This window comes from Neoakkermansia glycaniphila (genome assembly GCF_001683795.1).
In the GTDB taxonomy this organism is placed as follows: domain Bacteria; phylum Verrucomicrobiota; class Verrucomicrobiia; order Verrucomicrobiales; family Akkermansiaceae; genus Akkermansia; species Akkermansia glycaniphila.
On sequence record NZ_LIGX01000021.1, the window covers coordinates 1 to 57,671 of the forward strand.

Consider the following 57,671-nt stretch of genomic DNA (forward strand, 5'->3'; position numbering starts at 1 on the left):
CGACAGGGCGATCATGTCGCCGCTTTCGCCTGATAAGGCGGACGCTTCACCGGCGGAAGGCCGGGTTGCGGAGCTGTTTTCGATAAGGCGGTATCCCGGAGTTCCGGGCACTATATAGCTGTTTTGATGAATGTAATTCATTGCAGGGGGTGTTGGGGGTGATGAAATCCTTACGGAAGCGACTGCCATGAGCCACAACCTTCAAGACCTTTTTCATTTAACATTTTCCCACGGCCCCGTCAATAACATTCTTTTGCCATTCCGTCGCAACTAACAAACACTATCTTCTTTTTTCAAATAGATTACGTGCAAACCAACAATAAAACATGTCTACAACAAAAATATGCCGAAGCCTGCATGCTACCACTTTTTTCCCGTTTTTCCGCTCATGGATCAATCCATGCTCCCTGAATCGGCATCGAGATAATGGGCATGTCCCTGCCCTTCGCATACAGGCTGATCCAATCACCGTTTTTCCGCGTGTGCAAGCCATTTTTCCAATCCACGCTGTCAGCATCGTCAGAAAATTGCGTATAAGTCCAGTCTCCGTATTGAAAGGTGACCGCCGTGTCGTGTCCAAGCATGAAGTCCCCTGCATCCAGTACCAAGCCTATTCCCGGTATGATGCTCCCATACCAGGGCGTTTCCATCTGCAAGGTGATTGAGATGCCATCCGCCTCATAACGGCGGTATGATTGCACATGAAGAATCAACGAAAGCACAAGCTGCAAGCCATAAAGGACGATGGCAGCTTTGACCATGTTTTTGGCGGTTTTCGTCCGTCGGTTGGCCGGTAGCATGCACCTACGCTACCAAGCCTCCGAAAAAAAGCAATCCGAGCGGCAGTCTCTCCGTTTTGTACGGATGCCTTTCCGCGTCATGCGCTTCCTTGTGCAGCAACCCCGGTTCTTACATCGAGTCGCCCGGCACGAGCTGTTTGAGCAGCTGCATGACGACTTTGCCCGTCGTTTCCAAAGAGTCGGGAGAAATGATGTCCATGTTGTCCCGTTCTGTGTGCCACCAGTCGCCGTCCATAAAATCGTCGATGAGGTTCAGGGCATACACACCATTGCTGAGGAAAGGCTTGTGGTCGTCCAGAATGGGCATTTCCGATACGCCCCACTGGGAGGAAGGCAAGTTGAGCGCCTGCACAGCCCTTTTGTATTCTTCGTAGATTCTTTGCGGCGTGTCCCACGGTATGCGGATTTTCATCCGGTCGCGGCCCACCATGTCCAGATTGACCATCCAGAGCGGCTGCTTGTCGCCACGGCGGCCTGCATCGTATTTCGAGCCGTAGAGGCCGTCCTCTTCATTCATGTGCGGCGCAAAGGATTCTTCGCCATCGAAGAAGACGAGTTCGACCTTGCGGGTGAGATCGGGATGAGCGGCCAGTACGCGGGAGAGTTCCAGCAGCACGGCTGCGCCGGATGCACCGTCATTCGCCCCCACGAAACCGGGTATGCCTTCCTTGGTGTCGATATGGCAGGAGACGATGCCGTTCACCATCTCGTCGAAGTCGTGGCCGTTGCCGAAACGGGCCAGCAGATTCTGCATGTGAACGGGTTCTCCCGTCATGGGGTTGGTTACGGTGAAATCCATCATCTTGCATTCCCAGCCGTTCTTCGTGAGCTGGCTGCGGATGTATTCCAATTGCGTCTTGTAAGCCTCGGATCCGGTCGGGCGGCTCCCCATTTTTACCAGTTCGTTGGTGTGCATCCAGGCATTCTGTCCGGAAAACGCCTCCGTTTCCACGAATCCCAGCTGTTCCAGCCCGGCATTCCCCGGCAAGGCATCTGCCTCGCGCTCATGGCAGGCAGCCAGACAGGAAACAAGCGCCAGCAAAGCAAGGGAACGGAACATGGCAATGGGCATTTAGAGTTCGGACGCATCCATGCCGAAGATTTCGAGCAAACGCACCAGTTCGGAACGGTTGGAATAGGAGATTTCAATCGTGCCGTGCGCACCCTTGGCAGAGATGGTCACGGGCGTGCCGAACTGCTTCGTCAGCCTGTGGCAGTATGGTTCAAGTACAGGAGACACCGTTTTCTTGGCAGGCGCTTCTTCCTTGGGATTCAGGATATTGTGAACGATTTTCTCCGTTTGGCGCACGGTCAGTGAACGGCGTTCGATATCCTGCGCCACGCGGGTTTGCACTTCCTGATCCTTCAGCGAAAGCAGTACCTTGGCATGCCCCATGCTGATGCCTCCGGAAACGAGCATTTCCTGGCAGGGTTCCGACAATTCGAGCAGGCGCATGATGTTGGCCACAGAGGCGCGGGATTTGCCGACGCGGCGGGAGATTTCCTCCTGCTTCATCTTGAATTCCTTGCGCAGGCGCACATAACCGAAAGCTTCTTCGATCGGGGTCAGGTTTTCGCGCTGGAGATTTTCGATCAGGGCCATTTCCAGCACGTCGCGGTCGGAAGCTTCACGCACGATGATCGGCACGTTTTCCTTGCCGAGTTTTCCGGCGGCTCTCCAGCGGCGCTCCCCGGCAATCAGCTCGTACTTGCCGTCCACCTCGCGCACGATCAGAGGCTGGATAATGCCATGCTCCCTGATGGATTCGACCAGCTCCGCGAGCTGCTCTTCGGTGAACTGGCGGCGCGGCTGCAAGGGGCTCGGCACGACTTCGCCCAACCCCACCTGAAGCACCTGATCCTGTGCATTTGCCGCCAGCATGTTCTGCTGGGATGCAACGGGAGTCACCAAGGTTGAAAATCCTCTGCCTAAAGCGCGCTTTGCCATAACGGCATGAGGTTACACAAATTCCGCGTTTCAATCAATGACTTTTTACATTTTTTTGTCGCGGTGCGGACTTTGGACTTGGAATCACTTTTGATTTGATGTAGTTCTGAACCCATGCAACGCACCGCGGTTTACGCAGGCAGCTTCGATCCCCTGACAAACGGGCACGTCTGGATGATCCGGCAAGGGGCCGCCCTCTTTGATCGGCTCATCGTCGCCGTGGGATTGAACCCCGAAAAACGGTCCACTTTCTCCGTGGACGAGCGCACGCGGATGCTCGAAGAATCCCTCAAGGGACTCGATAATGTGGAGATCAAGGAATTCAATAACCGCTTCCTCGTCGACTTCGCCAAGGAGAACGGCGCCATGGTCATGATCCGCGGCATCCGCTCCTCGCACGACTACGAGTACGAGCGTGTGATGCGCCACATCAATGCGGACATGGCTCCCCAGATCACAACCATTTTCCTGATGCCGCCCCGCTCGATTTCCGAGCTTTCCTCCTCCATGGTCAAGGGGCTCATCGGGCCCGAAGGCTGGGAAGAACAGGTGCGCCGCTATGTGCCGGGGTACGTGTTCGAACTGCTCAAGAGGAACGCAGCCTCACAGAAAGAGGACAACTGACCGCCATTCCGTCCTTCGGCCCCACCCGGCTCCGCCATCGTCGGCGGCTCACTCCTCGGCTTCCGGGATGACCGAGCCTTCGGCAAAGAGATCGTAAGCCACGGCATCCACAATCTTCACATCGGCAAACTCACCCACGGGCAAGGCGGGATCGACCATCACGCTGCCGTCGATATCGGGAGCATCCCATTCCGAGCGGGCAACGCCCGGAGCTTCCACCAGCACGCGCAGCGTTTTGCCGATCTGCGCCTGCCCGATTTCCGAGGCAATGCGCGTCATCAGCAGCGAAGCTTCATTCCAGCGGCGCGCCTTGGTGCGGTGGTGAACCTGCGGCTTCATGCGATAGGCCAGCGTCCCTTCTTCGCGGGAATAAGTGAAGATGCCTGCACGTTCGAACCGGAATTCTTCGATGAACTCCATCAGCTGCTGATGGTCTTCCTCCGTCTCGCCGGGGAAGCCTGTAATGAATGTCGTGCGCAGGGCGAGGCCGGGAATGCCTTCGCGCATGCGGCGGATCACGTCGCGCACGTACCGTCCGTCCGTCAGGCGGCGCATATCCGCCAGCATCCGGTCGGAAATGTGCTGCAGGGGAATGTCGATATAGCGGACGACTTTGCTGCTTTCCGCAATGGCTTGCGTCAATTCGTCGCTCCAATGGGCGGGATGCGTGTAGAGAATGCGAATCCAGAAATCGCCTTCGATCTTGTCCAGCTCGCGGATGAGCGAAGCGAGGGATTCCCCCTTGCTCGAATCGACCCCGCTGCGCTTCGTCGCCTTCTCGCCCTTCCAGCGGTCCATGCCGAAATAGGTCGTATCCTGCGCGATGAGGTTGATCTCCTTCACGCCGGATTCCACCAGCATCTTCACCTCGCGAACCACGCTCTCCTGCGAACGGCTGCGGTGCGGGCCGCGGATCAGCGGAATGGCGCAGTAGGAGCAGGCGTGGTTGCAGCCTTCGGCAATCTTCACATAGGCGGAATGGCGCGGCGTCAGGCGGTAGCGCGGCGTATCCCACTCGGGAACGTAGGTCGGCTTTCGCGTCACATAATTCTTTCCTTCGGCCGTACCGTGGATCACGCCTTCGATCACCTCGGCAATTTTCGTCACCTGATCCACGCCGATAAAGGCATCCACCTCGGGCAGAAGGTCCGGCAGCTCCTTCGAAAACCGCTGCGACATGCATCCGGCCACGATCAGCTTCTGGTTCTTCGGAGCCTCGCCGTTCTCACGGGCGCGCGCCGCACCGAGAATCGTATCGATGGATTCCTGCTTGGCCTTGTCAATGAAGGCACAGGTATTGATGACGACGACATCGGCCAGATCCTGCTCGGGAGTCATGACCATGCCGGCATTGCGAAGATGTCCGGCCATGATTTCCGAATCAATGAGATTTTTGGGGCAGCCGAGCGAAATGAGACCTACGGAGACGGGCATAAGATTGAATGAATGGGATGACTGATAATGATTGAATAAAGAAAAATTACTTCGATTCCCCGTCCAGCTCCACCGGAGCGACGAGCAGGCCGAATGCCGAATGGCCGACCACGCACACGGGAGTGCCGATCGGGATCACGCCGCCGATCGAGGAGACTTCGCACAGCTTGCCGTCGATCAACGCCTTGCCGGAAGGTTTCAGCTCCGTCGTCGTCACGCCGATCGTATCGACCGCGACTTCATCAAGAGTCACTGCGGATCCGGCAGGGCCTCCGCTCGCCGTCGCATTGCTCAAGCGGTTGAAAAGAGGAAGATCCGGCAGATAACGCATCAGCAGCAGAATCACCACGGCACCGCCTACGCAGCCGAGAGCAAGCTTGAAGGCAGGCCCGGCAGCCACGCCAGCATAATCGCTCCATCCGGCGGAAGGATTATCCAGAAGATGCTCCACATCGATCGTACTCAGCATGCCGCCAAACAGCGCGACCAACACGCAAACCACCCCGGCGATGCCGAAGACGATGAAACTTCCGCCCGTGGCGAACTCGACGATAATCAGGGCGATACCCAGCACGAACAACGCCACCATTTCATACCCGGCCAGATTGCCCGCCACATTGTTCCCGAAGAAGAACAGCGAAAAGGCCACAATCGCCGCAATGCCGCCGATCCCGAAACCCGGTGTCTTGAACTCGATAAAAATGCCCGCCATGCCGATCAGAATCAGCAGAGGAGAAATCATGGCCAGCCACATCGCAATCTGCTCGAAACCCGTCGGCTCCGCATTCACCACGGGATTGCTGTTATTCTCCTGCTTGAGCAGATCTTCCACGGACTTCGCAATCCCTGCGGCAAGAATCGGCTTGCCCTGCTCGTCCTTCGACACGGCCTCCTCGCCCGTCAGCGTCAGCAGCGCATCGGGTTCCACCGTCACCTCGCCGAACTTGCGCTCCTCCTTGGAAGGAATCATCATCGCACGGATCACGGCGGGGTTATGCCCCTTCTTCGTCACCACCGAACGCACAAACGAATCGAACGCACTCTCCACCTTGCGGCGCATCATCGGCTCGATCTCCTCGCCGTCGCCGGACACGATCCCGGCCGCCCCGATGGAGGAAACAGGCGCCATGTAAATCCTGTCGCAGGCGGAAGCCACCAGCGCGCCAGCCGAAATCGCATGCGTATTGACGAAAGCGTATGCCGGGATATGCAGCTGCTGCATCGTCTTCATCATCAGATCACTCGTCTCCCATGCAAGGCCGCCGGGCGTATTCAGCTCGAACACGACGGCCCGCGCACCCTCACTCTCCGCACGCTCCAGCGTACGCTTCATGAACTGAAAGCTCTGCGCATTCGCCAGGGAATTCTCCCCGACCTCAATCACCACCACCTTGCCCTCATAGGACTCCTCCTTGCGGCCCTCGCAGGCAACAAGAAACATGCACAGGAGGAGCAGTAAAAAACGGACGATGCGTTCCATGCCCGCATGCTAGCATCAAAAAGCCATCAAGGCAACCAAAGAAACATCCTGCATCCCGCCGCACCGCGTCAACAGACAGCCGGAAGCGTTGACAAGCCCCCATAACAAGCTACCATACCATCATGACACGAGAAGTGGACACCATGACAGCAGGCGGCATGTACACACCGCTTGATCCCGAACTGTGCGCCATGCGCTCCCGGTGCCGCACCCTGACGCGCCGCTACGCCCAAACCTCGGAAGACGACATGGGAGAACGCCGCCGCATCCTTGCGGAACTCCTCGGCACCGTCGGCGAAGGAGCCTACATCGAACCGGCCATCCGTTGCGACTACGGCTTCAACATCCACGTCGGCAACAGCTTCTACGCCAACTTCGACTGCGTCATCCTCGACATCTGCCCTGTCCGCATCGGAGACCGCGTCATGCTCGGACCGGGAGTCCACATCTACACAGCCTGCCATCCTCTCGACCCAGCGGAACGCTCGTCCGGCAGGGAATACGGCAAACCCGTCACCATCGGAAACGACGTCTGGCTGGGCGGCCGCTGCATCATCAACCCCGGCGTCACCATCGGAAACGGCGTAGTCGTCGCCTCCGGAGCCGTCGTCACTCGAGACGTGCCAGACCTCTGCGTCGTCGCCGGATCGCCTGCCCGCATCATCAAGCGCATCGAACCTTCCCATACACCCGCCTGACCATACTCAAAACGGAGCCTCTTTTTGTTTGCCCCTTCAACCGGCATCTGATATACTCAATCAAACGAAAAAATATGAAACTCGCCACATGCGCCCAGATCCGCGAAGCCGAAACCCGCGCCATTGATGCAGGCGTCTCCGCCTACACCCTCATGGAAACCGCCGCTTCCGGCATTGCGGATGCCATCATCCAGCAAACCGATGCCCGGAACGAGGAAATCTTCTGCATCGCCTACATCGGCAAAGGCAACAACGCCGGGGATGCCCTCAGCGTCCTCCGCAGACTCATGGCGCACGGTTGGAACGTCCACATCCGCGCCGCCTACTCAGCCGAAGACATGGAAGGCCTGTGCCAGCTGCAATGGGAAAAATTCCACGATGCCGAAGCCTCCACCCTCACCACGGAACTCGACGTCACCGCCGAACCCACCCTCCTCCGCCGAAAACTCGCCGACATCCCGCGCATGCCCATCGTCATCCTCGACGGCCTCCTCGGATCCGGAGTCGACGGCCCCCTGAAACCGGCCATCGCGGAACTCGTACAGGAAATCAACGAACTCCGGCGCACTTGCAGCAACGCCACCGTCTGGGCCATCGACATCCCCACGGGAGTCCACCCGGACACGGGAGAAATCGGAGAAAACGCCGTACAGGCCGACTACACCGCCGCCATCGGCTGCATCAAACCCGGACTCATCGCCGACACGGCCACCTCGCACGTCGGCCGCCTCGTCCCCGTCCCCCTCAACGATCTGGACATCCAGCCGGAATACAGCGATGAAGTCATCGACTCGCCCATGCTCTCCCGACTCCTCGTCCGCCGCCCCTACGAACTCTACAAAAACAAGGCGGGAAGAGTGGCCGTCATCGCCGGATCCATCGGCATGCTCGGAGCTGCCCAGCTCTGCACCGAAGCAGCCTTGCGTGCGGGAGTCGGCCTCGTCGTCCTCTACTGCCTGCCGGAAACCTACCCGCTGCTTGCCGCCCGCGTCTCGCCCGAAATCATGGTCAAGCAGGTGCAAACATACAAAAACATCGACGAAGACGATGCCCAGGCCCTCCTCATCGGCCCCGGCCTCGGCCAGCTCGACAACGCCAACCAGCTCGCCCTCCATGCCCTCGTCTCCTGCTTCGACGGCACCGTCGTCCTCGATGCGGACGGCATCAACCTGGCCGCAGAACGCAGCTGGCGCTTCGAGAAAAACCACATCCTCACCCCCCACCCCGGCGAAATGAGAAGGCTCCTGCCCTCAGCAGGCATGAACACTCCCCGCAAGGAACTTGTCAACAGCTTCCTGTACAACCACGACGCCACACTCGTCCTCAAAGGCGCACGCACCATCATCGGCCAGCGCAGGCAAGGCATGCTCTACAACAGCACGGGAGGCCCCTCCATGGCCAAGGGCGGACAAGGCGACGTCCTCGCCGGAATCTGTGCCGGACTGGCGGCACAGGGCATGATGCCGCGGGATGCCGCCGCACTCGCCGTCTACCTCTGCGGCCGAGCCTCCGAACTCGCCGTCAGCCGGGGCTGCAGCGGACACGAGCGCGCCCTCACCGCAGGAGACACGCTCCGCCACCTCGGCGCAGCCATGCAATCCACCGCCGACCTCTGCTACTGACCCGCCCGCCATGTCCCCCAGCCTCACCGCCACCGACCTCCTGCCACGCGAAAAACTCGCCGCCTCCGGGCGTGCCGCCCTGTCGGATGAAGAACTCATCGCCCTCTTCCTCCGCACGGGCATCCCGGGATGCAACGTCATGGAACTCTCCCGCGACCTCATCCGCAAGGCAGGCTCCCTCGCCAACCTCGGACGCATGGAAGCCGACGACCTCCAAAGCCTGTGCAAAGGCATCGGCATCGCCAAAGCGGCCACCCTCACCGCCGCCTTCGAACTGGGGCGCAGAGCCATACAGGAGGAAAAAGCGCAAGTCTCCATCAACACGGCACAGGACGTCTACGACTACCTCGCTCCGGAAATGCTCTGGCATGTTCAGGAACACATCGTCGTCCTCCTGCTGGACATCCGGAAAAAACTCATTCGCAAAGTCGACCTCACCGTCGGCTCCCTCACAGCCTCCCTCATCCACCCGAGAGACATCTTCCGAGCAGCCATCAAACACAACGCCCACTGCTTCATCCTCGCGCACAACCACCCCAGCGGCGACCCTTCCCCCAGCGAGGCCGACCGCCTCCTGACGGACTCCGTCGAAAAAGCAGGAAAAATCATGCACATCCGCATGATCGACCACGTCGTCATCGGCACGGCATCCGCGACGCGCGATCAACCGTACTACAGCTTCCGGCCTCCGTCATTCACCGCTGGAGAACTTGCCGATGCCGTGTATACGGTATGAACCCTGCAGCAGAAACAGGATCGCCCGTGCCTGCATAAAAAAGAAAATTCTCGCACCTCTGCCTCGTCAGCCGCTCGCGCAGTATTGCCCGTAAAGTGGGAGAACCCGTCCCGACATAACGAGGCAAAGGAGTCAACGATGCGATCATGAAATCACGATACGCCAGCCACGCCTCCTGAGCCGTCTTCAATGCATCTTCGGGGAAACCCTCAAGCTCCGGATGAGGATTGTTGTACAAACCTATAGGCAGCGCATCCAGAAAAAGTAAAAGGCGCTCGTCCCAATACTCGGCCACATTCTCGGCCAGAGCATTCATCAACGACATCGAACCGGCTTCATCTCTCAATCGCGCCAGATATCTGGCATAATCGTCCCGGGGCATTTCCATCACAGGCACATCGCCGCCGCTCCATTTGTCCGTTTCTTCTCCTTCACCGAAAACAAAGGACTCCTTCAGGGAAAACGCCGCATGGGCATGAAGCGCGACAAGATGCTGCATCACCACGGCTGCCCTGCAACCTGCAGCATACGCGGCGGCATCGAAACCCTCCGGCACCGGAAGACGACGCACCAGCGCATCCTCCGCCTCCGCATACCGCCTCCACGACTTCCTCACTTGGGACAGGCCGGCACGCAAGGCCTCTTCATCCTCGGCATCAATATCTCCACCCTCTTTCCATTCCTGAATAAACCGTTCCATCGCCACATCCAGATCAGCCTCATACTCGGACAGCATCCGGTTCCAGTACGCCTCGCGGGCATCCGCCGCCGCACGTTGCGCCTTTCGGTCGTGACCGCCAGCAGACTTCCTCCACGCCGATTCCACGGACTCGGCAGAATTTTCCGAAACCTCCGCTTCCGGCAGCACGACCGCACACTCGCAGACCGTCGTATCGGAAGGAAAAACAGGCGGCATCAGCCACACCGGGCAAAAAAAGAAAAAGGGTAGGAACATCCGCCACTTCTTGCCATAAAAAAGAAGCACCGTCAACCCCCGAAGCCGGCGAATCACAAATACTTTGCCAGCGACTCCCGCAGCGACTGGCGCGCGCGGAAAAGCAGGCTCTTCGTTGCAGAAACGGACATCCCGATCACTGCCGCAATCTCCTCATAGCTCATCTCCTGAAAACGGCGGAGTTGCACCGCCAGCCTCGCCTTCTCCGGCAGCTCGGCAATGGCGCGTTCGACGGCATCCTCCAACTCCCTGGCCTCCATATCCTCGGAAGGGGAGGGCGACGGATCGGTATGCAGAAGCTGCCCGTACTCCTCCTCCATCGCATCGGAAGAACAGGTCGGCTTGCGCCCCATGCGGCGCGTCTCGTTGAACACGAGATTGCGAAGAATCGTATAAAGCCAAGTCGTAAACTTTGCCTTCGGCTCATACGAAGAAGCCGCCTTCCACACGCGAATGAACGTCCGCTGGGCGATATCCTCGGCATCCGCACTATCCGAGAGCATGCGGCGGGCCGTCGCATACACGCTATCCTGATGCCGCTCGATAATCTCGCGCATCGCCCCGGCATCTCCGGCGCTGACGCGCAGCATCAGCTCCGCATCATGCCTGCTTTCAGAATCCAGCTCTTCCTCGTATGCCGCCATGTGACACTATTAACACCGGGAACCCGCTCGCGTTGCAAGAAAAAAAGCCGAAAACATCCGGCGGGGACGCATTTCACGCTTGCCTGAATTCGCGTGAAGGTTCACAATATCTGCGTTATGCTCGATATTCGTGTAATCCGGGAAAACCCCGAACTGGTGAAGGAACGCGTGCGCCAGCGTGGCGGCGACGCGTGGCAATTGGTGGACCGCGTTCTGGAATGCGACGAAACGCGCCGCCAGATCGAAACGGAAAAGCAGCAACTCCAGTCCGAGCGCAACACATCTTCCAAGCAGATCGGCATGCTCAAAAAACAGGGGCAGGACACCGCCGAACTCGAAACTCGCGTGCGCGCCATCGGCGACCGCATCAAGGAGCTCGACATTACCGCCGAACGCGCTGCCGCCGAGCAGAACGACATGCTCATGAGCATCCCCAACATGCCTCATGCCGCATGCCCCGTAGGACTGGATGAAACGGCCAACCCCGAAGTCAAAATCTGGGGCGAAAAACCCGCTATCGACAACCCGAAAGACCACGTCCAGATCGCCGCGGAACTCGGCCTCGTCTCCTTTGAAGACGGCACCCGCATCACAGGATCCGGCTTCGTCGTCTACCGCGGCTGCGGCGCCCGCCTCGAACGCGCCCTCATCAACTTCCTGCTCGACACCCAGACGCAGGAAAACGGCTATCAGGAAGTGGGCGTACCCTTCGTCGTCAAACGCGAATGCATGGAAGGCACCGGCCAGCTCCCCAAATTTGAGGACGACATGTACGGCACCGAAGAACAGCAAATGTTCCTCATCCCCACCGCCGAAGTCCCCGTCACCAACCTGTACCGCGACACTATCCTCAGCGAAGACAGCCTCCCCGTCAAAATGACCGCCCACACCCCCTGCTTCCGTCGCGAAGCCGGGTCCGCCGGGCGAGACAACCGGGGCATGATCCGCATCCACCAGTTCGACAAGGTGGAACTCGTCCAGATCCTGAAACCCGAAGACTCCTTCGCCCAGCTTGAGCAGCTCCTCGGCCACGCCGAATCCATCCTGCAGAAACTCGGTCTGCACTACCGCGTCATCGAACTCTGCACGGGCGACCTCGGATTCTCCTCCGCCAAAACCTACGACATCGAAGTCTGGGCGCCCGGCCAGGGCAAATACCTCGAAGTCTCCTCCTGCTCGTGCTTCAGCGACTACCAGGCACGCCGCATGCGCCTCCGCTACAAGGATGCCAACGGCAAAAACCAATTCTGCCACACCCTCAACGGCTCCGGCACAGCGCTCCCCCGCCTGTACGTCGCCCTGCTCGAAACGTACCAGCAGCCCGACGGCTCCGTACGCATCCCCGAGGCTCTCGTACCCTACTTCGGTGCGGAAAGCATCCGGCCCGCCTGATCCACCCAGACAACTGCGACGACCCGCATGAGCGAATTCATCACACGCATGGGCCCCCTTTTCTGGGTGATGAGCATCTTTGCCATCTACGGCATGGCCATCATCGGCGAAAGGCTCTTCTACTTCCACCGGGTAAACATCAACTCCGGCGACTTCCTGCGCGGACTCTCCTCCCTGCTTCGCAAAGGCAGGTACGACGAAGCCCGCCATGAAGCCAGCCTCCTGCCCGGCCCCACGGCCCGAGTCGTCGAGGCCGTGCTCTCCCGTCCGAAGCTGAGCCGGAGCGACCTGCGCGACATCGCCGTCGAAGCCACCCAGCTCGAAGTCTTCCGCGTCGAGAAAAACATCCGCGGCCTGCTCGTCGTCGCCACCGTCACCCCGCTGCTCGGCATGCTCGGCACCATCCTCGGCCTCGTCCGCTTCTACGGACAGCCGGGCATTCTGGAAGGCAAACTGCCGACCATTGAAATGTCGTCGGCCATCTATCAGGCCCTGCTCTCGTCCGCTTACGGCGTCGCGCTCGCCATCCCCGCCTACCTTCTTTACATGTACCTGGCGGCCCGCTCGCGCAAACTCATCCACAAAATCGAACGCGCCGCCCTCGAAACCGTCCACATCATCTGCGACGCCCGCGAACAGGCTGCCGAAGCCTCTTCCGCAAAAAGCTGACCCCATGCCGACCCTCCCCCAAGTCCGCTCCACTCTGCCCGACATCACCTTCATGGTGCTCGGCTGCGTCGTACTCAATGTGGTCATCCTCGTCGTCACCGTCACCCTGATGAGCTCCGGCATCATCCCGCGCTACGGCGTCACCATCCAGCCCGCCTCCTCCCAGTTCATGATGGAAGTGCAGAACCAGACCTACACCCTCACCATCGTACCGGGCGACGAACCGCGGTACTTCCTCGACAACAGGCAGATAGAATCAGGCTTCGACGGCATCGGCCCCGCCCTCGACAAAATCATCCGCAACACCAAAAAAGACGACCTGAACCGCGTCACCATCGTCGTCTTCGCGGATAAAAGCATCCCGAGCGGCGTCGAGCAAAAAGTCATCGACCTCATCCTCCTCAAGGATCTGAACTGCACCAAGGCCGCCGAACCCGCCCTCTAAGCACCCCTGCCATGACGCCGGAGGAAAAACACCGCTACACCCATTTTCAGGAACAGCTCACCTTCTTCGTCAAGAGGGCGCAGATCAAAACCCTGTTCCCGGTCTTCCTCGTCATATCCGGCATCCTCTACATCCTCGTCCTGCTCGGTTCGGACATCGAATTCGCCAAAGACCTGCCTCCCGCACGCCGAGGCATCGTGTACAACCTCGGGCCCGACCAGGCCGTCCGGCTCAACGCCCTGCGCAACAGAACTCCGCTCGACACCTACATTCCGCCGTGGGCCGACCCCGCCCACGACACCCTCGAAATCGCCCCGCTCAAACCCAAACGCGGCATCGAACCCACGCCTCTGCCTCCCTGCACCTCCGACGACCTCGCCGGAAGCGTCGGCCGCCACCGTGCCCTCTGGTACCTCACCCTTCCTCCGGCGGAAATGCCGCCCGAATACGCCCCCGAAACACTCGCGGCCGCCCTCGCCGTCCCGGAACTCGTCTCCGCTCCGGAAGCATGGGGAACCCCCATCACCCGCCCCGCCCCACAGCAAGGCGACGACATCGGATGGATCGGATGCAGCGCCTCCTTTGAAATCGTCCTGAGCACCCTCGGCACCCCCGAACAAATCGTCCTGCTCGACAGCTCGGGCAGCCCCCAGGCCGACACCGCCGCAGAAAACATCATCCGCCGCATGCGATGGTCACCTTCGGCGCAACCGAGAAACGGCATCCTGACACTCGGATGGAAGGAGGCGCAGCCATGAAATTCATCCAGGGCACTCCGGAAACATGGCTGCTCACAATCGTCCTCGCAGGCATTGCCGCCACCATCCTCACCTTCGCCTTCCATGCCATCAGCAGCAAAATACGCCGCATGAAGCTGAAACGTAGCCGTTGCACCTGCCGCCTCTGCGGCTACCGCTTCCTCGTCTCAGATGCGGAACGCACCTGCCCGCATTGTTCCGCCCGCAACGCTTGAACCCTACTCCATGTTCATCGCCCACATCCCTGCCGGGTACCTTGTGGCATCATGGCTGCACAAACGGGGAGTCGTCGCCGGAGGCCTCTTTGCAGCCTGCATCATCGGCTCCGTCTTTCCGGACATCGACCTGCTCTACTTCTACCTGATCGACGGCAAAAGCCACCATCACCACTCCTACTGGATCCACTACCCGGTACTCTGGCTCTCCCTCTCGCTCCTCTCCGCCGCATGGTACATCCTCTCCGGAAGACGCACCGCAGCCCTGCTTGCATTGGCCTTCTGCGCGAATGCCTTCCTGCACATCATGCTCGACGGCATCGTAGGAGACATCTGGCTCTTCGCTCCGTGGATCGACCGCCACTATGCGCTGGCGACCGTCTCTCCCGGATTCTCGCCGTGGTGGCTCAACTTCATCCTCCACTGGTCCTTCCTCTTCGAACTGCTCATCACCGGCCTCGCCGCATCTATCTGGACACGGCGCAACAAACTCCGCCGAACCATTGTTCCGCAAAGTAAAGACCGCCCGTAAAACATTCTGCCGACTCAAAGTCCGTCACCCTCCGATTCCTTGCTTGAAAGCCGCCTCTTTCCTGATAGAATAGGCTTGCGACGGTAGCATCCGTCCCCCAAAGCCATGACGGAGCTTGACGACCTTCAGACACGCCGCAACGAGCAGAACAACCGCAGAAGGGCTGTGACCAACAGGCGCAGAACCATATTCGGCGGTATGTCTCGTTGGAAAAGAAGGCTTCTGCTCTTCTCCATCTGGCTCGGCATCGGAGCCGTACTTGCGGCCATCGTCGGCTGGTTTGCCTTCGACCTCTTCACCCGCCCCTACAAAACATGGGCACAGGAATTCAACCTCGAAGACATCAACAACCTCAACCATCCCAGCATCATCTACGACCGCAACGGCAAGGAAATCGGCCGCATCTTCGACGAAAACCGCTCCTACGTCCACTACAGCCGCGACCCTGAAAAATCGGAAGTCTCCGAAAACATGATCAACGCCCTGCTCGCGCAGGAAGACTCCCGCTTCTGGGAACACAAAGGCTATGACCCCATCGGCATCGTTCGAGCCGCCAAGGAAATGCTCGTCGCCGGAGGCAAAGCCAACCAGGGAGCCTCCACCATCACCCAGCAGCTCGCCCGCAACGCCTTCGATCTCAAACGCCGGGCTACAGCCCGGGGAGAAAGGGACATGGGCCGCAAAATCGTGGAAATCTATCTGGCCATGCGCATCGAAGAACGCTTCAGCAAAGAACAGATCCTCGAATTCTACCTCAACCGCGTCTATCTCGGCAGCGGCTTCTACGGCATCCGCGCCGCCTCGCTCGGATACTTCGGCAAAGAACCCAAAGACCTCACCGTCCGCGAAGCCGCCTCCATTGCAGCCCTCATCAAATATCCGAACGGACTCTCGCCGCTGAAAAACATCGAAGGCAACAAAAAATGGCGCAATGACGTACTCGACCGCATGGTGCGCAGCAACTACCTCGAACGGAACGAAGCGGAACGCCTCAAAAAACTGCCCGTCGAACTGAACCCGAAACCGCTCAGCCGCGGTTCCTCGCACATCCACAACTTCATCGACGCCCAAACGGGAGAACTCTTCGGCGAGGACCTCGTCCGCAGCCGCGGCCTCCGCATCTACACCACGCTCGACAAAGACATTCAGGAAGCCTCCGGCAAAGCGCTGCAAACCCAGCTGGACGCTATCGAAAAACGCCCGGACTACAACAACCCGCTCATGAAGGACTACAAAGTCGGCTCGGGCGACAAACCCCTGTACCTTGACGGTGCGCTCATGGTCGTGGACAATGCCACGGGTGCCGTCCTCGCCTACCACGGTGGCCGGGATTTCAGCAAACGCACATTCGACGTCATCCAGGAAGGCACCCGCCCGCCGGGCACCACCATGCTCCCCATGCTCTACGCCACCGCCTTTGAAAACGGTTTCAACCCCACCACCGTACTCATCGACGACGCCATCGACAACCGCCGCAGCGGCATCGGCGGCTCCGAAGGCATCCTCGGCGAATGGGGCATGGAAACCGAACGCGGCCGCTACGAAGACGCCGTCACCGCCCGCCGCTCCCTCGCCTACTCCAAAATCGCAGCCTCGCTCGACCTCGTCAAACGCCTCGAAGCGGCCAAAGGCAGCAAACCATTCATCAAACTCCTCGAACGCATGGGCATCCGCCCGCCCGCCCGCGAACCGGGCAGCACGGAAGCCAACCCCTTCTACTACCCCCGCGTCTATGTCGGCACGGAACCCGTCTCCCTCAAGGAAATGGTACTTGCCTACACCGCCTTCCCCAACCTTGGCAAACGTCCGAGGGAAACCTACATCATCACCAAAATCACCGATGCCAACGGCAAAATCCTCTGGACCTCCCCTCAAGCCCAGGGAGACCTCCACACCGTTGACGTCATGTCGCCCATCGCAGCCTACCAGGTACACTCCATCATGCAGGAATCCCTGCACAAGGGCTCGGCCCAGCGCACACTCTCCTTCCTTCCGGAAGGCTTCAAGGGAGCCGTCAAAACAGGCACCAACTACGACTTCTCGGACAACTGGCTCTTCGGATACAACTCCCATATCACCTGCGGCGTCTGGATCGGCTTCGTCGAAAGCAAAAAGCCGATCTACCCCAACGCCTTCTCCTCGGACACCTGTTCTCCCATCCTCGGCGCCATCTTTGAAAATGCAGACAAGAGCATCGCAGATACAGCCGTACCCATGCCGCCCTCCGTCGAGGAAATCGAAATCTGCTCCGTCTCCGGCAAAAAAGCCACCATGTTCTGCTACGAAACCGAACGCACCTCCGTCGGCGACCGCTACACCCGCTGCACCTACAAGGAATATATGCCCAAGGGAGACTCCTCCCTCGGCAGCTGCACCGTCCACGGCGACGAAGGCATCTCCCTCAGCGACTTCTTCCCCTCCCCGGGCAATGCCCAGCAATCGGCACGCATCCTGCCCGTCAAACCCATCCTGCCCACCGCACCCGACCTCGTGGGCGACGACCCCTTCGGTTGCGTCCTGCAGAAAAACCCGCGTTACAAAAACGCATCGGGCATCGAAGACGTCTCGCTCGGCCACGACATCCTTGATGCCGACGAAGTACCGGACGACGACACCTCCCCCGCAAGCGGCAACGAAAGCACCTTGCCCATACCCGCTCCGGACAGCATCCGAATCCCCGTGCCGGAACTACAACTCAGATAATTCTCAAGCCGCATGAACACCAAAGCCTTGGCGGATACGCAGGAAAAAGCGTTCCAACTCAACATGGACAAATCGATCTACGGCGCCTTTGCCGAGATCGGCGCCGGACAGGAAACGGCCAACTGGTTCTTCCGCTCCTCGGGTGCGGCCGGCACCGTCGCCAAAACCATCTCAGCCTACGACATGACCGTCAGCGACACCCTGTACGGCCCCGTCAAACGCTACGTCTCCGAAGAACGCCTGCGGCAAATGCTCGACTACGAATTCTCGCAGCTCGTCAACCGTCTCGGCACCAAACGGGGCAAAAACACCTGCTTCTTCGCCTTCTGCAACACCGTCAAGGTCAAAGGCTACATGGACAACGGCCCTTGGAACGGCTGGATCGGCGTCCGCTTCCAGCTCCGCCCCGAAGCCCCGCCCTCCGACTTCATCGTCCACGTCCGCCTCAAGGAACCGTCCCATGAACGGCAAATGAGCGACCTCGGCATCCTCGGCGTCAACATCCTGCACGCCGTCTTCTACAAACGCGACCGCCTCCGCGAATTCATCGAATCCCTCGCCGACAACCTCGACCCGAAACGCATCGAAATCGACGTCGTCCGCTTCGAAGGCCACGGCTTCAGCATGGTGGACAACCGCCTCTTCGCCCTCCAGCTCGTCGAATCCGGCCTCTCCGAAGCCACCATCTTCCTGCCCGACGGCTCCGTCGCACAGGCGGCGGACGTCCTCTACAAACGCCCGGTCGTCCTCATGCGCGGCAGCTTCTCCCCGCTCTGCAACATCCATCTCGAAATGCTCGACAGCGTGCGCAAAACCTTCTGCAGCACCCTCACCGACACCCAGCGGGAACGCGGCATCGACATCTGCGAAATCTCCATGAGCAACCTGCTCCGGGGCGACTCCATCGACCACCTCGACTTCCTCGACCGCATGGACTGCCTCAAAACGCTCGGCAAAACCGTCCTCGTCACCAACATGGCGCGCTTCCACAGCATCTCCACCCTGCTGAACCAATACACCACGGAACCCGTCGCCATCGCCCTCTCCATCGGCCTGCTCAACGAACTCTTCAAGGAAAAATGGGTCGTGGACACCCCCGGCGGCATCCTCTCCACCATCGGCCACATCTTCCTGAACAAAACGAAACTCTACGTCACCCCGTGGATCAACCGTTCATCGGGAGAATTCGTCACCGCCAGCAACTTCCGCCCCCCCTCATCCTACAAATACCTCTACCAGCACCTGCTGGAAAACGGCCTCATCGTGGACGTACCCTACTTCAACGAAAAACTCCTCCTCCAGACCCCTCGCGACATCCAGAAAATGATCGCCGACAACAACCCCGCCTGGAAAGAATACGTCCCCCGCGAAGCCTACCGCGCCGCCCTTCACCTCCGATCACACCACCACCACCAGCCATCATGAGCGACCTCACCCTACTCGGCCAGCACAGCAGCTTCTTCACCAGCCCGGACGACGCCAAACTGGAAGCCTTCCCGAACCGCTCCCCCCAGCGGGCCTACACCATCGTGCTGGACACCCATGAATTCTCCTCCCTCTGCCCCGTCACCGGGCAGCCGGACTCCTGCCACCTCACCATCACCTACAGCCCGGCGGAACATTGCGTAGAAACGAAATCCCTCAAATACTACCTCGCTGCCTACCGCAACTACCCGGCTTTCAACGAGCAAATCGTCAACCGCATCCTCGATGACCTCATCGCCGCCATCCATCCCGCATGGATGAAAATCGAAGGCCGCTTCGGCGCACGCGGCGGCATCCAGCTCACCACCATCGCCGAACACCAACCGGAAAACCGCCCCCTCTGAACACCATGACCGCTCCGCAAACCGTCGCAGTCCTGCTCAGCGGAGGACTCGACTCCACCGTTGCCCTGCACTGGGCCGCCCGGCAGGGCCGCGTCGCCTGTGCCCTCAGCTTCGACTACGCCTCCAACCACGCGCAGCAGGAACTCGCCTGCGCCCGCTGGCAGGCGGACTCCCTCGGCATCCCGCACCGCGTCATCGACATCACCGCCATCTCCCGCCACCTCGACTCCGCCCTTCTGCGCGGAGCCGATGCCGTACCGACGGAAAACTACGGCACGGACAACATGAAACAAACAGTCGTCCCCTTCCGCAACGGCATCTTCCTCGCCATTGCAGCCGGCATTGCCGAAAGCGACGGCTGCGGAGGCATCGTCATCGCCGCCCACTCGGGAGACCATTCCATCTACCCGGACTGCCGGGAAACCTTCATGTCCGCCATGTCCTCAGCCATCCGAGAAGGCACCTACGCCCACCTGGAAATCCTGCGTCCCTTCATCGACTCCACCAAGGGGGAAATCGTCCGCATCGGCCAGCAGCTCGGCGTCGACTTCGCACACACCTACTCCTGCTACAGGGGAAAGGAACGCCACTGCGGCATCTGCGCCACCTGCCGCGAGCGCCGCGAAGCCTTCGCCGATGCGCACACCGACGACCCGACGGTGTACGAACAACAGTAAACGCCCCGGCAAGCGGCACTCAAAAACCGCCGGTCACCCACATCTCGGGAGAACCGTCCGGCAGCCATCCGAAAAAGGAAACGAAATCCTTCGCAGTCGAGCCCAGTTGCAGCTGATCGTCACGCCGGACATCATACGGCATCACCTTCGGCATACCCTGAGCATCCAAGGCAATCAGCAAGGGTGCATCATCGTCGCTGGAAGCGCCCACGCACCTCTCGATCAAAACAGCCTTCCGGTCAGGACGAATATGCACATGAGTTCCCATCTTGAGGGCTCTTCCCGGTTGCCGATGGAAGAACACTTCTCCAGCTGCCTCCTCATGCAAAGGTTCGGCACGATTGAGGACAAGCAACTGGCGGCCTGACGGAAACCAGACACGGAAAGCAAGAGCTCCGGCATACCCTTTCTGCTCACCGGAAGGAATCCTGCAATAGCCCTCCGAGCCGGGCATCAAAGCATCTTCCTTGCCATTGTACAGCTCCATGCCCACCTTCAACCCGCCATGTCCATAAGATGCGAGCACGGGCTTTCTGCCTCCGGCAGATTGATACTTCACCGACGAGCAGACGGGGGCTTCCTTCCGTAGAAGCGGCACCCGCGAGGTGAGTTTCAACCCAAGCCGTCCGCAAACCTCGCGTGCCGATTCATTCCCTTGCAAGGCCAAATCGACCAGCCGAACGGAAGCATACGGATCGGGCAAACGGCAATCGCCGGGTTTGGCGGCAACTGCCAGCCAGGAAACAGCCTTATCGGTATTCTTGCGGCGAAGTTCATCCTCCGCAAGCTGGAATAAAAGGTATTTGTCAGCCTGATCCATCACGCCCACATCCAGCAGGCACTGGAGAGCCTCCGCATCGTTTTTCTTTGCCGCGCTCTCAACGACGGCACTCAGAGCCTCCGCATCGCAAGTCCCAGTCTCCACAAAACGGCGGCAAACCGCAACGGAAGGATCAGACTCTCGGCGCCCTTTCAACAACGCTTCATAGGACGCCTGCTGATGTGGGGATAATTTCGGCAGATTCATTTCATTCGCAAAAACGAGAACCTGAGTATCTTGTATCGGCGAATGGGTCGCATGGCATCCACACAACCCACAAGCTGCTAATAATAAAAAAACAATATCATTGGACATAATTGGGTAACAGAACAGTACCAACAAATAGACAGCCTGTCAACACCTGACACTACAAATATACGATCATCCTGCTTCTACCGAAAAACACGGTAAAAACCTCGAAAAACAGCCAGCCCGATTCGGATCAGGCCACCTCTCAAATCCCCAGCTTCGCCTGCAGCAGCTCCGTCACGATCTTCGGGTTCGGCTTCACGGAGCTGGCTTTCATCACCTGCCCCGTAAGGAAGTTGATCAGCTTGGCGTTGCCGCCCTTGACGAGCTCCACTTCCTTGGGATTCTCGGCAATCACCTTGTCGAGTATCGCATCCAGGGCGCCCGTATCCGCCTTCTTGTAGCCAAGCTTGTTCGCGGCTTCTTCAGCGGAAATGCCGGGGTTTTCCCAAAGAGCTTCGAGCACTTCCTTCGCCTGATTGTTCGAGACGATGCCTTCTTCCACAATGTCCACCAGCCCGGCAAGGGCCTGCGGACGCACCGGGCATTCCTCCAGCGTCGTTTCCTTATCGCCAAGGATATTCGGCAGCGTGTTGATCACCCAGTTGGCGATCTTCTTCGCATGCTTCGAAGCCGCAGCGGCTTCCTCGAAGTAGGCGCACACGGCCATATCCGCCACGAGGGTATTCGCATCGTATTCGGAAAGGGCGTAATCCTCCATCAGGCGGGCATGCTTGCGGCCGGGCAGTTCCGGCACTTCGCCGCGCACGCGTTCCACGAGCGGAGCCGTATGGATCGGTACGAGATCCGGGCAGGTATGGTAGCGGTAATCGTGCGCATCTTCCTTGGTGCGCATCAGGATGCTTTCGCCCCGCTCGTCGTCCCAGCGGCGCGTGCATTGCACCTGCGCGATGCCCCGGTCGAGCTCGTCGGACTGGCGGCGGATTTCATATTCGAGGGCGCGGCGCACGGCGGACATCGAATTGATATTCTTCATTTCGATCTTGGTGCCGAGTTCCTTCTGCCCGTGCGGACGCAGGGAGACGTTCACGTCACAGCGCATCTGGCCTTTCTCCATGTCGGCATCCGAGATGCCGCCGCAGATCAGAATCTGCTGGAGGGATTTCAGGTAGGCGTACGTTTCGTCGGAGGAGGTCAGATCGGGCTGGGAGACGATCTCCATCAGCGGCGTTCCGGCGCGGTTGAAATCGATCAGGGAATGGTTCGTATGGTGCGTCAGTTTCGCCACGTCCTCTTCGAGGTGGATGTGGTCGAGCTTCACCGTGCGGAAGGGCGGCACGCCCGCAGCAATCACATCCGCCGGGTACGACCACGGGAACAGAGGCACCTCGCCGCCGATGCACAGGGGAAGATCGAGCTGGGTCAGCTGATAGTTCTTCGGCATGTCGGCATAGAAGTAGTTCTTGCGGTCCCACTTGCAGAGAGGGGGCGTCGTACAGCCGAGCATCATGCCTGTCAGAATCGTGCGTTCGATGGCGAATTCGTTCAGCACAGGCAGGGCGCCGGGCATTCCGAGGCAGGTCGGGCATACGTTCGTGTTCGGCTCGTAGCCGAATCCCGCCCGGCAGGAGCAGAACATTTTCGTCTTCGTCTTGATCTGGCAGTGTACTTCCAGGCCGATGGTCACTAAATAGTCGGAAAGAGCCATGTGTCTATTGGTAAAAGCGGTGGAGAGGGTCAGGATGCGGGAGTGGCGGGCTTCCCGGTATCACCGGAAGAGACAGGCGCGGTCTCACCGGAGGCCGGAGCGGAGGGAGCATCTTCCGGGCCGAAGGAATCCACCCCGAACCAGAGGTCGTGCGTACGGAGCAGCAGGTCGTATGTTTTGCTCTCGGCGAGGAGGGCTTCCGTCTCGTCGTCCAAGGCGGCGATCCGCTCGAACTCGGCATGAATCAGCGCCAGTTCCTTTGAGACGGGATCATACACCTTGCGGAACGCTTCGCTTGCCGTATCGTTGAAATAACTGTTGTCGATTTCCGGAGCCGGAAGGAGCTTGGCATACTCATTCGCCAGTTTTTCCAAAGCGGGTTGCGCCGCCTCATAGGAAGCTTCGTCGCGGATACCCTTGATGATTTGCACGAACTCCCGGTCGGGCTTCGCCAGCTTCGCCATGCGAGCCAGTTCCGCCGCTTCCTGTTCGGCCGTCATGGGCTGGGGGGTGGCCAGAGGAGCGTCCTCTTCACTCACGGGAAGGAGGGATTCTTCCCCGTTAGCCTCGGCATTCAGGCTCAAGGCCTTCTTCAAATCTTCGGAACCGTGGAACTTCACGGCGTCCAAACGGCTCAATTCCTTCGGAAACTCACCCATCAAATCGAAAAGCTGTTCGCTTGTCTTCAGGAACTTCTTTTCTTCATCCGCCGAAAGAGGCTGGGAGAAAAGCGCCTCCATCTGGGCATCCAGCTCCATGCACTGCTTTTCGATCTCCGCGATGCGCGGTGCAGCGGCCTTGGCGGAAGCCTCGTCCTTGATACTCCGCACGAGCTTCAGCTCTTCCTTCACCAAGGCAAGAATGCGCCCGATGATGGCGGAAGGAGCCTCAGCCGCAGCAGCCTGGCCGGCAGCAGGACACACCAGAACCGCACCGGCAAATGCGGCGCAGGAAAACGGAAGCAGGGAAGGCGCACCAAGGTTCATGACAGTTGAAAATACGGGGAAATCCTATGCCAATCCCGCCTCAAGTCAAGAACCCTGTGCGACATCTCCGGGAAAGCCGGGTCAATCGTTCAAGCGGTGCATCACGGGAATATCCGCGCGGGCATCAGCCGGACAGCTTCCGGCATGCAGCACGGGCGGAAGCTGCACACGTTTCCATGCGGAGACGATGACCAGCCTTTGCACGCGGCGCACATCCTCCTCCTTGAACGGACATTCCGGATCGGCCAGCAGTTCTCCGGCCGGGACGTTCCTGTCCACCAGATGCCCTAGAATGGCATCCAGCACCTCGTAGGGCGGCAGGCTGTCCTGATCCTTCTGCCCCGGAGCCAATTCGGCAGAAGGAGCCTTGTCGATCGTATTCTGCGGAATGATTTCGCGCTCCGCATTGATCAGGGCGCACAACCGGTAAACCTCCGTCTTGTACAGCGAGGCGATAGGGGAAAGTCCGCCGTTCGTATCGCCGTACATGGTGCAATAGCCGACGAGGGCTTCGCTCTTGTTGCCCGTATTCAGAAGCATGTGGCCGAACTTGTTCGCATAGCTCATCAGGAACAGGCCGCGGATGCGCGACTGCATATTCTCTTCGGTCTTGTCCGGCTCCGTGCCTTCGAACAGCTCCGCCATCGAGGCGCGCACGGCATCGAACACCGGAGTCACAGGCACCGTCTTGCAGAAAATCCCGAGATTGGCAGCCAGGGCATAGGCATCCTCAATCGAAGATTCCGAGCTGTATTCGCTCGGCATGGCGAGGCCGTACACATTCTCCGGACCGAGGGCTTCCACCGCCAAAGCCGCTACCAGAGCGGAATCCACGCCGCCCGACAGGCCGAGGCATACGCTGCCGAACCCGCAGCGGTTCACATGCTCGCGGATGCCGGATACCAGAGCCTGCCGCACCTGCTCCATCGGCTCGGGCAGCGAGGCGACCGGGCGCGCCCTGTCCGTATCCACCACGGCGTTCTTCGCGGCGAACAGAGGCAGCCTGCCCCGCAACACCCCATCCGGGGAATGCACGGTCGAACCGCCCGCATACACCTCGCCTTCCTGCGAGCCGACGGCGCGCACGCAAACGACGGTACTGTCGAACTGCCCCGCTTCCCATGCGCGGTCTTCCTCGGATGCTTCCAGCTCGCCGCGGAACCACGGCGCAAGCGGCAGCTTCACCAGAATGTTGAAATCCTCTTCAATCGGCAGCGAAAGCTCGCTTGAGCATTCGACATGCACGCGCATGCCGCCGTCCAGATGCACGGTATCCTCTTCAATCAGCGTCACCGTATCCTTCTCCAGCAAATAGGGGGAAATGCCGATCATGGAACGCCCTGCCGCTCCTTCCATCGGCTCGTCCTCCACCCATGCGTCATCGTCTTCACCGCTCTCGACCTCTTCCGGATCGAACTCGCGCGTCGCGCCGAGAATCAGCGGAACGGAGGAAACCTCCTGAGAAAGCGCATCGAGCGCAGCCGCCGTCTGCATGATAAAGGACTGGCGTGCGGCCAGATCCATGGGCTGATGGCCGCACAGGGCGAGGGAAGAAGCCACGATCAGCTCGGCCCCGCGGTCGAGGCACTCGCGGTAGCCCTGTACGATGGCTCGGAGATTCCCGGAAAAATCGCCCGTCACGGGGCTCGTCTGAATAATGCCTATTTTCATGATTGGTTACTTGTATTGTGAAGGGGCGATGCGCAGCTGCTTGATGCGGTAATGAAGCTTGCGAACGGTTGTTTGAAGCTCGCGTGCCGCAGATGCCACATTGCCCTTGCTGCGCTTCAGGGCGGCGGCGATCAGCTCCGTCTCGAAAGAAGCCGTCAGCCGCTCCAGCCCAGCCGTCTGCTCGTGGGAAACGGAAAGGGTCTTCACCGGAGCCGTACCGGTAGCGGCCTCCGTCTGCAGGGAGGCGGGAAGGTCGAACGAATTGATGACTCCGCTGCTGGAGACGATCACCGCGCGCTCGATCATGTTTTCCAGCTCGCGCACATTGCCCGGCCAGTGGTAGCTCATCAGCATATCGATCGCCGGAGTGGACAAGCGGACGACTTTCTTGTTGTAAACCTTGTTGTACTTGGCGAGGAAGAAGTCCGCCAGAGAAACGATATCCGACTTGCGGGCGCGCAGGGCCGGCACATGGATGGGGAACACGTTCAGGCGGTAGTACAGATCCTCGCGAAACTCGCCGTCGCGCATCTTCTGCTCGAGGTCGCGACTCGTCGCGGCGATGATACGGGCATTCGTCGAAATCGGCTCCTGCGATCCCACCCGCTCGAATACGCGCTCCTGCAGCACGCGCAGCAGCTTCACCTGCGTTTGCAGGGAAATATCGCCGATCTCATCTAGAAACAGCGTACCGGTGGAAGCCATCTCGAAACGTCCGATGCGCTGCTTGTGCGCTCCGGTGAAGGCACCCTTCTCATGCCCGAACAGCTCGGACTCGATCAGCCCTTCCGGCAAGGCCGCGCAATTGACGGCGACAAACGGGCCGTGGCGGCGATCGGAACCGTTGTGAATGGCCTGCGCGATCAGCTCCTTGCCCGTGCCGGATTCTCCGCGCAAAAGCACCGTTGCCGATGATCGGGCCACCTGAGCGATCTCCAGATGCACGGAACGCATCGCCGACGAATGGCCGATGATCGCCGCCGAGCTGGACTGCTCGCCCAATTCGAGGCGCAGGCGGTCGTTTTCACGCTCCAGGCTCTGCCGCTCGGCGAAATAGAGGCGAACGGATTCGACGGCATCGGCCAGAATATTCGCCACCACCACAAGCAGTTTCATCAGCTTGGACAATGTGTCCGGAAGCTGCACGGGGAAATCCATGGACAGCGTGCCGACCACCTGCCCCGAATGGATGACAGGTACGCAGAGGAACGACTCGGACTCGCCCTCATGCCGCGCTCCCGTCCTGTTCAGGAAACGGCCGTCCATCCGCGTATCGGGGATGACGGCGGGTTCCCCCGTCTTGCCGACCTGCCCCGTAATCCCCTCGCCCAGATGGTAGGTGCCGCGCTCCTTCTCGTCGGGCGACAGGCCGCAGGAAGCCTCCACCACCAGAGAATCGCCGCGCAACAGGGAAAGGGCGCCGCGCACGAAACCCAGTTGGCCCTGAAGAATATTCAACGCCTCCTCCAACAGCTCCCCAACATCGCGCCGCTTCACCAGCACCTTGGAAATACTGGAAAGCACGCGCAGCTCCAGGCTGTCGCCAGCCAGCTCTTCGGCGAGGTTCACTTGCGAAGGAGGAAGCATGGGGAATGCGGCCCGGAAGGTGTTCAGCAGTGCGAAATGACCTTGTCCTTGGGATAGCGCACCTTGGCTTCCAGCGCGTGGGCGTCTTCCGGGCTTCTGTACCCGAACGCCATACCGAGAACCGTACGGTAGGGGGAATCTTCAAGGCCGAGAATCTCGTCGTACTTGGCGGGAACGATACCGCCCATGATGCAGGTATCCACATGCAGGCAGGCGGCTGCGGCTGCCACAAAACCGGCAGCAAGATGCACCTGGCTCTCCATCCACGATTTGCCTTCGTCTCCCTGCCAGAACACGGAATAGCCCTTGTACTTGGCATAGGCGGACTGCATGCGCTCTTCCGACGTATTCAGCACCTCGTGCGCACGATTGATATGCGCCAGCAGGTCGGAATCCTGCACATCGCGGCGGGCGCACAGCACCACGTACTTGCTCGCATCCCGCACCTGCGTCTGGTTGAACGAGGCTTCGCACAGCTTCTCGCGGATTTCGCGGTCATCGACCACGATGAAATGCCAAAGCTGCAGCCCGAGGGAAGACGGAGCCAGATGGAACGCTTCTTCCAGGGCATCCCACGTAGCCGGGGCAATCCTCGCCGCCGGATCGAACTTCTTGCATGCGTAGCGCCACATCAGCGCATCCTTGTATTCCTGAGGTGTCATCATAATCGTGAATCAGTTGATGGTGACGGGGAACCTGTCCCCGGTTTCTCCAAGGGTAAAGCTCAGGCCAAAGCCCGTTTCGCGTTTGCCGCCGTTATCTCGGAAGAAAAGGCTCGCTCCTATGTACCAGGCCCCCACGTTGCGGTACAGGCTGTACTTCTGGATTTGAAGCTGCTTCTGCTCCGCATCCCAGCGCCATTCTCCAGAAATCGCGAAATTCTCGTTGATGCGGTACATCCCGTAGGCCGTCAGCTGGTTGGCATCTTCCAGAATCGGGTGGTGCGTCAGATAGCGGTGTCCGAGAGCAAGCTCCGTCGAACGGGTCGGCTTCCAGCTCATATAGTGGTTGTACTCGCGGTACCCCTGCCCCTCGCCCAGCACCGGGAACTGGCACTCCGACGAAATCGCCAGCCACGGCAGCGGCGACCAGCGCACAATCGAATAAAGATTCGAATAACGGGTATTCTGCTCGTCCTCCGGACGGTGCAAATACGCATCCATAAACGTATCCCACACCAGCCACTCAGACGAAGAACCGTCGCGCGACGTCATCAGCATATTGCGCACGCCGTAGCGGAAAATCGCCCAGTCCGACAGCGAATCGATCGCCGTAAACGTCCCCATATCAAGCGAGCGCGGATTCGTCGTCGATGTCCACCCGTCGATCTGCGGCACGAGCGGATTCACCCCCGTCGCATTCACGAACGAAAACGTACCGCGCGGCTGAATCACATGCCGCAGAGTATTCACGCCGAACGTATCGTTGAACACATTCGAAAACGACTTCGAAAACTTCATATCGAAATCGCACGCCGCATACACAATCCCGCGAGAATCGTTCCCCTGCCCCGCCACATCGTAATACCCCGTGTAGCCGAGACCCGTCTTCGGCGTCAGATTCAGGCAGTTCGCCACCTTGAACGACGTCGAAATCTCATGGTAGGAATGGAGGCGGGCGAAAGAATCCGTATTCAGCATGCGCTCCCAATACTGGCGGGCCGCCGTATTCTCGCGTATCTGGGAAATAATCTCCTGAATGTCCACCCTCTTCTCGGCCGGTACATTCTGGTTCATGAACGAAAAACTGTTCCGGTTCTCGTACACCACGCCGCTCTTGAAAAGAGGCGCGCGGGCGCGCGAATAGGACATCTCCACACGGCTGTCCGTCAGGTAGAAATCGTTCGGATCAAACCGCACCAACAGCGACGAAACGGAACGCTTGTCCGTCCTGTCGAACACCACCGTATTATCCGGCTTATCGTTGGACTGGTAAATATCCTGGAAAAAGTCGCGCAGAACGTACTGGTCGCTCAGATAATTGACATTCGCCTTCAGCCGGTACACGGCCTCCTTATCATCCTCAATGGGGAAATCCCAATATTGCTGGAGAGCGATGCGCGAACGGTCGGAACCCACGGGCTTGCGCGGCTCCCAGAGAGGATTGATGCCGGGGTCGGAATCGTTCACGTAATAGACGGAAAGCCCCGTCATATTGCCCGCTTTCTTCTTCAGGTTCGTATCCTCGAAATCGAATCCGAGGCCGATCCCGCGCCGCTCGCGGTAGTCCACATGGTTCAGCAGCAGATAATCCGAAACCGGAATACCCTTACCCTTCTCCACACGCCTGTTGCCGAGCAGAATACCGTACTCGTTCAGCAGGTACGGCCCCCAGATCGAACGCATACCCGGCCGGGGCGTATAACCCTCCTTCGGATTCAGCGAATGGATGAAATACGGAAAATAGAAAAACGGCGTATCCTTGTAATAAACGCGCAGATGCGAAAACTCCACCTTATCTTCCGGATAAATCTTCAAATGCCCCGTGCGAATCCACGAATTCGGATTCTTCTTATCCTCCGTCGTCACCGATGCATTCTTCGCCTCAATATACTTGCGGCCCTTGGCATCCACGGCATACTCGAAATTCCTGCTCTTCAGAATCATGCCGGACACCTTGGTACGCACATTCTGCACATTGAGCTCCTCCTCATCCGCATAGGAATAGACGGCTCTATCACCACGCGTTATGCTCTCCCCCTGAAACACGCAGACATTCCCGGTAAACGTCACCTCCTTCCGGGTCAAATCGATCTCGGCCCGCTCGGCAAACACCTCGGAACCCGTATCGGTCTTCATCGAAAGAATTGAACCTTCCCCGTCGCAGATCACCTTATTCTCATCCTTCAGGAAACGGGTACTGCCGCCATTGTTCACGATATTCACGGAATCCGGCATCTCGGGCTTCAACCCGCCTCCGGCAAGATTGATCACCCCCCTCGCCGTACCGGCGCCCAACCCCGGTTCGCTTGGCCTCTCCAGCTCCGGTTCGGTCATGCCCGTACGCTCCTGCAGCATGGAAATATCCATGCCGCCGCCGCTATTGAAATCATCGGCCCCCCATGAGGAAGACGACATCAACACGGATGCCGCGGCACATCCTGCATAAACGACACATATCTTCTTCAGCGTCCGCGAATCCATATCTCAGCACAGCTTGCCTGACGCACTCCGGGAAGTCAAGCATCAATCCGTACAGCGCGGAGCCGAAAGAAACGCCGAACAACACCTCCTCACCATCAATCAAAACACTATCCGTCAAGAACAAACGGCCATCGCAACATCGCATGCCGAACCGCCTCACGCGCCGGATTGCAGACGCACATGCGGCATCTGCCTTGAAAAACCATGCAAAAACCACCATTAGAATCACACAGGCAACGTCAAATAAAAAACATGACACACTTTCAAAACGTATTTCCAAATATAACACTCCACACAAAGCAACAATGTATTACACCGAAACCCATTCATCATGTAGAAACAACTCCGAAAACGCATATTCCCGAACAAACATCGCACCCCCAAAACAAAGCCCTCCCACCCGAAAAAAACCTTGCCCGCTTGACTTGCAATCCTTGATTGATACAATACTTCCATGCGGTTTTCCGGAACTCTCTCCATCCTGCTCTGCATCATCCTGACCCACATCCCGGTTCAGGCTGCAAACATTCACGACATCGAAGAACCCGGAAACGAAATCGACCGCGTCGACAACCCCGGCACCGCATTCTCCCGTGGGCAGGACTGCCGCAACAGAAACCAGCCGGAACAGGCATTCCAATGGTTCCTCAAGGCCGCTGAACTCGGACATCCCGAATCCCAGCTGATCATCGGAGAATGTTACACTTGGGGACACGGCACACCCAAAAACCACGACAAAGCCTTCTACTGGCTCCTGAAAGCGGCCGAGCAAAAACAGATGCCTGCCTACAAACTCGTCGCAGGCTGCTACAGATACGGCGTCGGTACGCCGATCAACATCCAGAAGGCAGACTACTGGCAGCGCAAATCCTTACAGGACAAAAAGGAAAAGATAGAACGGCAAACCGGAGTCCAAATTCTCGATACGATCAGCGACGAACCCCTCATGAACCACTATGCGGCGGCAGTCAAAGGCAATCCCATCGATATGGACGACGTCGCATGGGCATTCTTCGAAGGCAAAGGCGTCCCTCAGGACAAGGCGCAGGCCATCGCATGGTGGACCAAAGCAGCCAAACTCGGCGATGCACAATCCCAATACAACCTCGGCAAATGCTATGAATACGGCGAAGGCGCACCCCGCAACAAAAAAGAAGCCCAGCGCTGGTACGCGGAAGCCGACAAACCGCGCAACGGACAGCCTTCATCCTACTTCCGGCAAATCACCGGGAACAACAACCCTACCCGGGGCATGACTCCCGAAATAAAAGCCATTTACGACAAGGCGAAAGCAGGAGACGTCGAAGCCGAGCTCAAACTCGCCTTCTGCTATTACGATGGAGACGGAGTCGCCCGCAACCACGACGAAGCGCGGCAATGGTTCGCACTGGCCGCCGAACACGGCAACGAAACAGCGCGGCGCCTACTGCCGAAATTCCAGCCCATGCGCCGCACATACTGGCGAGTCGGCCGCAACACCGCCTCACGCACCTCGAAAATCAACCTTTGACCCTATCCGTCCACCGGCAAACAAACCTCGGCATTCAACGCCCGCGCCGGCGGCGGAACCAGGACTTGACCGCGATCCCGACATGCCATCCGGCCTGCACCAGCCAATAGCAGACCACGCCGAACAGCACGCAGGTCACCACGCAGCCGAACGCAAACTCGGCAATCGCCCAGCCGAAATGCACATGCTGCAACGGCTGGAGCAACCCATCGAAATTCCATGATTCCACACAGGCGGGAACCTTCATCGCGCTATCCTTCACCAGGCCGAGCGTAGCGCCCGACCCCGGCAGGCCCAGCCATGCAAAAATCACCGAACCCACCCACCACTGCACCGGCCACGCAAACACCTGATAACCGGGAAACGAAATCCAGGCCATCAAAATCGCCACGGGAATATTCCCCTTCCGCCACAGGCACGCAGCCACGCCGAACAAACTCTGCATCGGTACCGGAGCAATCGCACACGCCGCCCCCCATGCCGCACCCGTCGCCACGCCCCGCTTCTCCCACTTCCACAAATGCTCATCAAAAACGCGGGCCGAAAGCATACGCCCCATCCGGGTCTTCTTCCTTCTCTCCTGAATCAGGTAGAACCTGACCCGCCTCATGAGTGTCTTATAGCGTTCTTCCATAGCGCCGGCGCATTCCGGCCGCCTTCTGTACAAGGCCGCCAAAGCCTTTGTACATTACCAGAAACCATCATCCGCACACAAGAGAAAATCCCGCCAACATACAATCATAGGCTTTGACTCACCCCTGCCCCGAAGGTATAATCCCGAACATGTATAGGACGGATTACCACACCCACACACCCCTGTGCCTGCACGCCGAAGGCACACCCGAAGCCTTCGTGGCGCGGGCACTGCAACAGGGGCTGCGGGAATACGGCATCTCCGACCATGCCCCCATGCCCAACGAACCCTTCGACAACTGGCGCATGAAACAGGCCGACATCCCCGCCTACATCGAATGGATCGAACGCGCCAAAGCCGCAGCCGACGGCACCGGCCTCATCATCCGCGCCGGCCTCGAATGCGACTGGGTACCCGGCATCGAACCATGGATCGCCCACCTCGACAGCCTCTACGACTGGGACTACCTCATCGGCTCCATCCACTACCTCGGCAACGGCTGGGACTTCGACGCCCCCGAACGGGCCAACCAATCCAGCCCCGACGGCCTCCATGCCGACTGGGACCACTACTGGCGCGGCTATGCCTCCATGGCCTCCAGCGGACTCTTCCAGATCATGGGCCATTGCGACCTCATCCGCAAATGGGGAGACCGCCCCGAAGGAGACCTCTCCCCGTACTATGAAGCCCCCCTGCAAGCCATCGCGGCGGCAGGAGCCGTACTGGAAATCAACACCGCAGGCTGGCACAAACCCTGCCGGGAACAATACCCTGCCGCACCCATCCTCCGCATGGCCCGCGAAGCAGGCATCCCCCTCGCCATCAACTCGGACGCCCATGCCCCGGAAGAACTCGGCCGCGACTTCGACCGCGCCCTCCTCCTTGCCCGCGAAGCAGGATACACCGAACTCGCCTCCTTCGACAAAAAACGCATCATCCTGCACTCCATCGACTGAGCATCCCATGGCCGACGACCTCTTCGACTTCGCCTCACGACAAGCCACCCCGGCGCAGCGCGCCGAGGAACTGCGCCGCATCCTCCGCCGCAACAACGACCTCTACTACGCCAAAGCCGCACCGGAAATATCGGATGCCGAATACGACAAACTCTTCCGCGAACTCGAAGAACTCGAAGCGCAGCATCCCGAACTCGCCTCGCCGGACTCCCCCACACACCGCGTCGGCAACGACCTCACCGAAGGCTTCCGCAAAATCGGCCACCCGTCGCCCATGCAATCCATCGACGACATCTTCGAGAAAAAACCCGGTGAAGCAGCCCACACAGATCAGGAACTCATCGCCTTCTACGACAGGCTCGCGCGCACGCTCGAACAGGATGCCCCCATCGTCACCGTCGAACCCAAAATCGACGGCGTCGCCGTCACCCTCATGTACCGAAACGGCAAACTGGAATATGCCGCCACCCGGGGAGACGGCAAACAGGGCGACGACATCACCGCCAACGTCCGCACCATCGCCGCCATCCCCGCCGAACTCCCGGCGCCCGCTCCCGCCATCCTCGAAATACGCGGCGAAATCTTCATGCGCTCCGAACCCTTCGCGCAGCTCAACGCCCAGCGCGATGCCGAAGGGCTCCCCGCCTTCGCCAACCCCCGGAACGCCACCGCCGGCACCATCAAACTCCTCAACCCCGAAGAAGTAGCCGCCCGCCCGCTCGACTTCCTCGCCCACGGACTCGGCCTCTACGAAGGGGAACCGCTCACCGACGCCTCCGGCTACGAAAACCTCCTCACCCGGCTCGGCATCCCCGTCAACCGCCCCATCATCATCGCCCGCAGCCTCGAAGAAACAAGGGAAGCAGTCCGCACCGTCAGCAACCTGCGCCAGACACTCGGCTACGGCACGGACGGAGCCGTCATCAAAGTATACGACTTCGCCCAGCGCGGCGAACTCGGCTCCACCGCCCGCGCACCGCGCTGGGCCGCCGCCTTCAAATTCCTCCCCGAACAGCGCGAAACCGTCCTCGAAAACATCGTCATCCAGGTAGGCCGCACCGGAGTCCTCACCCCTGTCGCCGAACTCGCGCCCGTCCCCCTCTCCGGCACAATCGTCTCCCGCGCCACCCTCCACAACCAGGACGAAATCGAACGCAAGGACATCCGCATCGGAGACACCGTCCTCGTCGAAAAAGCCGGGGAAATCATCCCCGCCGTCATCAGCGTCAACAAAACCCTGCGCCCCGCCGCGAGCGAACCCTACAGCCTCTACCACGCCGTCCACGGCCGCTGCCCCTCCTGCGGGGAACCCATCAGCCGCTTCGAAGGACAGGTCGCATGGCGATGCACCAACATCACCTGCCCGGCGCAGGCCGCCACCCGCACCATCCACTTCTGCCGCCGCGAAGCCCTCGACATCGAAAGCCTCGGAGGCTCCGTCGCCGAAACGCTCGTCGCCCGCGGCCTCATCCGCACACCGCTCGATCTCTTCAAACTCGACCTCGAAACCCTCGGCAGCCTCAACCTCGGCACCGATGCAGAACCGCGCCGCTTCGGCGAAAAAAACGCAGCCAAAGCCCTGCAGGCCCTCGCCGACGCACGAAACTACCCCCTCGACCGCTGGATCATCGCCTTCGGCATCCCGAACATCGGAGCCGTCACCGCCCGCCTCGTCGCCACCTGCCACCGGGACCTGCACGACCTCTCCCGCTCGGACTACCTCGCCGCCCTCCTCGAACTCCAAACCATGGCGGACGAATACAAAGCGCTGAACCCGAAAGCCCGCGCCAACAAAACGGACGACGAACAGCTCAAACAGCAACGGGAACTGCGCCGCACCGAACTCAAGGAAACCATGGAACAACGCGCTGCGGAATACACCCGCCGCGGCTACCTCATCCTCAACGCAGACGCCAAAAGCAGCGAACCCATCCTCACCAACCCCGTCGGCAACGTCGCCACCCAAAGCCTTGTGGACTTCTTCCGCTCCCATGCGGGCCGCCATGCCGTCGAAGAACTCGAAACCCTCGGCATCAACCCCTCCTCGGCCACCTACATCGAAAACAAAAACGAAACCGTGGAAGGCCCCCTCTCCGGCAAAACATTCGTCCTCACGGGAGCCCTCAGCCGCCCCCGCCCCGAATACGAAAAACTCATCGCCGCGCAGGGGGGCAAAGCCACCGGAAGCGTCACCAAAAAAACGGACTACCTCGTCGCCGGAGAAGGCGGCGGCTCCAAACGGGACAAAGCCGCCCAGCTCGGCATCCCCGTCATCACCGAAGAACAGCTCCTCTCCATGATCCAACCTTAACCGCACCATGGCCACCATCATCCTCGGCATCACCGCCTCCATCGCCGCCTACAAAGCTGCCGACATCGTCTCCCTCCTCGTCAAACGCGGGCACGATGTCCACTGCATCTGCACCGAAAAAGCCCTTGCATTCGTCACCCCTCTCACCCTCATGACCATCTCGCGCAACCCCGTCCTCTCCAGCTTCGAGGATGAAACCCGCGACTGGATGCCACCGCACATCGCCCTCGCCGACAAAGCGGAACTCTTCGTCATCGCCCCCGCCACCGCGGACATCATGGCCCAAATGGCCTGCGGCCTCGCTCCGAACCTCCTCACCTCCGCCTATCTGGCGAACCGCGCCCCCGTCCTCATCTTCCCCGCCATGAACTGCCGCATGTGGGACCACCCCGCCACGCAGGCCAACGCAGCCACCCTCGCCGCACGCCCCGGCCACCGCATCGTCGGCCCGGCGGAAAGCGGCATCCTCGCCTGCGGAGCCGAAGGCAAAGGCAAACTCCTCCCCGTCGAAACCGTCGTCGAACAAATCGAAGCCGCCATCCCCGGCCATTAACCGGCCCCACTCCCGCCTTCATGCCATGCTGACCGTCTCCCAAATCGAAGCGGCCTACCCGCCGCAGGGCCTCTTCCCCCGCAGCGCGGAACGGACGGAAGACCTCCTTGATGCCGATGCCCCATCCACCGGCTACCGGCACTTCCCGTGGCTCCTCTCCCCCGCGCCGCTGGAACTGGAAAAACCGCTCATCCGGCAACTGCAGGGCCTCGGCCACATCCTCGCCAAATTCCAGGATGCCTGCCACGAACTCTACCACCGCTCCGCCGCTGGCGAAACACACCCGTGGATTGCAAAAATGCTCGACGCCGGCAAACCCGACTGGCTCGTCGCCGCCCAGCGAAGCCGCCGCCTCCGCCAAACCGCGCCCCGCATCATCCGGCCCGACCTCATGCTCACCGACGGCGGCTTCGCCATCACCGAACTCGACAGCGTCCCCGGAGGCCAGGGCATCACCGCATGGCTCTCCGCCCTCTATGCCGGAGACGGCTACTCCATCCTCGGCGGAGCCACGGGCATGATCGACGGCTTCCGCGCAGCCCACCCCGGAGGAGCCCACTTCCTCATATCCGAAGAATCCTCCGACTACCTGCCGGAAACGAACCTCTTTGCCGCCATGCTCGGCGATGGCTACACCGTCGGCCGGGCGGAAACCGCCGATGCTGCCGCCCTTCAGGGAAAAACCGTCTACCGCTTCTTCGAACTCTTCGACACCGACAACATCCCCCCCTCACGCGACCTCATCGACCACGCCGCACAGGGCAGACTCAGCCTCTCGCCGCCGCCCATCCAGCACCTTGAGGAAAAAGCATGGCTCGCCCTCTTCCACATGCCCGGCCTCCAGTCCACCTGGAAAACCCTCCTGCGAGGATCCCACTACGACCGCCTCCGGGAAATCATCCCGCACGGCTGGCTGCTCGACCCCGCCCCCCTGCCCGAACAGGCGGCCCTCCCGTGGCTCAACCTCCACTCATGGATGGAAGTCGCCCGGCTCAGCCAAAAAGAACGCCGCCTCGTCCTCAAAATCTCCGGCTTCGACCCCACCTCATGGGGAGGGCGCGGCGTCCACATCGGCCACGACATGCCATCCCCGGAATGGCAAGCCGCCATCGAAAGGGCGCTTGCCGACTACCCGGAAAAACTCTGGATCATGCAGGAATTCCACCCGGGCCGCATCATCGAACACTGGCACTACAGGCAGGATGAAGGCGACCCGCGCGCCAGCCTCATGCCCGGCCGCGTCCGCCTGTGTCCCTACTACTACCGCCATGCGGACGGCAACACCGTCCTCGGCGGATGCCTCGCCACCATCGTCCCCGCCGACAAGAAAAAAATCCACGGCATGAGGGATGCCATCCTCGTGCCTTGCACACCGGCCTGATTCATGTTATCCTACTGCTATGTTTGACGATCCGGACACCGAATTTGAGCCCCCGAACGAAGAGCTCGAACAATACGCCGACCGCACGCGCAAAAGCCTGATCGCCCGTCTTGAAAACTGGGAAGACCAGCGCAGCTGGGACGAATTCTACCGCACCTACTGGCGGCTCATCTACACCGTCGCCCTCAAGGCAGGACTGCGCGAAGACGAAGCCTGGGACGTCGTCCAGGAAACCATCCTCTCCATCGCCAAGCAAAGCCGCAAACAAATGTACGACCCCACACAGGGATCCTTCAAAATGTGGCTCTGGAACATGACCCGCTGGCGCATCAACGACCAGTTCCGACGCCGCAAAAAAGACACCTCCATGCTCCTGAACAACGACATGGCGGGGGCCGAACACCCGCTGGAGCAAATACCCGACCAATCCGGCGAAAACTTCGAAAAAGTCTGGGACAAGGAATGGCAGAACAACCTCATGCAGGCTGCCCTTGCCCGCGTCAAAACGAAAGTCTCCCCGAAACAATACCAGATATTCGACTACAACGTCCTGCGCGGCATGAGCCCTGCCGAAATCAGGAAAAAACTCCGAATCTCCATCGCGCAGGTCTATCTGGCCAAACACCGCGTCGGCGGAGTCCTGAAAAAGGAACTCGAATACCTCAAGGCGCAAGGCGAAGACCCGGCGAGCTGAACGCACCGACTCGCCCCCCTTAACGGGCAACCATCCTTTTTCTAACATTTATACTGCCGCCGCTACCCAAAAAGATACAGAAATGCTACAGTAGTGAATCACTCGGCACCCGCCATGAACACCGCCCGCATTCTCACCATCGCAACCGCTCTGCTGGCAGGCACGGGCACAGGCCGTGCCTCGAACGCATCCACGGCAGTAAACGACCCCGTCTCCAACCGCTCATCCCACACCCCTTGCCCCTTCACGCGCATCTGCACGCCGGACCGGCTCGACTACACCGTCGAAACCGTCTGGGGCAGCAAATACGAAGGCGAAGGCCTCAACCTCTGGGGAAGCAGCTACACCGCCATATCTATCGCGGCAGAATGCAACGACCTCATCTTCAAAACATGGTACGGCGTCGCCGACTCGGCCAACCACGGAGAACTGAAATACAGACTCGAATACAAACGGGAAATCGGCCGCCTCACCATCATGCCCTGGTACGAACACAGCTTCGTCTTCCCCGGCGACAGAGGCATTCCCCGCCCCGGCATCAAAATGGCATGGCATTTCAACGAAACCTTCTTCGCCGGGCCGGACGTATACTGGCAGGAAGTCAACGGACGCATGCTCGGCTACTACGCAGCATTCGCCGGAGCGCAATTCAAACCGGCTTCCAGCCTCCTGCTTGACACCACCCTGCGCTACGGATACAACGGAGGCTATGTCGGCGGCACCATACCCCGCGGATCCAACGCCCTCGACTACTACATCACCCTCACATGGAAATACGACGAACGCATCGAACTCGACCTTCACGCCAGCTACAGCCAGGCCCTCACCACCCTGCGCTCCCAGCACCGGGGCAACGACTTCTATTACGGAGCCAGAATTCGCATCAACTTCTGAACGGAACGGCCCACCATCACCACAACATCCCCTGCGAACCGGAAGGCACGGGCGCACCGATCTTCTCGTAGGCGGAAGGCATCGCCACACGGCCGCGCGGCGTACGCTTCATGAACCCCTGCATAATCAGGAACGGCTCATGCACATCCTCCAGAGTCGAAGCATCCTCACCGAGAGCCACCGCCAGAGACGACAAACCGACCGGACCTCCGGCAAACTTGAAAATCAACGCCTCCAGCAGCCGCTTATCCATCTCGTCAAGCCCGTCTTCATCGATATCGATCATCCCGAGCGCATCCTCGGCCACGGAAGCGGAAATCACCCCGTCCGCCTTCACCTGAGCGAAATCGCGCACCCAGCGCAACAGGGAATTCGCCACGCGCGGCGTACCGCGGGAACGCAAGGCAATCTCCTTCGCCCCCTCCTCCACAATCGGCACATCGAGCAACCCGGCTGAACGGTGAATAATCCGGCACAACTCCTCGGCCGAATAATAATCCAGCCTGTTCACCAACCCGAACCGGGAACGCAGCGGCCCCGTCAGCATCCCGGCGCGGGTCGTCGCCCCCACCAGCGTAAACTTCGGCAAATTCAACTGAATCGACCGCGCATTCGGCCCCTGGTCGATAATAATATCAAGGCGGAAATCCTCCATCGCCGGATACAGATACTCCTCAATCGCCGGATGCAGGCGATGAATCTCATCAATAAACAGCACATCCCCCTTCTCCACGCTCGTCAGAATCCCGGCCAGATCGCCGGCCTTCTCGATCTGCGGCCCCGAAGTCGTATGAATACGCCGCCCCACCGCATTGGCGATAATATTGGCCAGCGTCGTCTTCCCCAGCCCGGGAGGACCGCTCAGCAGCACATGGTCCAGCACATCGCCACGCTGGCGGGCAGCCTCCACCATCAGCAGCAACCGCTCCTTGATCTTCTCCTGCCCGCAAAACTCGCTGAACGCCGGGGGGCGGAGAGAAAGATCGAAACTCGTCACCGGAGCTTCCGTCGCCTGAGAGTAATAGGATTCGCCCATATTCGCCGTCCTTTCTATAGAAAAGGCCGCCCGAGGTCAAGCGCGGGAAACGTCAGGCTGCCCGTACACGCTGCGAGAACCCCGCGAACGCACGGCGAACCAGCCCTTTATCCCGGACAGACGGAAAAATATACTTGCCAACATTGCCGCCCGTATGCTAAACACTTCTTGTATTGTCATGAACATTCAACCCAAAATCACACCCGTACTCGACCCGGGCTTCGTACCGGCCGTTCTCTGGAACCAGGCATTCGAAGCGAAAGTCGCAGCCGAACTCGCCTCTCATCAAGTGGACATTGCGTTGACCCGTGTCGATGGCACCTGCTTCCGCTGGTCCGGAAAAATCCTTCCCCAGACGGGTGAAAACGTCGCTCTCAACAACCGCTACATCGAACGCATCGTCAAATTCCTCCTCTGGCAGAAAGGCGGCAACATCATCCTCGTCGCCGGGGACGACGCCATCGCCGACATGCTCGCCTCGCAATATTGCGAAGGCGGAGCCCGCGAATTCGACTGGGACTTCATCGGCAAAAAAATCTACGGCGCACCGATCACCGTCCAAAAAACCACGGTCGACGCCCTTCCTCCCGAATACTCCGGATCGATGACTCTGGGCCGCAACCTCGACGGCTACCGCATCGGCTTCGACCTCGGCGGTTCCGACCGCAAATGCGCCGCCGTCGTCAACGGTGAAGTCGTCTACTCCGAAGAAGTCGTCTGGGACCCCTACTTCCAGAAAGACCCGCAATACCACATCGACGGCATTCAGGACTCCCTCGAACGCGCCGCCGCCCACCTTCCCCGCGTCGATGCCATCGGCGGCTCCTCCGCCGGCGTCATCATCAACAGCGAAGTCCGCACCTCCTCCCTCTTCCGCGGCGTCAGCCAGGAAGACATCGAAAAAACCCTCGGCAAAGTCTTCCGTACCCTCCAGAAGGAAAAGTGGAACAACATACCCTTCGAAGTCGTCAATGACGGCGAAGTCACCGCTCTCGCCGGAGCCATGGGCATGAACGACAACGCCGTCCTCGGCGTCGCCATGGGCACCTCCGAAGCCGCCGGCTACGTCGATCCCGAAGGCCACATCAAACCCTGGCTCAACGAACTCGCTTTCGCCCCTGTGGACTACTCGTCCGAAGGCGGCATCGACGAATGGTCCAAGGACATGGGCGTGGGAGCCCTCTACTTCTCCCAGCAGGCCGTTGCCCGCCTCGCCCCGCGCGCCGGATTCGACTTCGGCTCCATGCCCTTCCCGGAACAGCTCAAGAAAGTACAGGCTGCCATGGCCGAAGGCGACGAACGCGCACGCAAGATCTACGAAACGATCGGCGTACACTTCGGCTACGCCATCGCGCACTACGCCACCTTCTACGACATCCGCAACCTCCTCTTCCTCGGCCGCGTAGCCTCCGGAGACGGCGGACAGATCATCATCGACCAGGCCGAAGAAGTCCTTCGCACCGAATTCCCCGATCTCAAGATCGCCCTTCGCGTGCCGGATGAAAAGACCAAGCGCCACGGCCAGGCAGTAGCCGCCGCATCGCTGCCCAAGGTCGTCAAGTAAAACACCGAATTCACACAGCGGGGAGGATGGACGACACCTCCCCGCTTTTTGTTTCAAGCCATCACGCTTCCTGCCATGATTCAACCGAGCGACATCTACACCTGCCCCGATTGCGGCTCTCCCATGGACATCGGCCAACTCAGCCCCTTCTCCCTGGCGCAATGCCCCACGTGCAAATCCCTGCACAGAGTCCACACCCGGCTGGGCGTCTATGAAATCACGGACAAACTCGGCGTCGGAGGCATGAGCATCGTCTTCCGGGCCACGGACATGGTACTGGGACGCGAGGTTGCCCTCAAAATCCTCAACGAAACCTACTACGACAAACCCGAACGGGTCGCGCGATTCGAAAAGGAATCCGCCCTCATGGCGAAAGTCCACCATCCCAACGTCGTCAACATCTACTCCATCGGGCAGGCGCTCAACCACCTGTACATCGCCATGGAACTCATATCGGGCACCGACATCGAAACCATGATCGGCCAGCGTAGGCAAATCCCCGAAGCGGAAACGCTCGACATCGCCCTGCAGGTTGCGGAAGGACTGCAAGCCGCCCAAAAAGCCGGATTGCTGCACCGCGACATGAAACCGGCCAACATCCTGATCACCCCCAAGGGACAGGCAAAAATCGTCGACTTCGGCCTCGCCCTCCTCCAATCCGATCAGGACACGGAAAAAGAAATCTGGGTCACCCCCTTCTACGCACCGCCCGAAACCCTCAACCGCTCCAAGGAAGACTTCCGGTCGGACATCTACGCGCTCGGCGTCACCATGTTCCACATGCTCGTGGGCAAACCGCCCATCGCCTCCGGCATCAACTCCGTCAGAAAACTCCTCGAAATCAAGAAAAAACTGCCGAAAATCCAGCAGCTGGCGCCGGAACTCTCCAAAGCGACATGCGACCTCATCAACCGCATGATGGCATTCTCCATGGCGCGCCGCCCGCAAAGCTACCAGGCACTCATCGACGACATCAACGAAGCCCGCGCCATCTGCGACGCACAGGCCAACGGGGACCGGAAAAGCATGCGCGCCCTCTACTTCCGCCGCTACAAAAGAAAACAATCCAAATACCTTCTTCTCGGAGGCATTGCGCTCGTCCTCATCATCCTGACCGTCATACTCCTCCTGCCGGGCCGCAACCCGGAACCAGCCGCGCCCAAAACGGCCGCCACCTCGTCCGCGCCCACCGTACACCATCAGGAAACTCCGCTGAACGCACCGGAAACCGCCCTCCTCTACGGAGATTTCGGCAAAGCGGCCAAAGCCTACGAAGAAGTATTCCTGAACAATCAGGACGACACCGCACTCAGCGCATGGTGCGCCATGAACGCCTGCCTCTGCAAATGGATATCCGGACCGGGCAACAACCTTCAGGAAGGACTCGACCTGCTCCAGCAACTCGAAACCGTGCCGCTCATCAGACAGTCACCCCGGGAAAGCACTCGCTACATCATCACCCTGCGCGATTCCCTTCTGGACAAAAACTGGCTGCAGAAAACAGCCAAAATACCCGGCACCGACCGAATCAAACTCCGCGCGGCCGCCAACCTCGCGATCGGCCTGCGCCACCTGAACAGCAAACATCTCGAACAGGCGCTGCGCTCGCTGAAAGAAGCGCAGCAGGCATATATCGAAGAAAGCGAACCGCCCTACAAAGGCTACCTCAAACCCATCGGCCTCTGCATCGCCGACCTCGAAAACTTCGAGAAATTCCGCACCATGCCGGAAACCACCGCCACGGAACGCAAACAGAAAATCCAGAAAGGAAACGAACTGGCGCAAAACCGGAACAACCGCTACTTCCAATCGCCTTACCGCGACCATCTCGTCAACATCCTCCACGACGAATCCACGAGGCTGACTACGACCGACAAACCCTCCAACGAGCAGGAAACGGGCGTACAAGAAAGCGGCTACCGCAATATCCTGAAAAAAGGATCAGCCCAGCTGGACAAAAACCGCTTTCGTCAGGCAAGCAACCTCTTCTATGCCGACCGCGACAACTTCTCCGACCTCTCGGCGGAATACAAAGCGCTGTCCACCTACGCGGCCGCAGCGGAAATCGCGGACACCTACCTTCGGGCTACGAGCAAACGGCTCGCTGCATCCGCACTGCCGTCAAGCTACCCGGTCACCGACCGTAAAGGCAAAAAATACACGATCACGGGCTATGCGGACAACCGCCTCACCGCAGACAACGATCAAGGCGAACCCGCCACGCTTGATTGGAGCGACCTCTCGGACGAATCCCTGATCCATCTCTTCAAAGCCGTCATGCAGGACAAACCGGGCATCGACTCCGACAACAGCCGGAAACGCCATCAGGCACAGGTCGCCCAGGCCGCAGACGAATTCCTCGCCATCCTCCAATTGCTCAGAAACACAGGCAAAACCGCAACCATGCCTATCCTGCCAGCCCAAAGCTCGCAGCTCTTCCAAAGCATCTGGAACGAATGGAAACCCACTCTTCATTAACAGTCAATCCCTGATAAAACCATGACTTCCGCGATACCGCTTCTATTCCTCCTACCGGCAGCCTCCTTGCATGCAGCCGCACCGAAGCCCCAGCCTTCGGCACAGGAACAGGCGCTCACCGTTCCCATACGCGGACTCAACGAAAAACGCCTCATCCTCCCCGGCGTCAAAGCCGCCGCTAATGAATACGTCAGCTACGCCATCTACTACTGGCCCGACCCTGCGAAACCCGGCGATCCCTACCGCGTCATCGACGGCAAAAAAAACGCAGAACTCATGGAAAGCGGAGACCTGCAACGTCTCGCCGACATGCTGCGCAACGTCCGCATACTGGGCGATGCCTACGCCAAAACGCACGACAAACGCTACGCCGTCCGTGCGGGGCAATGGCTCCGCCACTGGTTCGTCAACCCCAAAACTAAAATGCAGCCTCATCTGGCATACAGCCAGATACGCCCGGGACACGAAACCAGCGGCCTCGGCGGAGGCATCATCGACATGGCCAACCTGCCGGACACCCTCCGGGCCATCTCCGGACTGCGCCGCTCCCCTGCTCTCACGCAAAAAGAATGGACCGCCGTCGATGCATGGCTGCGCGACTACGGCCGCTGGCTGGCTGACAGCCCGGCAGGCCAGCATGAACGAAAAACATCCAACAACCACTTCCTCTACTACATGGCCCAGCGTGCCGCCATCGCCAGCTACCTCGGCGACACCGCTTCCGCCCGCACCTGCCTCGAAGAAGCCCGCTCCCGCATGGGCGACCACATCGCCCAGGACGGCAGCCAGCCGCATGAAACCAAACGAGCCAAGGGTGGCTCCTACAGCATCTATGCCCTGAAAGCATGGTTCCTACTCGCCGAGCTTGGGGAAAAAAACGGAGTGAACTACTGGAACTACCATGCACCCAACGGTGCATCCCTCGCCAAAGCGTACGCCTTTCTCTACGCCATGGCTCAGGAGGAAAAACGGAACTCTTCCGCCAACGCACCTCAAATCTCCGACTCTTCGCTCAAAACCATGGGCAGAACACTCTCCTCCAAACTTGCCCCGAATTCTCCTGATAGAACACTGCTTCCGGCAACGTAAATATTGAAATATGAACCTTATCCCCTCCAAACAGGTCGTATCCGGCATGCTCGCCGCATGTCTGGCCGGTGCCGGATTTGCGCCTGCCGAACCTGCCGACAAACAGCAGGAAAAACCGAACATCATCCTCTTCATGGTCGACGACATGGGCTGGCAGGACACCTCCGTCCCCTTCTGGACGGATGACAAAGGCAACCCGAAACCCACCTTCCTGAACAAGCGCTACCGCACGCCGAACATGGAAAAACTCGCCGAACAAGGCGTCAAATTCACGCAAGCCTACGCCCAGCCCATCTGCTCACCCTCCCGTTGCAGCCTCATGTCCGGCATGAGCTCGGCTCGCCACCGCGTCACCAACTGGACCCTCAAAAAAGACACCACCACCGACGCCAACAACAAAGACATTCTGCCGCCCGCATGGAGCGTCAACGGCATCCAGCCCGCAGGCACCAAACCGTCCGGCGACACCACGCGACCCATCACGGAAAAACCGTTCAGCTACAGCATGGTCAAACCCTACACGGAAATCACGGCATTGCCCGAACTGCTCAAAAAACAGGGCTACACCACCATCCATTGCGGCAAAGCCCACTTCGGCAGCCGTGACACTCCGGGAGCCAACCCCAAACACTTCGGCTTCGACTACAACATCGCCGGCACGGAAATCGGCGGCCCCGGAGACTACCGCGGAAGCAAGCAATACGGCAACAACGACTTCCACGTCTGCGGCCTCGATGAAAACAACTACTACGAAAACGACACCTTCCTCACCGAAGCCCTCACACAGGAAGCGCTCAAACGCGTAGAAAACATTCGCACATCCCCGAAGGAATCCGGCAAACCCTTCTACCTCTACATGGCGCACTATGCCATCCATGCGCCGTTCGACCAAAGAGGCTACGACAAACGCTATGCCGAAACCTACCAGAACCCGAACGACGGCAAACCCTGGTCCGACAACGAAAAACGCTACAGCGCGCTCATCGAAGGCATGGATAAAAGCCTTGGAGACATCCGGACCTATCTTGAAAAACACGACCTTGCCAAAAACACCGTCATCATCTTCATGGCGGACAACGGCGGCCTTGCCATCAGCGGACGCCTCGGCAACAAACTTGCCAACTATCCCCTCTCCTTCGGCAAGGGCTCCTGCCGCGAAGGCGGCATCCGTGAACCCATGATCGTCTACTGGCCCGGCGTCACCAAAGCCGGAACCGTCAACGACACGCCCGTCATCATTGAAGACTTCTTCCCCTCCATTCTGGAAATGGCCGGAGCACGCAACCTGAACACTGTCCAGAAAGTGGACGGCAAAAGCTTCGTGCCCGCCCTCAAAGGCAGGAAAATGGATGTCGAACGTCCGCTCCTCTTCCACGGCCCGAACATCTGGGGAGAAGGCAGCGGCAACAACAACAATTATTCCCCGGCCACCGCCATGCGGCAGGGAGACTGGAAACTCATCTACTGGCATCCCGACCAGAGATTCGAACTCTTCAACCTCGCAAACGACATCGGCGAAGAGCACAACCTCGCCACAGCCGAGCCGAAACGCGTCAAAACCATGGCAGCGACCATGACCAAACTGCTGAAAGAACGCACAGCCCAGATGCCCTCCTTCAAGGCAGGCAACAGCAAAGGCATGCCGGCAGGCACCCCCATTCCGTGGCCGGACGAATCCGCCCGTCAGCAATTCAAATAAACACGGCTCCAGCCGCCTTCCCGCCCCTTCTCCGAATCACCGGGGGAGGGGCTTTTTCATACGGCATGCCGTCGAATCAAAGGAGCCAGCGCCTCCTCATAGGCACTGAACTTCTCGTCGAAGCCGAACCTGGCTGCCGCAGGGCTCGTCGAGGGAAGAAGCAGCACGCGACAACCGTCTTCGCCGAACAAAACGGGGAAATACCGTTTCAAATACCGGTAGGATGTCCCTCCATTGCAGCAAATCGTCTTGATCGTCGCATACTCGTGCAGCAGGGAGGCAACATCGTTCGGCCTCTCGTCCCGGATAGCCGAATCCAGACTGCCCGGACGCATCCCCGAAAGCACCACATCCCACAAGGCAATTCCCGCATCGTTCAACCTATCGAGACGATCCTCGTACGGCAAATCGGGCGAAAACCCGCACAACCTCCCCATAATCTTCCAAAAGGCATTCCGGGGATGGGCATAATACTGAGCCATCCGCAGAGAAGCATCTCCCGGCAGGGAACCCAGCACCAGCACGGAACATCCCGGTTTCACGGCAGGGGCAAACGAATACTTCAACATAGGCGCTCGGTTTTCCCATCAAGTACAACATATCCGGCAGGCAGGCAAGGCAAAAACGCACCTTCAGCCGCCATCTCTGAAAAACAGGCGCGAAAGACGTGAAATATTGATCTCTTCCCATCCGTATATACTGGTTGATTATGCGCACACACATGTCACGTCTTCTGTTGGGTTCCCTGTTGGGAACAGCTTCCCTCCTGTCGGTGCCCTCAGCATCTGCACAATCTCCCGACCGCCATCCACTCTATGAACCCGGCGTTCCGCAGGGCGGCAAAGCCTCGGCGGAAAACCTCTTCACCGGAGCCAAAGCCACCGCATCAGGCAGCTTTGAAAACTTCAAGCCCGAACTCGCCATCGACGGCAACTCCGCCAACGGCAACCAGTACTGGGGCTGTGAAAACCTCCCCGTCTGGCTTCAGATCGACATGGGCGTACCGAAACAGCTCTCCTCCATTCACATCTGGCCCTACTGGGCGGATGGCCGCATCTACAAATACATCATCGAAGGCTCGAACGACGGCAAAACGTGGAAAACACTCGTCGACCAAAGCGCCAACTCCATCACGGGCACAGCCGAAGGCTCGCAATACAGCTTCGCTCCGCAAAACGTCCGCTACGTCCGCGTCACCATCACCGGCAACAGCACCGGAGCCAAAAGCGGAGGCCACATCGTCGAAATACAGGGCTTCGGCCCCGGCCAGTCCAGCGGCCTGAATGCCAGCGCCATTCCCGCCGAAGAACGCATGCCCCGCACGGGAGCACCCGCAGCGGGCAGCAGGCTCGACGGCGTATCCGGCAAGGCATGGCGCGGCGAGCGCATCAACGGACAGGTAGCCGCCTGGTCAGCCCGCGACCTCAAACAACTGCGCGTCAAGGGAGGCGCCGTCGCCAATGCCTCCGGCGACAAAATCCCCGTCCAGGCATCCTTCATCCGCTTCACCCGCACCGGGAAAACGGCGACCGCCGACATCATCGGCACCGAAACCCGCGGTGAACTGGCCGGCGGCACCATCCGCCCCATCTGGGTCGGCATCGACGTACCCCAACAGGCGAAACCCGGCACCTACAAAGGCAACATCGTCGTTGAGGCCGAAGGCGTCCCCGCCGTCAGCGTACCCGTCAGCATCGACGTCCTGCCCTACACCCTGCCCTCGCCCGACAAATGGAAAGTCCATCTCGACCTCTGGCAGCATCCCGAAGCCGTCGCACGCTACCACGGCGTCGAAGCCTGGTCGCCGGAACACTTCGCCATCATGAAGCCCCTCATGAAGCGACTTGCCGATGCAGGCCAGAAAACCATCACCTGCTCCCTCATAGACGAAGCATGGAACGGCCAGACCTACGACTGGTGGCCTGCCATGATCGAATGGACCAAGGGCAAGGACGGCAAAATGCACTACGACTATGCCAACTTCGACAAATGGGTCGCCTTCATGCTCAACGAGGTCGGCATCAAAGACCAGATCATCTGCTACACCATGCTTCCGTGGTCGATGAAAGTTCGCTACATGGACGAAGCCACCGGAGACTACAAATACATCGACCTTAAGCCCGGCGATGCATCCTTTGAAAACATTTGGGGCCCCTTCCTTGCCGACTTCCAGACCCACCTGAAAAAGAAAGGCTGGTTCGACAAAGCCTGCATCGGCATCGACGAACGCCCGGACAAATTCGTCCGCGCCGCCAAAGACGTGATCGACAAGCATGCCCCCGGCATGAAAATTGCCTCTGCCGTCAATTCTCCTTCGGCAACAACACGTCTCGTTTACGACCTTTCCCCTGGAATCCAGCACTCCCAAACCGTCATGGGCGATATCCTGAAGGAACGCAAGGCCAACGGACTCAAAACAACCTTCTACGTATGTTGCGGACCCGACAAGCCGAACACCTTCACCACCTCGCCCCTCCCAGAATCGGAATGGCTCGGCCTCTTCGCCGCCGCCAACGACCTCGACGGATTCCTCCGCTGGGCCTACAACTCATGGGGCAGAAACCCGTTCGAAACGACCGACTTCGGCAACTGGAAATCCGGCGACTGCTACCTCGTCTATCCGGGCAACCTCACCTCCATGCGCTTTGAAAAACTCCGCGACGGCCTCGAAAACTTCGAGAAAATCCGCATCCTGCGCGAACAGGCGGACAAATCCCCCGCCGCCAAAGCCGCTGTAGACAAAATGAACAGCGAACTCAAAGGCATCTTCACCATCCAGCGCAGCCGAGGCAACGAACACGCAGCCGACGTCAAGCGGGCCAATGCCATCATCAACGAAACGGCCGCAGCCGTCTCTCCCAAATAACGGCGAAAACCATACCGCCATCTATTCATGATCCACACGGCCGGGGGCAACCCCGGCCGTCTTGCCTACTCCACTACCCCTTTTCCTCCTCCCCGGCCTCAGAACGGAATTTCGTCTTGCATTCCCGCACCGCGCGTGTAGCATTCGTACATGTCCGTCACTGACAACCTCCGCGCCTGGGCCCAGATCGATACGGGAGCTATCCGCCACAACCTGAACGTGGTTCGCCGGGTCATGCCCGAACACCACATGATGGCCATCATCAAAGCGGAGGCCTACGGACACGGCCTCGAAGGAGTCGCCACCGCACTCGACCATGAAAACCTCGCCTTCTTCGGCGTCGCCACCGTCGCCGAAGCCCTTCGTGTCCAAAAGGCGGGATGCTCCACCCCCATCTTCATCCTCGGCCCCTGCTTCCCGGCGGAACGCGAAATCATCGTCCAGCACGGCTGGCGCACCGCCATCTCCAGCATCGAAGAAGCGGAACACTTCGACTCCATCGGCCGCCTCTACGGCAAAAAAGTCTACACCCACATCTGCGTGGACACCGGCATGGGCCGCAGCGGCTTCCTTCCCACGGAACTCGGTGGCCTCACCGACAAACTCTCCCGCATGGAACACCTTCAGCTCGAAGGCATCTTCTCCCACCTCTCCGCCGCCTCCGAAGACATCTCCTTCACCCACCAGCAAATCCGCTCCTTCGAAGACTCCGTCCGCGAACTCGCAGCCAACCGAAAATTCCCCTACATCCACCTCTGCAGCAGCGCCGCCGTCTTCAACTACAAAGTGCCCTCGGCCAACATGGTACGCCTCGGCCGCCTCCTCTACGGCTACTCGCCCATGCCCTCGCCGTACAACCACGAACTCCGCACCACCCTCACCCTGTACAGCCGCATCACCCTCCTCCGCACCCTGCCCAAAAACCACGGAGTCTCGTATAACCACTGCTACATCACCACCGTCCCCACCCGTGTGGCAACCATCGGCATCGGCTATGCGGACGGCTACCTGCAATACCTCTCCAGCCAGGGCGCACGCGTCTACATCAACGGGGAATACTGCCCCGTCCTCGGCCGCATCACCATGGACCAGATCATGGTAGACGTCACTCACATGCAGGGCCTCGCCTCCGGCGACATCGTCGAAATCATGGGGCCGCACGTCAGCTGGGCAGAACTCACCGAACGGGCCAAAACCATCCCCAGCAACATCCTCACCAGCATCAGCGCCCGCGTCCCTCGCATTTATATCTGAAACAAGTTAGCCCCATCCCATGACACCCGAAACCATCTACGGCGACCTTCTCGAACAACAAGTCGATGCCATCGTCAACCCCTGGAACCGCAACCTGATCCCCTGGTGGCTCCTCCTGCCGCAAGGCGTCTCGGGAGCCATCAAAAAATGCGGCGGTTACAAACCGTTCCGGGAAATCGGCAAAGCGGGCATCATCCCGCTCGGCCATGCCGTCCTCACTTCCCCCGGACGCCTCCCCTTCAAAGGCATCATCCACGTCGCAGGCATCAACCTCTGCTGGTTCGCCACCGAATACTCCGTGCGGCAATCGGTACGCTCCGCCATGGAAATCGTCCGCCGCGAAGGATACCGCTCCGTCGCCTTCCCCCTCATCGGAGCCGGATCGGGCAACCGCTCCGCCGACTGGTCGTACCGACTCATCGAAGACGAACTGGGTAAAATCGAAACGGATGCCCGCGTCCTCATCGTCCGCTACCAAAAGAAACGCGGCTGAATCCACAGCTGCCGCCACCCCCTTTCTCCTGCCGTCTCCCGGCAAGCAAAACCCTCTGCGCCGCAACTGGCACAGAGGGTTCCTTTGCTTAACTCGGAGAGAGTCCTCGTTCCAAGAAAACCTTATTCGCCGCAACCGCCATCCTTATAGCCGCAGCTGCGGCAAGACTTGCACTTGCCGTCCTGCACATAGGCGAGGGAATGGCATTGCGGGCAAATGGCCGCACCGTTCAGGCCGGCTTCCGTCGGCGGATTCTTGCCGGGGGAGGCAGGAGCTGCCGGTTCGGGGCGGGACTGATCCAGCGGAGTGCTGATCATGCGGGGAGGCATGATGCTGATCTTGGCCGTCTCCTTACCGGCCAGCATATCGCGCGTCGATACTTCGAACACATCGCGCAGGCGGTAATCGTTGCCCTCGGGGAACAGCCATGCCAGAATCTTGGCGATGAGATCCACCACGGAGGCGCAGGAGCGGATTTCCGTGCAGGTATCGCCTTCCGAATCGTCGCCCACGCGGCAGAAGCCGGAGGGTTCGAACGAATAGTTGCGGAAACCCTTCACCACTTCCTTGAGCGGCACGCCGAATTGAAGAGCCGTCGAGAGAAGCTTGCAGTAGGCTTCGAACATGCCGGAAGCGAACGAACCGACCTGCCCGAGGCGGCCGAACACTTCGCCGCAGGTACCGTCCGTATACACGCCCACCGTCAGGTAACCCGTCAACTGCCCGCCCACGGAGAACTTCACCGTCTGGCCGAGGCGGCGGCCGGGAAGCTTGCGCTGGTGCGGCTTGGAAGCCTCGGCGACGATCTCGCGGATCGCTTCTTCACCGCTGGCGACGAGCTGCTCCCAGATATGGTTCGCCTTGAACTGGCGCGTCTCCGGCGTATCGACGACGTACACGGCATTCGCCTTCGATCCGGCGCGGAACAGGGCAATGCACTTCACGCCCAGCTCGTGCGACATCACGAGGGAATCGAAAATCTCCTGCCGAGTCGCGCTCACGGGCATATTCACCGTCTTGGAGCAGGCTCCGGAAATGAACGGCTGCAACGCGCCGAGCATGCGAAGGTGGCCGGAAGGAGCAATGGCGCGCACTCCGTTGCCGTTCGTCGCGGCGCAGTCGAACACGGCGAGATCCGCCTTGCGAAGCCACGGAATGCTCTCGATGTGCGACATACCGTTCACCACCGCGAGTTGATCCGCCGAGAAAGCGGGCGTATTCGCCGCATTCACGAGATAGGTAATCTTCTCCTGCACTTCGGGGCGGCCGTCCGTATTCAGGGCGATGCGCCTCCATGCGTGGCGCACGGGGCCGGCTTCTCCGGCGCAGGGATCGCCCATCAGGTGCGTCACCACATCTTCCACAAGACCGTTGCACGAAGTAATCAGGCCGTCGAGGCCCGCCACTTCGAACGCGGCTTCGCGAACGTGCGCTTCGGAATATCCAAGCGTACGCAGAGCTTCGAGCGCAAGGCGGTTGAACATCTTCATCGAACCGCCGCCAGCAAGCTGCTTCCACTTCACAAGCGTATAATCCGGCTCGATGGAAGTCGTACCTTCGTCGTAGCAGCCGAGGGGAGCGGAAATCGTACCCGTCGGAGCCATCACGGAAACGAACGAATTGCGGTACACATCGGCGGAAGCCACATCCGACCACAGATCAAGGGCGCGCTTCGCCAGATTAAGTGCAGGGGAAATGCGGGAGGAATTCAGCGTCGTCGGATCGACGAAGCTCTTGGCAAAAGCCTGCAGGGCAAAGCGGGCATCAAGTCCCTGAGCCTCGGGCAGCGATCCGGCGGCCTGCGACAGAATACCGTCGATCACCTTGTCCACCTCACCTGCGGCCAGCTTGCCGTCCCCCATCTGGGAACTCAGCTTCTGGGAAGCAAGGTGCAGGCGCAGCACGGCTTGCAGATCCTTCTTGGAATTCGGATATTCGATATAGGAACCCAGCTCGCGGCCCATCTCGGCGGAAGCCTTCCAGCAGGCAGCCGTCAGCATCGAGCAGAGCTGCGCGGCAATCCAGCGGCCTTCGTCGGAATCGTAGGGCACGCCGAGAGCCATCAGAGCTCCGCCTACGTTGGCGTAGCCGATGCCCGTCGTACGGAAACGGTAGGTGCCTTCGGCGATCTCGGGAATCGGGAAACCGCCGCGCTCGATATTCAGGTCGGCGCACACCATCGCGAGGCGGGCGGCGTGCTGGAGGGCGTCGGCATCGAACGTCGCCTTGCCGTCCTCATCCTTCTTCAGGAAACGGTAGGCATTGAACGAGGAAAGATTGCAGCTCGTATTGTTCAGGAACACATACTCGGAACAGGGATTCGACGTCGTGATGGAACCGAGGGATTTCACGGGGTTCCACAAATTGATCACGTCGTTGTTGTGCACGCCGGGTTCGCCGTTTTCCCAGATGGAATTAGCCATCTTCTCCAGCAATTCGGCGGCACGGAACGTACGGTCGATATGCGAAGGATTCGTCACCCAGCGGGTATAGGTATTCCCGTTATTGGCCAGAGCCTGCCAGAAATCGCCCTTCAGGGAAACGGAATGGTTCGCATTCTGGTGGGAAAGCGTCTCGCCGTACAGCAGAGCATCCATGTGCGGATCGAAATTCACGTCCGTCGCAAGCGGCAGGGACAGGATCACGCGGGCGGCCGTCTTCTCGGCGGGCGTCCCGGCGACGAGCTTCGTCTCGGCCAGCTGCTTCAGCTCCAAATGCACATTGTGCTCGCGGAGAATCACCTTCGCCACATCTTCCTGCCGGTTCTTCGTCTCGATGAACGTGAAAATATCCGGGTGATCGCTGAACATCAGCACCATGCGCGCCGCACGGCGCGTCTTGCCGCCCGAACGGATCGAACCGGCCATGCGGTCCCAGCCCCGGTCGAACGAAATCGGGCCGGACGACTTGCCCTTGCCGCGAATCGGTTCCTTGGAGGAACGCAGCGTCGAAATATTGATGCCGATACCGGAACCGGAGGCGAACACGCGGCCTTCCGTCATCAGGTGGGCGAGAATGGCTTCCATCTCGTCCTTCACTTCCGTCAGGAAACAGGCGGAACACTGCGGGTATTCGTAGGTAGAAGCCACCGTATGCGTCTTCAGATTGCCCAGCGCGCCCTTCGTGTGGTAAGCCTTGTTGCCGTTGCCGATGAAAATATCGCGAAGATCCGGACGCCCCCAGCGCCATTGATCCCAGTGGCCGATATTGAACCAGACCGGGGAATTCGGGGCCCATATCTGCCTCACCAGCATCGCCTTGATTTCTTCGTTGAACACCTCGGCATCCGTCAGGCTCTCGATATAGCCTTCCTCCCAACCCCAGACCGTATACGTATTGGCGATACGGTCGAAAATCTGGCGGAAACTGTCTTCATACTCCGGCGTACCGGGTTCGCTGCCGAAAAGGTACTTGTCCGCCGTGATGCGGACGGCATTCTCATCCCAGTGGGCGGGAGCTTCCACACCGAGGCGCTCGTAAATCGTCTTGCCGCTCTTCCAGTCCATGATACGGATATCGCGGCGGCCCCAGTTAACCTGATCGTAGGGATGGGCCGTCGGCGAGGAGAAACAGCGCGTAAAGCGCAAACCGCCGATCAGGCTCTTGCGCGGCGGCAGAATCAGGGAATGGCCATCGCGCAGCGGCAGCACGGTCTGTTCCGGCTCGGCCACCTTGGTCGTCTGGGTATCGATTTTTTTGCTCATTGTTGTAACTTTGAAAATTATCCTTCCGGCTCCGAAGCATCCGGTGCGGAGGGCATCGGGACTCAAGGGCAAGGTGAGAAGAATAGTACTAGGATTTTCCGGCATGTCAAAAAGAAAATACCCACGGCTAGAATACTCACTTATTCACACACACTACATCTTGTATGCGCGTTACGGCAGCATCGGGTTTGGCGCACCCATGACCGCAACTCCTAGCCCCTCTTTTTTTCCCGATTTTTTGTCCCGGACATCCGCCCGGCGCACCCCGAAACAGCCTTTCCGGAACGGTTACAAAAACCGGAACCGAACCGAATCGTCATCCGTATCGTACACGGCGAACCCGGCCCTGCGCCGCCCCTGCAACTCGCCGGGATTCACCATCAGGCACGCACCGAGCCGGAACGATTCAGCCTCGTGCGTATGCCCGAAAAAAACCGCGTCGTACTTGCCGGACTCCGCCAGCTTCATCGCCTGGGTAGGAAAATGGGTCATCGCGATGCGCTTTCCATCCAGATCGACACTGCCCACATCGCCATGCAGCTCCACTTTCGGCGCACGCTGCGCCATCATCAGAAAAGATTTCCTGTCGTACTCGTTATTGCCGAACACAGCGTCGATCGGACCATCCCACTCCGCAATCAGCAGGCGGAACGTCTCCAGCGACACGAAATCCCCCATGCACAGCAGATGCTCGCACCGCTCCCGCTTCGCCATGCACAGCGCAGCCAGCAGATTGTTCGTACGGTCGTGAATATCGGAAATCAGGGCAACTTTCATGATGCGGAGGAAGAAGAACGATGCAGCAGGCAGCAAAAGCCCCCTGCCCCGAAACCGTCGCGCGGCAACAGGCGGTAAGCCGGAAACCCGCACAGCGAAGAACGGAACGCAGCCAGGCAAGGCACCTCGACCGCCGAAAGATCGGGATAACGCTTCAACAGATAGCCCATCACCTTCTCATTCTCCTCGGGATCGTACGTACAGGTCGAATACAGCACATGGCCGCCCGGAGTCAGCCGGGGCAGCACAGACAGCAGAATCCCCTTCTGCCGCTTCGCGTTGCCGTTCACCATCGGGGCATTCAGGCAGCCGGGATTCTTCATCCCCTTTGCCAGCAACGACTGCCCGCTGCACGGCGCATCCGCCAGAATCAGATCGAACGATCTTCCCTCCTCTCGCGCCCACTGGTCGGGCCGCAGCCCCGCCACCTCCGAACGCACGGCTCCGCACTGCTTCAGATTATCCCGCAAAATACCGCGCCGCGCAGGGTGTACCTCGTTCGCCACATGCTCCGCCTCCGGGAACCGCGCCAGCATCAGCATCGACTTCCCGCCCGGTGCCGCGCACAGATCAAGGCAGCTCGCCGGAGCCTGCACCACGGACAACGCCGCAGACTCCCATGCCGACGACAAATCGAGCGGATAGTAAAAGCCCTTCCGGTAATCCTCGAAAGCCCCCGGCTTCAACTCGGGATCGGACGGCACGATCACCCGGGGAGGCAACCAGCCCCACGACGCCGTATCCTCGCAGGGAAACGGCGGCACATACCCCGGCGGAGTCAGAACCGTCAGCACCAATGCCTGCCGCGAAGACTTCCCCTCACGCAGAGCCTGCAAAAACGCCTGCGCTTCGCCGTCCGGCAGCCGCAGGCGGCTGCACAGTCGCAACTCGGCTTTCGAAGGTTCGGGCATGAGAAATCAACCCTTGTTCGCCAGACAATCCAGCGCATAGCGAGCCGCGCCGATCAACCCGGCATCGCCGCCGAACTTCGCAGGAATCAGCTCGATGCGGGTGAAATGGGAAGGCAGAAGCTGCGCCTTCATATACTCGCGCAACGGATCGAACAGCAGCTCCCTCGCACCCGCCACCCCGCCGCCGATCACGAACGCATGGGGATTGATGATATAACAGCAATTGATCAGCGCACTGGCCAGCTTGCGGGCAATCTCGCGCCACAGCTGCTGGGCCACCGGATCTCCCGCGCGGGCGGCATCCTCCAAAGGCCGGGGACCGCATTCCTCGATCGTCTTGCTGATGCCGACCGCCGCATAGGCTGCCTGGGCATCCGCCGCAATCTCGCGGTTGCCGATATAATCTTCCAGCGCACCGCGATTGCCGTAATGGCCGACGCGCCCCTTGTAATCGATACAGGACTGCCCCATCTCCCCTGCGCCGCCGAAATGGCCGCGGTAAAACTGATTATTGAGCACGATACCGGAACCCACCCCCGTACCGATCGTCAGGCACACAAGATCCTTATAGCCGACCCCCG

At 59.7% G+C, this 57,671-nt stretch carries 49 protein-coding genes (1 of these 49 running past the window's edge); 28 read left to right on the forward strand and 21 right to left on the reverse strand.

Features of this window, described 5'->3' with window-relative positions; translation table 11 throughout:
• Positions 1–386 precede the first annotated feature (386 nt).
• The 3 genes from AC781_RS06125 to AC781_RS06135 all read right to left on the reverse strand — a co-directional run bounded on the left by AC781_RS06125 (position 387) and on the right by AC781_RS06135 (position 2,709).
• Entirely contained in the window at positions 387–800 is a 414-nt protein-coding gene (locus AC781_RS06125) for a hypothetical protein (protein WP_067775107.1), read from the reverse strand.
• A 109-nt stretch (positions 801–909) separates the two neighbouring features.
• Positions 910–1,860 carry a M28 family metallopeptidase gene (locus AC781_RS06130; RefSeq protein ID WP_172801819.1) on the reverse strand — a complete coding sequence of 317 codons (951 nt, stop codon included), beginning with the start codon at positions 1,858–1,860 and terminating at the stop codon, positions 910–912.
• 12 nt (positions 1,861–1,872) lie between these two features.
• A complete protein-coding gene (locus AC781_RS06135) occupies positions 1,873–2,709 on the reverse strand; it encodes a ParB/RepB/Spo0J family partition protein (RefSeq protein ID WP_218107258.1) in 837 nt (278 codons plus the stop codon).
• 153 nt (positions 2,710–2,862) lie between these two features.
• Between AC781_RS06135 and coaD the strand changes: the two genes are divergently transcribed.
• Entirely contained in the window at positions 2,863–3,372 is a 510-nt protein-coding gene (gene coaD, locus AC781_RS06140; protein WP_067775114.1) for a pantetheine-phosphate adenylyltransferase, read from the forward strand.
• A gap of 48 nt (positions 3,373–3,420) precedes the next feature.
• On the opposite strand, the gene rimO is transcribed toward coaD, so the two are convergent.
• Positions 3,421–4,806, reverse strand: a complete 1,386-nt coding sequence (rimO, locus tag AC781_RS06145) for a 30S ribosomal protein S12 methylthiotransferase RimO (protein ID WP_067775116.1) — start codon at positions 4,804–4,806, stop codon at positions 3,421–3,423.
• 46 nt (positions 4,807–4,852) lie between these two features.
• Positions 4,853–6,286, reverse strand: a complete 1,434-nt coding sequence (locus AC781_RS06150; protein WP_067775119.1) for an NfeD family protein — start codon at positions 6,284–6,286, stop codon at positions 4,853–4,855.
• Positions 6,287–6,408: 122 nt separating this feature from the next.
• Here AC781_RS06150 and AC781_RS06155 point away from each other — a divergent pair, with 122 nt between their 5' ends.
• From AC781_RS06155 to radC, 3 genes are all read left to right on the forward strand, one after another.
• Entirely contained in the window at positions 6,409–6,984 is a 576-nt protein-coding gene (locus tag AC781_RS06155) for a sugar O-acetyltransferase (RefSeq protein WP_067775124.1), read from the forward strand.
• Positions 6,985–7,058: 74 nt separating this feature from the next.
• The gene (locus AC781_RS06160) at positions 7,059–8,606 is read left to right on the forward strand and encodes a bifunctional ADP-dependent NAD(P)H-hydrate dehydratase/NAD(P)H-hydrate epimerase (RefSeq protein WP_067775126.1); all 1,548 of its coding nucleotides are present in this window, start codon (positions 7,059–7,061) and stop codon (positions 8,604–8,606) included.
• Positions 8,607–8,616: 10 nt separating this feature from the next.
• A complete protein-coding gene (gene radC, locus AC781_RS06165) occupies positions 8,617–9,342 on the forward strand; it encodes a RadC family protein (protein WP_067775132.1) in 726 nt (241 codons plus the stop codon).
• Here radC and AC781_RS06170 read toward each other — a convergent pair.
• Together AC781_RS06170 and AC781_RS06175 are read right to left on the reverse strand one after the other, a co-directional pair.
• Entirely contained in the window at positions 9,302–10,258 is a 957-nt protein-coding gene (locus tag AC781_RS06170) for a lysozyme inhibitor LprI family protein (RefSeq protein WP_172801817.1), read from the reverse strand. The two genes, radC and AC781_RS06170, sit on opposite strands and share 41 nt — an antisense overlap.
• A 92-nt stretch (positions 10,259–10,350) precedes the next feature.
• On the reverse strand, positions 10,351–10,941 hold the full coding sequence (locus AC781_RS06175) for an RNA polymerase sigma factor (RefSeq protein WP_067775141.1): 591 nt from the start codon (positions 10,939–10,941) through the stop codon (positions 10,351–10,353).
• 117 nt (positions 10,942–11,058) lie between these two features.
• Between AC781_RS06175 and serS the strand changes: the two genes are divergently transcribed.
• The 10 genes from serS to queC all read left to right on the forward strand — a co-directional run bounded on the left by serS (position 11,059) and on the right by queC (position 20,161).
• Positions 11,059–12,333: a serine--tRNA ligase gene (serS, locus tag AC781_RS06180; protein WP_067775146.1), complete on the forward strand. Its 1,275-nt coding sequence runs from the start codon at positions 11,059–11,061 to the stop codon at positions 12,331–12,333.
• A 27-nt stretch (positions 12,334–12,360) separates the two neighbouring features.
• Complete coding sequence (locus tag AC781_RS06185) at positions 12,361–13,002, forward strand: MotA/TolQ/ExbB proton channel family protein (RefSeq protein WP_067775149.1); 642 nt, start codon at positions 12,361–12,363, stop codon at positions 13,000–13,002.
• A gap of 4 nt (positions 13,003–13,006) precedes the next feature.
• Positions 13,007–13,447 carry a hypothetical protein gene (locus AC781_RS06190; protein WP_067775151.1) on the forward strand — a complete coding sequence of 147 codons (441 nt, stop codon included), beginning with the start codon at positions 13,007–13,009 and terminating at the stop codon, positions 13,445–13,447.
• An 11-nt stretch (positions 13,448–13,458) separates the two neighbouring features.
• Positions 13,459–14,205 carry an energy transducer TonB gene (locus AC781_RS06195; RefSeq protein WP_067775154.1) on the forward strand — a complete coding sequence of 249 codons (747 nt, stop codon included), beginning with the start codon at positions 13,459–13,461 and terminating at the stop codon, positions 14,203–14,205.
• Positions 14,202–14,420 (forward strand): hypothetical protein, encoded by a 219-nt coding sequence (locus AC781_RS06200; RefSeq protein ID WP_141675788.1) that lies wholly within the window; start codon positions 14,202–14,204, stop codon positions 14,418–14,420. Before AC781_RS06195 ends, AC781_RS06200 begins: the two co-directional genes overlap by 4 nt.
• A 10-nt stretch (positions 14,421–14,430) precedes the next feature.
• Positions 14,431–14,952, forward strand: coding sequence for a hypothetical protein (locus AC781_RS06205; RefSeq protein ID WP_067775159.1), 522 nt, complete (start codon positions 14,431–14,433; stop codon positions 14,950–14,952).
• Positions 14,953–15,150: 198 nt separating this feature from the next.
• Positions 15,151–17,655 carry a transglycosylase domain-containing protein gene (locus tag AC781_RS06210; protein WP_218107259.1) on the forward strand — a complete coding sequence of 835 codons (2,505 nt, stop codon included), beginning with the start codon at positions 15,151–15,153 and terminating at the stop codon, positions 17,653–17,655.
• Between the two features lie 12 nt (positions 17,656–17,667).
• The gene (locus tag AC781_RS06215; protein WP_067775165.1) at positions 17,668–19,080 is read left to right on the forward strand and encodes a nicotinate-nucleotide adenylyltransferase; all 1,413 of its coding nucleotides are present in this window, start codon (positions 17,668–17,670) and stop codon (positions 19,078–19,080) included.
• Entirely contained in the window at positions 19,077–19,484 is a 408-nt protein-coding gene (queF, locus tag AC781_RS06220; RefSeq protein ID WP_067775169.1) for a preQ(1) synthase, read from the forward strand. Before AC781_RS06215 ends, queF begins: the two co-directional genes overlap by 4 nt.
• Positions 19,485–19,489: 5 nt before the next feature.
• Positions 19,490–20,161: a 7-cyano-7-deazaguanine synthase QueC gene (queC, locus tag AC781_RS06225; RefSeq protein ID WP_067775172.1), complete on the forward strand. Its 672-nt coding sequence runs from the start codon at positions 19,490–19,492 to the stop codon at positions 20,159–20,161.
• Between the two features lie 19 nt (positions 20,162–20,180).
• Here the strand turns inward: queC and AC781_RS06230 are convergent, their stop codons facing one another.
• The 7 genes from AC781_RS06230 to AC781_RS06260 all read right to left on the reverse strand — a co-directional run bounded on the left by AC781_RS06230 (position 20,181) and on the right by AC781_RS06260 (position 30,220).
• Positions 20,181–21,323 (reverse strand): tetratricopeptide repeat protein, encoded by a 1,143-nt coding sequence (locus AC781_RS06230; RefSeq protein ID WP_172801816.1) that lies wholly within the window; start codon positions 21,321–21,323, stop codon positions 20,181–20,183.
• A 112-nt stretch (positions 21,324–21,435) separates the two neighbouring features.
• Complete coding sequence (gene gatB / locus AC781_RS06235) at positions 21,436–22,899, reverse strand: Asp-tRNA(Asn)/Glu-tRNA(Gln) amidotransferase subunit GatB (protein ID WP_067775177.1); 1,464 nt, start codon at positions 22,897–22,899, stop codon at positions 21,436–21,438.
• A 29-nt stretch (positions 22,900–22,928) separates the two neighbouring features.
• Entirely contained in the window at positions 22,929–23,885 is a 957-nt protein-coding gene (locus tag AC781_RS06240; protein ID WP_067775179.1) for a hypothetical protein, read from the reverse strand.
• Between the two features lie 81 nt (positions 23,886–23,966).
• A complete protein-coding gene (gene nadE / locus AC781_RS06245) occupies positions 23,967–25,556 on the reverse strand; it encodes an NAD(+) synthase (protein ID WP_067775182.1) in 1,590 nt (529 codons plus the stop codon).
• Between the two features lie 6 nt (positions 25,557–25,562).
• Positions 25,563–27,143 carry a sigma-54-dependent Fis family transcriptional regulator gene (locus AC781_RS06250; RefSeq protein ID WP_067775185.1) on the reverse strand — a complete coding sequence of 527 codons (1,581 nt, stop codon included), beginning with the start codon at positions 27,141–27,143 and terminating at the stop codon, positions 25,563–25,565.
• Between the two features lie 23 nt (positions 27,144–27,166).
• Positions 27,167–27,808, reverse strand: coding sequence for an NAD(P)H-dependent oxidoreductase (locus tag AC781_RS06255; RefSeq protein ID WP_067775188.1), 642 nt, complete (start codon positions 27,806–27,808; stop codon positions 27,167–27,169).
• 9 nt (positions 27,809–27,817) lie between these two features.
• Complete coding sequence (locus tag AC781_RS06260) at positions 27,818–30,220, reverse strand: LptA/OstA family protein (RefSeq protein ID WP_067775191.1); 2,403 nt, start codon at positions 30,218–30,220, stop codon at positions 27,818–27,820.
• Positions 30,221–30,740: 520 nt separating this feature from the next.
• Between AC781_RS06260 and AC781_RS06270 the strand changes: the two genes are divergently transcribed.
• Positions 30,741–31,796 carry a tetratricopeptide repeat protein gene (locus AC781_RS06270; RefSeq protein ID WP_067775196.1) on the forward strand — a complete coding sequence of 352 codons (1,056 nt, stop codon included), beginning with the start codon at positions 30,741–30,743 and terminating at the stop codon, positions 31,794–31,796.
• A gap of 34 nt (positions 31,797–31,830) precedes the next feature.
• Here AC781_RS06270 and AC781_RS06275 read toward each other — a convergent pair whose 3' ends face one another.
• Complete coding sequence (locus AC781_RS06275; protein ID WP_067775199.1) at positions 31,831–32,430, reverse strand: DUF2062 domain-containing protein; 600 nt, start codon at positions 32,428–32,430, stop codon at positions 31,831–31,833.
• A gap of 149 nt (positions 32,431–32,579) precedes the next feature.
• Here AC781_RS06275 and AC781_RS06280 point away from each other — a divergent pair, with 149 nt between their 5' ends.
• The 6 genes from AC781_RS06280 (at position 32,580) to AC781_RS06305 (ending at position 39,219) form a co-directional block, all read left to right on the forward strand.
• Positions 32,580–33,386 (forward strand): histidinol-phosphatase, encoded by an 807-nt coding sequence (locus tag AC781_RS06280; RefSeq protein WP_067775216.1) that lies wholly within the window; start codon positions 32,580–32,582, stop codon positions 33,384–33,386.
• Positions 33,387–33,393: 7 nt separating this feature from the next.
• On the forward strand, positions 33,394–35,697 hold the full coding sequence (ligA, locus tag AC781_RS06285; RefSeq protein ID WP_067775219.1) for an NAD-dependent DNA ligase LigA: 2,304 nt from the start codon (positions 33,394–33,396) through the stop codon (positions 35,695–35,697).
• A 7-nt stretch (positions 35,698–35,704) separates the two neighbouring features.
• Positions 35,705–36,250 (forward strand): flavoprotein, encoded by a 546-nt coding sequence (locus AC781_RS06290; protein ID WP_067775221.1) that lies wholly within the window; start codon positions 35,705–35,707, stop codon positions 36,248–36,250.
• Positions 36,251–36,275: 25 nt separating this feature from the next.
• Positions 36,276–37,631, forward strand: coding sequence for a hypothetical protein (locus AC781_RS06295; RefSeq protein WP_067775224.1), 1,356 nt, complete (start codon positions 36,276–36,278; stop codon positions 37,629–37,631).
• A gap of 19 nt (positions 37,632–37,650) precedes the next feature.
• Positions 37,651–38,325, forward strand: a complete 675-nt coding sequence (locus tag AC781_RS06300) for an RNA polymerase sigma factor (protein ID WP_067775227.1) — start codon at positions 37,651–37,653, stop codon at positions 38,323–38,325.
• Positions 38,326–38,439: 114 nt separating this feature from the next.
• Positions 38,440–39,219, forward strand: a complete 780-nt coding sequence (locus tag AC781_RS06305) for a hypothetical protein (protein ID WP_067775230.1) — start codon at positions 38,440–38,442, stop codon at positions 39,217–39,219.
• Between the two features lie 16 nt (positions 39,220–39,235).
• Here AC781_RS06305 and ruvB read toward each other — a convergent pair whose 3' ends face one another.
• Entirely contained in the window at positions 39,236–40,255 is a 1,020-nt protein-coding gene (gene ruvB / locus AC781_RS06310; RefSeq protein ID WP_067775232.1) for a Holliday junction branch migration DNA helicase RuvB, read from the reverse strand.
• A gap of 178 nt (positions 40,256–40,433) precedes the next feature.
• Between ruvB and AC781_RS06315 the strand changes: the two genes are divergently transcribed.
• The 4 genes from AC781_RS06315 to AC781_RS06330 all read left to right on the forward strand — a co-directional run bounded on the left by AC781_RS06315 (position 40,434) and on the right by AC781_RS06330 (position 47,085).
• The gene (locus tag AC781_RS06315; RefSeq protein WP_067775234.1) at positions 40,434–41,819 is read left to right on the forward strand and encodes an ROK family protein; all 1,386 of its coding nucleotides are present in this window, start codon (positions 40,434–40,436) and stop codon (positions 41,817–41,819) included.
• 75 nt (positions 41,820–41,894) lie between these two features.
• A complete protein-coding gene (locus AC781_RS06320) occupies positions 41,895–44,297 on the forward strand; it encodes a serine/threonine-protein kinase (protein ID WP_071133460.1) in 2,403 nt (800 codons plus the stop codon).
• A 21-nt stretch (positions 44,298–44,318) separates the two neighbouring features.
• Complete coding sequence (locus AC781_RS06325) at positions 44,319–45,386, forward strand: alginate lyase family protein (protein ID WP_071133459.1); 1,068 nt, start codon at positions 44,319–44,321, stop codon at positions 45,384–45,386.
• Positions 45,387–45,396: 10 nt separating this feature from the next.
• Positions 45,397–47,085: a sulfatase gene (locus tag AC781_RS06330; RefSeq protein WP_067775242.1), complete on the forward strand. Its 1,689-nt coding sequence runs from the start codon at positions 45,397–45,399 to the stop codon at positions 47,083–47,085.
• Positions 47,086–47,141: 56 nt separating this feature from the next.
• Here AC781_RS06330 and AC781_RS06335 read toward each other — a convergent pair whose 3' ends face one another.
• Entirely contained in the window at positions 47,142–47,654 is a 513-nt protein-coding gene (locus tag AC781_RS06335) for a DNA-deoxyinosine glycosylase (RefSeq protein ID WP_067775245.1), read from the reverse strand.
• Positions 47,655–47,806: 152 nt separating this feature from the next.
• Between AC781_RS06335 and AC781_RS06340 the strand changes: the two genes are divergently transcribed.
• The 3 genes from AC781_RS06340 to AC781_RS06350 all read left to right on the forward strand — a co-directional run bounded on the left by AC781_RS06340 (position 47,807) and on the right by AC781_RS06350 (position 51,698).
• Complete coding sequence (locus tag AC781_RS06340; RefSeq protein WP_067775248.1) at positions 47,807–49,951, forward strand: glycoside hydrolase domain-containing protein; 2,145 nt, start codon at positions 47,807–47,809, stop codon at positions 49,949–49,951.
• A 150-nt stretch (positions 49,952–50,101) separates the two neighbouring features.
• Positions 50,102–51,205, forward strand: coding sequence for an alanine racemase (gene alr, locus AC781_RS06345; protein ID WP_067775251.1), 1,104 nt, complete (start codon positions 50,102–50,104; stop codon positions 51,203–51,205).
• Positions 51,206–51,224: 19 nt separating this feature from the next.
• Positions 51,225–51,698 (forward strand): macro domain-containing protein, encoded by a 474-nt coding sequence (locus AC781_RS06350; RefSeq protein ID WP_067775254.1) that lies wholly within the window; start codon positions 51,225–51,227, stop codon positions 51,696–51,698.
• Between the two features lie 122 nt (positions 51,699–51,820).
• Here the strand turns inward: AC781_RS06350 and AC781_RS06355 are convergent, their stop codons facing one another.
• The 4 genes from AC781_RS06355 to AC781_RS06370 all read right to left on the reverse strand — a co-directional run.
• The gene (locus AC781_RS06355; protein ID WP_067775258.1) at positions 51,821–55,402 is read right to left on the reverse strand and encodes an adenosylcobalamin-dependent ribonucleoside-diphosphate reductase; all 3,582 of its coding nucleotides are present in this window, start codon (positions 55,400–55,402) and stop codon (positions 51,821–51,823) included.
• Positions 55,403–55,690: 288 nt separating this feature from the next.
• Positions 55,691–56,179 (reverse strand): YfcE family phosphodiesterase, encoded by a 489-nt coding sequence (locus AC781_RS06360; protein ID WP_067775261.1) that lies wholly within the window; start codon positions 56,177–56,179, stop codon positions 55,691–55,693.
• Entirely contained in the window at positions 56,176–57,090 is a 915-nt protein-coding gene (locus AC781_RS06365) for an RsmB/NOP family class I SAM-dependent RNA methyltransferase (RefSeq protein WP_067775264.1), read from the reverse strand. The genes AC781_RS06360 and AC781_RS06365 overlap by 4 nt, the downstream gene beginning before the upstream one ends.
• A 6-nt stretch (positions 57,091–57,096) precedes the next feature.
• Positions 57,097–57,671 carry the 3' portion of an ROK family protein gene (locus AC781_RS06370; protein WP_067775405.1) on the reverse strand. The gene runs 376 nt beyond the window's last position, so the window shows 575 of its 951 coding nt (coding positions 377–951); its start codon lies off the right edge, out of view; it ends in the stop codon at positions 57,097–57,099.

Excerpts from the sequence above, each read along its gene's own strand:
- AC781_RS06125 (WP_067775107.1), bottom strand. The coding sequence starts at position 800 with ATGCTACCGGCCAACCGACGGACGAAAACCGCCAAAAACATGGTCAAA.
- AC781_RS06130 (WP_172801819.1), bottom strand. The coding sequence starts at position 1,860 with ATGTTCCGTTCCCTTGCTTTGCTGGCGCTTGTTTCCTGTCTGGCTGCC.
- coaD (WP_067775114.1), top strand. The coding sequence starts at position 2,863 with ATGCAACGCACCGCGGTTTACGCAGGCAGCTTCGATCCCCTGACAAAC.
- rimO (WP_067775116.1), bottom strand. The coding sequence starts at position 4,806 with ATGCCCGTCTCCGTAGGTCTCATTTCGCTCGGCTGCCCCAAAAATCTC.
- AC781_RS06150 (WP_067775119.1), bottom strand. The coding sequence starts at position 6,286 with ATGGAACGCATCGTCCGTTTTTTACTGCTCCTCCTGTGCATGTTTCTT.
- AC781_RS06155 (WP_067775124.1), top strand. The coding sequence starts at position 6,409 with ATGACACGAGAAGTGGACACCATGACAGCAGGCGGCATGTACACACCG.
- AC781_RS06160 (WP_067775126.1), top strand. The coding sequence starts at position 7,059 with ATGAAACTCGCCACATGCGCCCAGATCCGCGAAGCCGAAACCCGCGCC.
- radC (WP_067775132.1), top strand. The coding sequence starts at position 8,617 with ATGTCCCCCAGCCTCACCGCCACCGACCTCCTGCCACGCGAAAAACTC.
- AC781_RS06170 (WP_172801817.1), bottom strand. The coding sequence starts at position 10,258 with ATGCCGCCTGTTTTTCCTTCCGATACGACGGTCTGCGAGTGTGCGGTC.
- AC781_RS06175 (WP_067775141.1), bottom strand. The coding sequence starts at position 10,941 with ATGGCGGCATACGAGGAAGAGCTGGATTCTGAAAGCAGGCATGATGCG.
- serS (WP_067775146.1), top strand. The coding sequence starts at position 11,059 with ATGCTCGATATTCGTGTAATCCGGGAAAACCCCGAACTGGTGAAGGAA.
- AC781_RS06185 (WP_067775149.1), top strand. The coding sequence starts at position 12,361 with ATGAGCGAATTCATCACACGCATGGGCCCCCTTTTCTGGGTGATGAGC.
- AC781_RS06190 (WP_067775151.1), top strand. The coding sequence starts at position 13,007 with ATGCCGACCCTCCCCCAAGTCCGCTCCACTCTGCCCGACATCACCTTC.
- AC781_RS06195 (WP_067775154.1), top strand. The coding sequence starts at position 13,459 with ATGACGCCGGAGGAAAAACACCGCTACACCCATTTTCAGGAACAGCTC.
- AC781_RS06200 (WP_141675788.1), top strand. The coding sequence starts at position 14,202 with ATGAAATTCATCCAGGGCACTCCGGAAACATGGCTGCTCACAATCGTC.
- AC781_RS06205 (WP_067775159.1), top strand. The coding sequence starts at position 14,431 with ATGTTCATCGCCCACATCCCTGCCGGGTACCTTGTGGCATCATGGCTG.
- AC781_RS06210 (WP_218107259.1), top strand. The coding sequence starts at position 15,151 with ATGTCTCGTTGGAAAAGAAGGCTTCTGCTCTTCTCCATCTGGCTCGGC.
- AC781_RS06215 (WP_067775165.1), top strand. The coding sequence starts at position 17,668 with ATGAACACCAAAGCCTTGGCGGATACGCAGGAAAAAGCGTTCCAACTC.
- queF (WP_067775169.1), top strand. The coding sequence starts at position 19,077 with ATGAGCGACCTCACCCTACTCGGCCAGCACAGCAGCTTCTTCACCAGC.
- queC (WP_067775172.1), top strand. The coding sequence starts at position 19,490 with ATGACCGCTCCGCAAACCGTCGCAGTCCTGCTCAGCGGAGGACTCGAC.
- gatB (WP_067775177.1), bottom strand. The coding sequence starts at position 22,899 with ATGGCTCTTTCCGACTATTTAGTGACCATCGGCCTGGAAGTACACTGC.
- AC781_RS06240 (WP_067775179.1), bottom strand. The coding sequence starts at position 23,885 with ATGAACCTTGGTGCGCCTTCCCTGCTTCCGTTTTCCTGCGCCGCATTT.
- nadE (WP_067775182.1), bottom strand. The coding sequence starts at position 25,556 with ATGAAAATAGGCATTATTCAGACGAGCCCCGTGACGGGCGATTTTTCC.
- AC781_RS06250 (WP_067775185.1), bottom strand. The coding sequence starts at position 27,143 with ATGCTTCCTCCTTCGCAAGTGAACCTCGCCGAAGAGCTGGCTGGCGAC.
- AC781_RS06255 (WP_067775188.1), bottom strand. The coding sequence starts at position 27,808 with ATGATGACACCTCAGGAATACAAGGATGCGCTGATGTGGCGCTACGCA.
- AC781_RS06260 (WP_067775191.1), bottom strand. The coding sequence starts at position 30,220 with ATGTCGTCTTCCTCATGGGGGGCCGATGATTTCAATAGCGGCGGCGGC.
- AC781_RS06270 (WP_067775196.1), top strand. The coding sequence starts at position 30,741 with ATGCGGTTTTCCGGAACTCTCTCCATCCTGCTCTGCATCATCCTGACC.
- AC781_RS06275 (WP_067775199.1), bottom strand. The coding sequence starts at position 32,430 with ATGGAAGAACGCTATAAGACACTCATGAGGCGGGTCAGGTTCTACCTG.
- AC781_RS06280 (WP_067775216.1), top strand. The coding sequence starts at position 32,580 with ATGTATAGGACGGATTACCACACCCACACACCCCTGTGCCTGCACGCC.
- ligA (WP_067775219.1), top strand. The coding sequence starts at position 33,394 with ATGGCCGACGACCTCTTCGACTTCGCCTCACGACAAGCCACCCCGGCG.
- AC781_RS06290 (WP_067775221.1), top strand. The coding sequence starts at position 35,705 with ATGGCCACCATCATCCTCGGCATCACCGCCTCCATCGCCGCCTACAAA.
- AC781_RS06295 (WP_067775224.1), top strand. The coding sequence starts at position 36,276 with ATGCTGACCGTCTCCCAAATCGAAGCGGCCTACCCGCCGCAGGGCCTC.
- AC781_RS06300 (WP_067775227.1), top strand. The coding sequence starts at position 37,651 with ATGTTTGACGATCCGGACACCGAATTTGAGCCCCCGAACGAAGAGCTC.
- AC781_RS06305 (WP_067775230.1), top strand. The coding sequence starts at position 38,440 with ATGAACACCGCCCGCATTCTCACCATCGCAACCGCTCTGCTGGCAGGC.
- ruvB (WP_067775232.1), bottom strand. The coding sequence starts at position 40,255 with ATGGGCGAATCCTATTACTCTCAGGCGACGGAAGCTCCGGTGACGAGT.
- AC781_RS06315 (WP_067775234.1), top strand. The coding sequence starts at position 40,434 with ATGAACATTCAACCCAAAATCACACCCGTACTCGACCCGGGCTTCGTA.
- AC781_RS06320 (WP_071133460.1), top strand. The coding sequence starts at position 41,895 with ATGATTCAACCGAGCGACATCTACACCTGCCCCGATTGCGGCTCTCCC.
- AC781_RS06325 (WP_071133459.1), top strand. The coding sequence starts at position 44,319 with ATGACTTCCGCGATACCGCTTCTATTCCTCCTACCGGCAGCCTCCTTG.
- AC781_RS06330 (WP_067775242.1), top strand. The coding sequence starts at position 45,397 with ATGAACCTTATCCCCTCCAAACAGGTCGTATCCGGCATGCTCGCCGCA.
- AC781_RS06335 (WP_067775245.1), bottom strand. The coding sequence starts at position 47,654 with ATGTTGAAGTATTCGTTTGCCCCTGCCGTGAAACCGGGATGTTCCGTG.
- AC781_RS06340 (WP_067775248.1), top strand. The coding sequence starts at position 47,807 with ATGTCACGTCTTCTGTTGGGTTCCCTGTTGGGAACAGCTTCCCTCCTG.
- alr (WP_067775251.1), top strand. The coding sequence starts at position 50,102 with ATGTCCGTCACTGACAACCTCCGCGCCTGGGCCCAGATCGATACGGGA.
- AC781_RS06350 (WP_067775254.1), top strand. The coding sequence starts at position 51,225 with ATGACACCCGAAACCATCTACGGCGACCTTCTCGAACAACAAGTCGAT.
- AC781_RS06355 (WP_067775258.1), bottom strand. The coding sequence starts at position 55,402 with ATGAGCAAAAAAATCGATACCCAGACGACCAAGGTGGCCGAGCCGGAA.
- AC781_RS06360 (WP_067775261.1), bottom strand. The coding sequence starts at position 56,179 with ATGAAAGTTGCCCTGATTTCCGATATTCACGACCGTACGAACAATCTG.
- AC781_RS06365 (WP_067775264.1), bottom strand. The coding sequence starts at position 57,090 with ATGCCCGAACCTTCGAAAGCCGAGTTGCGACTGTGCAGCCGCCTGCGG.